The 56,198-nt window shown below is 71.8% G+C and carries 54 protein-coding genes (2 of these 54 running past the window's edge); 21 read left to right on the top strand and 33 right to left on the bottom strand.

Annotated features, from left to right (window positions below):
* From eccB to F1721_RS23735, 7 genes are all read right to left on the bottom strand, one after another.
* A protein-coding gene (eccB, locus tag F1721_RS23765; protein ID WP_150068973.1) for a type VII secretion protein EccB crosses the window boundary here: on the bottom strand, positions 1–405 show its 5' portion. It extends 918 nt beyond the left edge of the window; 405 of the gene's 1,323 nt are visible here — the first part of the coding sequence; its start codon is at positions 403–405; its stop codon lies off the left edge, out of view.
* Between the two features lie 9 nt (positions 406–414).
* Positions 415–1,812 carry a type VII secretion integral membrane protein EccD gene (gene eccD, locus F1721_RS23760; protein WP_150068972.1) on the bottom strand — a complete coding sequence of 466 codons (1,398 nt, stop codon included), beginning with the start codon at positions 1,810–1,812 and terminating at the stop codon, positions 415–417.
* Between the two features lie 32 nt (positions 1,813–1,844).
* Positions 1,845–5,828, bottom strand: coding sequence for a type VII secretion protein EccCa (gene eccCa / locus F1721_RS23755; RefSeq protein ID WP_150068971.1), 3,984 nt, complete (start codon positions 5,826–5,828; stop codon positions 1,845–1,847).
* 40 nt (positions 5,829–5,868) lie between these two features.
* Positions 5,869–9,051 carry a WXG100 family type VII secretion target gene (locus F1721_RS23750; protein ID WP_150068970.1) on the bottom strand — a complete coding sequence of 1,061 codons (3,183 nt, stop codon included), beginning with the start codon at positions 9,049–9,051 and terminating at the stop codon, positions 5,869–5,871.
* Positions 9,052–9,148: 97 nt separating this feature from the next.
* Positions 9,149–9,910 (bottom strand): hypothetical protein, encoded by a 762-nt coding sequence (locus F1721_RS23745; RefSeq protein ID WP_150068969.1) that lies wholly within the window; start codon positions 9,908–9,910, stop codon positions 9,149–9,151.
* A gap of 107 nt (positions 9,911–10,017) precedes the next feature.
* Positions 10,018–10,314 carry a WXG100 family type VII secretion target gene (locus F1721_RS23740; RefSeq protein ID WP_150068968.1) on the bottom strand — a complete coding sequence of 99 codons (297 nt, stop codon included), beginning with the start codon at positions 10,312–10,314 and terminating at the stop codon, positions 10,018–10,020.
* A 27-nt stretch (positions 10,315–10,341) separates the two neighbouring features.
* Positions 10,342–10,671 (bottom strand): WXG100 family type VII secretion target, encoded by a 330-nt coding sequence (locus F1721_RS23735; RefSeq protein WP_150068967.1) that lies wholly within the window; start codon positions 10,669–10,671, stop codon positions 10,342–10,344.
* Between the two features lie 238 nt (positions 10,672–10,909).
* Between F1721_RS23735 and F1721_RS23730 the strand changes: the two genes are divergently transcribed.
* Positions 10,910–11,317, top strand: a complete 408-nt coding sequence (locus F1721_RS23730; RefSeq protein WP_150068966.1) for a CAP domain-containing protein — start codon at positions 10,910–10,912, stop codon at positions 11,315–11,317.
* Positions 11,318–11,441: 124 nt separating this feature from the next.
* The gene (locus tag F1721_RS23725) at positions 11,442–11,789 is read left to right on the top strand and encodes a hypothetical protein (RefSeq protein WP_150068965.1); all 348 of its coding nucleotides are present in this window, start codon (positions 11,442–11,444) and stop codon (positions 11,787–11,789) included.
* A gap of 56 nt (positions 11,790–11,845) precedes the next feature.
* Here F1721_RS23725 and F1721_RS23720 read toward each other — a convergent pair whose 3' ends face one another.
* The 3 genes from F1721_RS23720 to F1721_RS34825 form a co-directional block, all read right to left on the bottom strand.
* Positions 11,846–12,595 carry a response regulator transcription factor gene (locus tag F1721_RS23720; RefSeq protein WP_150068964.1) on the bottom strand — a complete coding sequence of 250 codons (750 nt, stop codon included), beginning with the start codon at positions 12,593–12,595 and terminating at the stop codon, positions 11,846–11,848.
* Positions 12,596–12,808: 213 nt separating this feature from the next.
* Entirely contained in the window at positions 12,809–13,618 is an 810-nt protein-coding gene (locus F1721_RS23715; RefSeq protein WP_150068963.1) for a sensor histidine kinase, read from the bottom strand.
* Positions 13,619–13,658: 40 nt separating this feature from the next.
* Positions 13,659–14,993 (bottom strand): LuxR family transcriptional regulator, encoded by a 1,335-nt coding sequence (locus tag F1721_RS34825; protein WP_211840591.1) that lies wholly within the window; start codon positions 14,991–14,993, stop codon positions 13,659–13,661.
* 218 nt (positions 14,994–15,211) lie between these two features.
* On the opposite strand from F1721_RS34825, the gene F1721_RS23705 reads away from it, so the two are divergent.
* A complete protein-coding gene (locus tag F1721_RS23705) occupies positions 15,212–17,893 on the top strand; it encodes an AAA family ATPase (protein ID WP_150068962.1) in 2,682 nt (893 codons plus the stop codon).
* A gap of 53 nt (positions 17,894–17,946) precedes the next feature.
* Here F1721_RS23705 and F1721_RS23700 read toward each other — a convergent pair whose 3' ends face one another.
* A complete protein-coding gene (locus F1721_RS23700; protein WP_150068961.1) occupies positions 17,947–19,260 on the bottom strand; it encodes a PLL family lectin in 1,314 nt (437 codons plus the stop codon).
* A 243-nt stretch (positions 19,261–19,503) separates the two neighbouring features.
* Between F1721_RS23700 and F1721_RS23695 the strand changes: the two genes are divergently transcribed.
* The 3 genes from F1721_RS23695 (at position 19,504) to F1721_RS23685 (ending at position 21,951) form a co-directional block, all read left to right on the top strand.
* Positions 19,504–20,184 (top strand): helix-turn-helix transcriptional regulator, encoded by a 681-nt coding sequence (locus tag F1721_RS23695; protein ID WP_246155265.1) that lies wholly within the window; start codon positions 19,504–19,506, stop codon positions 20,182–20,184.
* A gap of 327 nt (positions 20,185–20,511) precedes the next feature.
* Positions 20,512–21,237: a response regulator transcription factor gene (locus F1721_RS23690; RefSeq protein ID WP_150068960.1), complete on the top strand. Its 726-nt coding sequence runs from the start codon at positions 20,512–20,514 to the stop codon at positions 21,235–21,237.
* A 474-nt stretch (positions 21,238–21,711) separates the two neighbouring features.
* Positions 21,712–21,951 carry a hypothetical protein gene (locus F1721_RS23685; RefSeq protein WP_150068959.1) on the top strand — a complete coding sequence of 80 codons (240 nt, stop codon included), beginning with the start codon at positions 21,712–21,714 and terminating at the stop codon, positions 21,949–21,951.
* Positions 21,952–22,141: 190 nt separating this feature from the next.
* Here the strand turns inward: F1721_RS23685 and F1721_RS23680 are convergent, their stop codons facing one another.
* The gene (locus F1721_RS23680; protein WP_150068958.1) at positions 22,142–23,098 is read right to left on the bottom strand and encodes a LysR family transcriptional regulator; all 957 of its coding nucleotides are present in this window, start codon (positions 23,096–23,098) and stop codon (positions 22,142–22,144) included.
* A 117-nt stretch (positions 23,099–23,215) separates the two neighbouring features.
* Here F1721_RS23680 and F1721_RS23675 point away from each other — a divergent pair, with 117 nt between their 5' ends.
* Together F1721_RS23675 and F1721_RS23670 are read left to right on the top strand one after the other, a co-directional pair.
* On the top strand, positions 23,216–24,088 hold the full coding sequence (locus tag F1721_RS23675; protein WP_150068957.1) for an alpha/beta hydrolase: 873 nt from the start codon (positions 23,216–23,218) through the stop codon (positions 24,086–24,088).
* The gene (locus F1721_RS23670; protein ID WP_150068956.1) at positions 24,085–25,545 is read left to right on the top strand and encodes an MFS transporter; all 1,461 of its coding nucleotides are present in this window, start codon (positions 24,085–24,087) and stop codon (positions 25,543–25,545) included. Before F1721_RS23675 ends, F1721_RS23670 begins: the two co-directional genes overlap by 4 nt.
* On the opposite strand, the gene F1721_RS23665 is transcribed toward F1721_RS23670, so the two are convergent.
* Entirely contained in the window at positions 25,458–26,402 is a 945-nt protein-coding gene (locus F1721_RS23665; RefSeq protein ID WP_150068955.1) for an SDR family oxidoreductase, read from the bottom strand. The genes F1721_RS23670 and F1721_RS23665 overlap by 88 nt on opposite strands.
* Before the next feature lie 108 nt (positions 26,403–26,510).
* Between F1721_RS23665 and F1721_RS23660 the strand changes: the two genes are divergently transcribed.
* Complete coding sequence (locus tag F1721_RS23660; RefSeq protein WP_150068954.1) at positions 26,511–27,170, top strand: TetR/AcrR family transcriptional regulator; 660 nt, start codon at positions 26,511–26,513, stop codon at positions 27,168–27,170.
* Positions 27,171–27,214: 44 nt separating this feature from the next.
* Here the strand turns inward: F1721_RS23660 and F1721_RS23655 are convergent, their stop codons facing one another.
* From F1721_RS23655 to abc-f, 3 genes are all read right to left on the bottom strand, one after another.
* Positions 27,215–27,649 carry a hypothetical protein gene (locus F1721_RS23655; RefSeq protein ID WP_211840590.1) on the bottom strand — a complete coding sequence of 145 codons (435 nt, stop codon included), beginning with the start codon at positions 27,647–27,649 and terminating at the stop codon, positions 27,215–27,217.
* 231 nt (positions 27,650–27,880) lie between these two features.
* Entirely contained in the window at positions 27,881–28,486 is a 606-nt protein-coding gene (locus F1721_RS23650; RefSeq protein WP_211840597.1) for a CatB-related O-acetyltransferase, read from the bottom strand.
* 64 nt (positions 28,487–28,550) lie between these two features.
* Positions 28,551–30,158, bottom strand: a complete 1,608-nt coding sequence (gene abc-f / locus F1721_RS23645; RefSeq protein WP_195141512.1) for a ribosomal protection-like ABC-F family protein — start codon at positions 30,156–30,158, stop codon at positions 28,551–28,553.
* A 153-nt stretch (positions 30,159–30,311) separates the two neighbouring features.
* On the opposite strand from abc-f, the gene F1721_RS23640 reads away from it, so the two are divergent.
* Positions 30,312–30,944, top strand: a complete 633-nt coding sequence (locus tag F1721_RS23640; protein WP_150068951.1) for a TetR/AcrR family transcriptional regulator — start codon at positions 30,312–30,314, stop codon at positions 30,942–30,944.
* Positions 30,945–31,003: 59 nt separating this feature from the next.
* Here the strand turns inward: F1721_RS23640 and F1721_RS23635 are convergent, their stop codons facing one another.
* Together F1721_RS23635 and F1721_RS23630 are read right to left on the bottom strand one after the other, a co-directional pair.
* The gene (locus tag F1721_RS23635; protein WP_150068950.1) at positions 31,004–31,498 is read right to left on the bottom strand and encodes a hypothetical protein; all 495 of its coding nucleotides are present in this window, start codon (positions 31,496–31,498) and stop codon (positions 31,004–31,006) included.
* A 125-nt stretch (positions 31,499–31,623) separates the two neighbouring features.
* The gene (locus tag F1721_RS23630; protein WP_150068949.1) at positions 31,624–33,117 is read right to left on the bottom strand and encodes an MFS transporter; all 1,494 of its coding nucleotides are present in this window, start codon (positions 33,115–33,117) and stop codon (positions 31,624–31,626) included.
* A gap of 91 nt (positions 33,118–33,208) precedes the next feature.
* On the opposite strand from F1721_RS23630, the gene F1721_RS23625 reads away from it, so the two are divergent.
* Positions 33,209–33,754 (top strand): TetR/AcrR family transcriptional regulator, encoded by a 546-nt coding sequence (locus tag F1721_RS23625; RefSeq protein WP_150068948.1) that lies wholly within the window; start codon positions 33,209–33,211, stop codon positions 33,752–33,754.
* Positions 33,755–33,763: 9 nt separating this feature from the next.
* On the opposite strand, the gene F1721_RS23620 is transcribed toward F1721_RS23625, so the two are convergent.
* From F1721_RS23620 to F1721_RS23610, 4 genes are all read right to left on the bottom strand, one after another.
* A complete protein-coding gene (locus tag F1721_RS23620) occupies positions 33,764–35,293 on the bottom strand; it encodes a purine-cytosine permease family protein (protein ID WP_150068947.1) in 1,530 nt (509 codons plus the stop codon).
* 114 nt (positions 35,294–35,407) lie between these two features.
* Positions 35,408–35,539 carry a hypothetical protein gene (locus tag F1721_RS35405; RefSeq protein ID WP_281288809.1) on the bottom strand — a complete coding sequence of 44 codons (132 nt, stop codon included), beginning with the start codon at positions 35,537–35,539 and terminating at the stop codon, positions 35,408–35,410.
* Between the two features lie 138 nt (positions 35,540–35,677).
* Entirely contained in the window at positions 35,678–35,992 is a 315-nt protein-coding gene (locus F1721_RS23615) for a hypothetical protein (RefSeq protein ID WP_195141514.1), read from the bottom strand.
* Positions 35,993–36,066: 74 nt separating this feature from the next.
* Positions 36,067–36,357, bottom strand: coding sequence for a hypothetical protein (locus tag F1721_RS23610; protein ID WP_150068946.1), 291 nt, complete (start codon positions 36,355–36,357; stop codon positions 36,067–36,069).
* Between the two features lie 493 nt (positions 36,358–36,850).
* On the opposite strand from F1721_RS23610, the gene F1721_RS23605 reads away from it, so the two are divergent.
* The 3 genes from F1721_RS23605 (at position 36,851) to F1721_RS23595 (ending at position 40,360) form a co-directional block, all read left to right on the top strand.
* Positions 36,851–38,149, top strand: coding sequence for a hypothetical protein (locus F1721_RS23605; RefSeq protein WP_150068945.1), 1,299 nt, complete (start codon positions 36,851–36,853; stop codon positions 38,147–38,149).
* Positions 38,150–38,460: 311 nt separating this feature from the next.
* Positions 38,461–38,838: a hypothetical protein gene (locus F1721_RS23600; protein WP_150068944.1), complete on the top strand. Its 378-nt coding sequence runs from the start codon at positions 38,461–38,463 to the stop codon at positions 38,836–38,838.
* A 196-nt stretch (positions 38,839–39,034) separates the two neighbouring features.
* The gene (locus F1721_RS23595; protein WP_246155264.1) at positions 39,035–40,360 is read left to right on the top strand and encodes a hypothetical protein; all 1,326 of its coding nucleotides are present in this window, start codon (positions 39,035–39,037) and stop codon (positions 40,358–40,360) included.
* A gap of 21 nt (positions 40,361–40,381) precedes the next feature.
* Here the strand turns inward: F1721_RS23595 and F1721_RS23590 are convergent, their stop codons facing one another.
* Positions 40,382–41,299 (bottom strand): phosphotransferase, encoded by a 918-nt coding sequence (locus F1721_RS23590; RefSeq protein WP_150069086.1) that lies wholly within the window; start codon positions 41,297–41,299, stop codon positions 40,382–40,384.
* 61 nt (positions 41,300–41,360) lie between these two features.
* Here F1721_RS23590 and F1721_RS23585 point away from each other — a divergent pair, with 61 nt between their 5' ends.
* Both F1721_RS23585 and F1721_RS34820 read left to right on the top strand, forming a co-directional pair.
* On the top strand, positions 41,361–41,555 hold the full coding sequence (locus tag F1721_RS23585) for a hypothetical protein (RefSeq protein ID WP_150068943.1): 195 nt from the start codon (positions 41,361–41,363) through the stop codon (positions 41,553–41,555).
* 27 nt (positions 41,556–41,582) lie between these two features.
* Positions 41,583–42,014 (top strand): hypothetical protein, encoded by a 432-nt coding sequence (locus F1721_RS34820; RefSeq protein WP_195141517.1) that lies wholly within the window; start codon positions 41,583–41,585, stop codon positions 42,012–42,014.
* A 3-nt stretch (positions 42,015–42,017) separates the two neighbouring features.
* Here the strand turns inward: F1721_RS34820 and F1721_RS23575 are convergent, their stop codons facing one another.
* The 4 genes from F1721_RS23575 to F1721_RS23560 are packed head-to-tail and all read right to left on the bottom strand — an operon-like array spanning position 42,018 to position 45,479.
* Positions 42,018–42,545, bottom strand: a complete 528-nt coding sequence (locus F1721_RS23575) for a DinB family protein (protein WP_211840589.1) — start codon at positions 42,543–42,545, stop codon at positions 42,018–42,020.
* A 56-nt stretch (positions 42,546–42,601) separates the two neighbouring features.
* Entirely contained in the window at positions 42,602–44,344 is a 1,743-nt protein-coding gene (locus F1721_RS23570) for a GAF domain-containing sensor histidine kinase (protein ID WP_281288808.1), read from the bottom strand.
* 27 nt (positions 44,345–44,371) lie between these two features.
* Positions 44,372–45,013, bottom strand: a complete 642-nt coding sequence (locus F1721_RS23565; protein WP_150069083.1) for a response regulator — start codon at positions 45,011–45,013, stop codon at positions 44,372–44,374.
* Between the two features lie 40 nt (positions 45,014–45,053).
* Positions 45,054–45,479 carry an FHA domain-containing protein gene (locus tag F1721_RS23560; protein ID WP_150068942.1) on the bottom strand — a complete coding sequence of 142 codons (426 nt, stop codon included), beginning with the start codon at positions 45,477–45,479 and terminating at the stop codon, positions 45,054–45,056.
* Positions 45,480–45,940: 461 nt separating this feature from the next.
* Between F1721_RS23560 and F1721_RS23555 the strand changes: the two genes are divergently transcribed.
* On the top strand, positions 45,941–47,599 hold the full coding sequence (locus F1721_RS23555; RefSeq protein ID WP_211840588.1) for a serine/threonine protein kinase: 1,659 nt from the start codon (positions 45,941–45,943) through the stop codon (positions 47,597–47,599).
* 70 nt (positions 47,600–47,669) lie between these two features.
* Here F1721_RS23555 and F1721_RS23550 read toward each other — a convergent pair whose 3' ends face one another.
* The 4 genes from F1721_RS23550 to F1721_RS23535 are packed head-to-tail and all read right to left on the bottom strand — an operon-like array spanning position 47,670 to position 51,757.
* Entirely contained in the window at positions 47,670–48,494 is an 825-nt protein-coding gene (locus F1721_RS23550) for a carbohydrate ABC transporter permease (protein ID WP_195141518.1), read from the bottom strand.
* Positions 48,491–49,423 carry a carbohydrate ABC transporter permease gene (locus F1721_RS23545; protein WP_150068941.1) on the bottom strand — a complete coding sequence of 311 codons (933 nt, stop codon included), beginning with the start codon at positions 49,421–49,423 and terminating at the stop codon, positions 48,491–48,493. Before F1721_RS23545 ends, F1721_RS23550 begins: the two co-directional genes overlap by 4 nt.
* Positions 49,420–50,763 carry an ABC transporter substrate-binding protein gene (locus tag F1721_RS23540; protein ID WP_150068940.1) on the bottom strand — a complete coding sequence of 448 codons (1,344 nt, stop codon included), beginning with the start codon at positions 50,761–50,763 and terminating at the stop codon, positions 49,420–49,422. Before F1721_RS23540 ends, F1721_RS23545 begins: the two co-directional genes overlap by 4 nt.
* The gene (locus tag F1721_RS23535) at positions 50,753–51,757 is read right to left on the bottom strand and encodes a zinc-dependent alcohol dehydrogenase family protein (protein WP_150068939.1); all 1,005 of its coding nucleotides are present in this window, start codon (positions 51,755–51,757) and stop codon (positions 50,753–50,755) included. The genes F1721_RS23540 and F1721_RS23535 overlap by 11 nt, the downstream gene beginning before the upstream one ends.
* Positions 51,758–51,876: 119 nt before the next feature.
* Here F1721_RS23535 and F1721_RS23530 point away from each other — a divergent pair, with 119 nt between their 5' ends.
* Complete coding sequence (locus F1721_RS23530) at positions 51,877–52,857, top strand: sugar-binding transcriptional regulator (RefSeq protein ID WP_150068938.1); 981 nt, start codon at positions 51,877–51,879, stop codon at positions 52,855–52,857.
* A gap of 4 nt (positions 52,858–52,861) precedes the next feature.
* On the opposite strand, the gene F1721_RS23525 is transcribed toward F1721_RS23530, so the two are convergent.
* Together F1721_RS23525 and F1721_RS23520 are read right to left on the bottom strand one after the other, a co-directional pair.
* Positions 52,862–53,074, bottom strand: a complete 213-nt coding sequence (locus tag F1721_RS23525; protein ID WP_150068937.1) for a hypothetical protein — start codon at positions 53,072–53,074, stop codon at positions 52,862–52,864.
* Positions 53,075–53,348: 274 nt separating this feature from the next.
* On the bottom strand, positions 53,349–53,618 hold the full coding sequence (locus F1721_RS23520) for a hypothetical protein (RefSeq protein ID WP_150068936.1): 270 nt from the start codon (positions 53,616–53,618) through the stop codon (positions 53,349–53,351).
* 133 nt (positions 53,619–53,751) lie between these two features.
* Between F1721_RS23520 and F1721_RS23515 the strand changes: the two genes are divergently transcribed.
* The 3 genes in view from F1721_RS23515 to F1721_RS23505 are tightly spaced (at most 35 nt apart) and all read left to right on the top strand, a layout consistent with a single transcriptional unit that may run on beyond the window.
* Positions 53,752–55,023, top strand: a complete 1,272-nt coding sequence (locus F1721_RS23515) for a helix-turn-helix domain-containing protein (protein WP_150068935.1) — start codon at positions 53,752–53,754, stop codon at positions 55,021–55,023.
* Between the two features lie 35 nt (positions 55,024–55,058).
* A complete protein-coding gene (locus F1721_RS23510; protein ID WP_150068934.1) occupies positions 55,059–55,787 on the top strand; it encodes a toll/interleukin-1 receptor domain-containing protein in 729 nt (242 codons plus the stop codon).
* On the top strand, positions 55,784–56,198 hold the 5' end (the start) of the coding sequence (locus F1721_RS23505; protein ID WP_150068933.1) for a hypothetical protein. Its footprint extends 1,580 nt past the window's final position; only the first 415 of its 1,995 coding nucleotides appear in the window; the start codon lies at positions 55,784–55,786; its stop codon lies beyond the right edge, outside the window. The genes F1721_RS23510 and F1721_RS23505 overlap by 4 nt, the downstream gene beginning before the upstream one ends.

Here is a 56,198-nt window from a genome sequence, read left to right as displayed (position 1 = left end):
CTGCGGGGCTCCCGGGATGCCGATCGGCACGCCGCGCGGCGCTCCCGCCAGGGACTCCCGCGACACCAGCTTGACCTGCGCGCCCGGCCCCTGCTGCAGCAGCGCGGAGGGGTAGTTCAGCGTCGGGTGAAGCACACCGCCGACGTTGACGAAGCGGGTCCCGGTCTCCTTCTCCACCACGATCGTGCCCTTGGCCTGCCACGACGTGTTGCCGCCGGGGAACAGGAAGCCGTAGACGCCGAAGCCGACCGCGATCAGCAGGGCGAGCACCAGGCCGATGAACGAGCCGGTGATGGCCCGGCGCGCAGGCACCTCGGCACTCGCCGGATCGGCCTGCACGAGGGCCGAGCTCATCCGGCCCATCAGGAACTGGTAGGCGTGGACGTGGTCCCGTTGGGTCTGCATCGCGCACCCTCACCCGAACAATCCGCGCGCCCAGGCGTAGACGCCGAGCAGCTGGAGCAGCACCGGCACCACCGCGATCGCCGTGGCGGTGTCGAACACGTTCGCCAGGTGCCCCCAGATCGGCAGCATGCGCCGGTTCGGCGGCCGCAGCGACGCCTTCACCACCGCGAACAGCACGACGAGCATGCCCAGCACCAGGACCACCCACCACAGCGGCGAGAACACGGTCGCGAAGTGCAGCGTCACCATCGACAGCCCCAGCGTTCCCACCGCCACCAGCGAAACCCGCTGCCAGGCCCCGAGGAAGTTGCGCGAGCGCAGCAGCACCGCGCTGGCGAGCAGGGCGACGAACGCCCACGACGCCCAGCCCTGCTCGGCCAGCACGAGCGGGAAGGATCCGGCCAGCACGGCGGCGGCCGAGACCATCACGACGCTCAGGTAGCGGTCCGCGTTGCTCGTCCGGCTCTCCGCCTCGCTGGCGGGCACCGGATCGATGTCCTCCTGGAGATCGGCAGCGTTGCGCGGCAACTGCGGTCCGCGCAGGAAGGCCGCCCGCAGGCACATCCGCGGCGCGAAGACCACCAATCCGAAGACCACTGTGGACACCAGTCCTGCGGACTGGCCCGGTGCCAGCCCGAACCCAGCGGCCAGCCCGATCAGCGCCAGCAGCGCCACCGACACCGACAGCGCGCAGAGGAACGGGGCGAGCGAAACGTCCTTGGCCGCGAAGTGGACCACCACCAGCAGGACCGCCGCGCACGTCGCCGAACTCGCCCCCGCGGCGAGCAGCCCGCCCGGGGTGGCGGCAGCGGCGTCCGGGACTCCGTCCGCGGCGATCAGCGCGCCGATCGCCGCGAACGCGCACGCGGCGAGCCCGAACACCACCGCCAGCACTGCGTCGTGCAGCTTCCGGGCGATCGGCGCGGCGAGGCCGAGGCAGCCGACCGCGATCACCCCGGCCGTGATGGCGTGCAGGAGCGTCGGGCCGCTGCCGAGCAGCACGAGCCCGACCACCCCGAGCACCGCGCACGACAGCACCCGGAACAGGAGGCGGCTGAACTCCGGTCGCCACCGGTCCCCGCGCTGCTGCACCGACGTCGAGATCCCCTCGGCGAGGTCGTCGAAGTCCAGTTCCGGCAACGGGTTGTCGGCCGGGCGCAGGTGCAGCTGCTCGCCCTCCAACCAGTCCAGCGTCTCGGGGGTGCCATCGGGGTCCATCGGCTCCTCCCCGAGCCGCTGCAGCACCCAGGAACCCCCTTCGTCGCCCGGCTGCTCCTGACGAGTCCGCTTCAGCAGCACCGGGAGCAGGTCGGCGACGGTCGTCGAGACCGGCACCGCGAGGTCGGCCTTGCCGTCCGGACCGAACACCGTGATCCGGCACAGCTGTGCGGCCCTAGGGGTGGTCATCGCTCACCTTTCCATCGAGTTCGCGCGGGGATTCAGCGGCCGGGTGCGGGCAGCGGCGAGTTGACGGTCACCAGGCCCGTCTGGATCAACTTCACGCCGCGCCGGGTCACCAGCTGCGCACGACCGGCTGGCAGCTTCCGGGGCCGTGCCTCGCCGAGGAACGTCCCCTCCTCCTTCGGGTAGGACAGCAGGACGCCCGGAGTCGCGAGCTCCCACAACCGGCGCAGGACCGGGTCCATCATCGCGCGCACCGCACCGGAGGTGCTGCGCGCGACGATCAGGTGGAGTCCGATGTGGGCGCCCTGCGGGATCAGCGGGAGCAACGGGTCCAGTGGGGACCCCAGCCCGGCTTGGCTGAGCAGTTCGTAGTCGTCCACGACGAGGAACAGCTCCGGGCCCTCCCACCAGTCGCGGGCGCGCAGCCGCTCGGAGGAGATGTCCGGGCCCGGCACGCGCTTGGTCATCGAGGTGACGGTCTGCCCGGCCAGCTGCTGCAGGGTGTCGGTGGTGAACCCGAACCCGACGCTGTACTCGGCGGGCACCTCCTGGTCCAGGTCCCGGCGGGAGTCGCCCAGCACGATCTTGGCCTGGTCCGGCCGGTAGCGCTGCCGGATCGCGCGCAGCACCAGGCGCAGCGCGTTGGTCTTGCCCGTCCCGGTGTCGCCGAAGACCATCAGGTGCGGCTGCGCGAAGAAGTCGTGCCACACCGGCTCCAAGCGCTGCTCGTCGTGCCCGAGGCACACCCGGAACTCCCGCTCCGGCGCGGGCAGGCTCTCCGCGGGCAGCTGGGTGGGCAGCATCCGCACCGCCGGGGCCGGGCGGCCGGTCCAGAACGCCCGCACCTCCTCGGCGACCGTCCTGGTCGCCTCGGCCAGGTCGTCGGTCGCCGAGCTGCTGTCCAGCCGGGGCAGTGCGCTGAGGAAGTGGAAGCCCTCCGAGGTCATCCCCCGGCCAGGCTGGTTGGGCACCGTGGCGGCTTTGCGCGAGCCCAGCTCCGACTCCATCGAATCACCGAGCCGCAGCTCCAGCTTGGTGCCGAGCAGGTCGCGCAGCCAGGTTCGGATCTCCGACCAGCGCGTGGCGGTCACCACCAGGTGGATGCCGAAGGACAGCCCGCGGGAGGCCAGTTCGCCGAAGTTCTGCTCCAGGTCGGCGAAGTCCTGCTTGACCGTGAACCAACCGTCCACCACGAGGAAGACGTGCCCGTGGGGATCGTCGACCTCGCCGCGGTCGCGCGCCCGCAGGTAGGCCGAGATCGACTCGAACCCGTGCTCGGCGAACAGCGCTTCGCGCCGCTCCAGCAGCTGCATCAGCTCGGCGAGGGTGCGCACCACCCGGTCGCGCTCCATCCTCGTCGCCACCGAACCCACGTGCGGCAGACCGGAGATCGACATGATGCCACCGCCACCGAAGTCCAGGCAGTAGAACTGGACCTGCTCCGGGGTGCTGGTCAGCGCGAGCCCCAGCACCAGGGTTCGCAGCAGCGTGGACTTCCCGCTCTGCGGCGCCCCGGCGATGCCCACGTGGCCGTCCGCGCCGGAGAGGTCGGCGATCAGCAGGTCGCGCAGCTGGTCGTAGGGGCGGTCCACGATGCCGACGGGGACGCGCAGCGCACCGCGCCAGGTGGCGTCGCCGACCACCATCCCGCGCTCCGGGTCGGGGACCACGCTCGGCAGCAGCGAGTCCAGGCTCGGCGCTTCGGACAGCGGCGGCAGCCAGATCTGCCGGGCGGGCGGCCCGGCGCCCCGGACCCGGTCGATGAGGACCTCGGCCAGCGACGGCACGTTCTCGTCCGGCTCGGCCTCCGGTTCCTCCGGCGCCACCGCGGATTCCGGCTCGTCGAGCGCCCGGATCTGGTGCAGGCTCGGGTAGGGCTGCGTGCGGAAGTCGACGACCTCGGCCGCCACCCGGGCTTCCGCGACAGGCGCCGTGCCGTCGCCCTGCGGGCAGGGGCCCGAGACGTAGGCGGCCTTGAAGCGCACCAGGTTCGTGGTGTCGACCTTCAGGTAGCCGTTGCCGGGGTCGGAGGGCAGCTCGTAGGCCTTCGCGGCGCCGATGACGGCCCGCGACTCCATCGACGAGAAGGTGCGCAACGCTATCCGGTACGACAGGTGGCCTTCGACGCGGTGGATCCGCCCCTCCTCCAGCCGCTGCGAGGCGAGCAGCAGGTGCACGCCGAGGCTGCGGCCGAGCCGACCGATGGACACGAACAGGTCCATGAACTCGGACTTGCTGGACAGCAGCTCGCTGAACTCGTCGACGATGATCAGCAGGTCCGGGAAGGGCTCCAGCTCGGCGCCACCGGCGCGGGCCTTCTCGTAGTCGAACGACGACGAGTACCCGCTGGCCCGCAGCAGCTCCTGGCGGCGCACCAGCTCGCCGTTGAGCGCGTCCTGCATGCGGTCGACCAGCGGCAGCTCGTCGGCCAGGTTGGTGATCACCGCCGAGGTGTGCGGCAGCTTGTCCATGCCCAGGAAGGTGGCGCCGCCCTTGAAGTCCACCAGGACCAGGTTGAGGATCTCCGAGGAGTGCGTGGCGACCAGCCCGCACACCAGGGTCCGCAGCAGTTCGCTCTTGCCGGAGCCGGTGGCCCCGATCAGCATGCCGTGCGGCCCCATCCCGCCCTGCGCGGACTCCTTCAGGTCGAGCTCGATGACCTCGCCTTCCTCGGTCACCCCGATCGGCACCTGCAGGCGGGAGCGCTGCGCCATCCTGCTGCGCCACAGCGTCGGCACGTCGAAGGCCCGGGGTTCGCGGATGCCCAGCAGCGTGGTCAGCTCGAAGTCGTTCTCCAGCGGCTGGTCGACGACGTCCACCGCGCCGCTGGTGCGCTTCGGCGCGAGCAGCCGGGCCAGCGCCTCGCTCTGCACCAGGCTCAGCTCGTCGCGCCGCGCCGAACCTTCCTCGTCACCGACCGGGAACTGCACCGTCTCCCCGTCGATGGTGAGCCGGAGCACCTTCGGCCCACCGGGCAGCTGGCCGGTGAGGTCGAGCAGCACGACGTTGCTCAGCCCCGCGTCGAGCAGCCTGGAGGTGCCGGGGATCTCCGCCAGGTGCGCGACGACCACCACGAACGGCTCGGCGATGCCCGGCCTGCCCGACGGGTCGTGATCACCGCGGTCGGTGACCTCGGGCCCGAGCACGTCCATCAGCTCGTCGTGGTCGCAGGCGAACAACCGCAGCGGCCCGGCCGCGTCCTCCGCTCTCGGGTGGGCGTTGTGCGGCAGCCACTTCACCCAGTCCCACTCCGGCTGCCCGGCCTCGGTGGTCAGCACCGCCACCCGCAGGTCGTCCGGGGAGTGGAAGGTCACCAGCTGCGCGATGACGGCGCGCGCCAAGGCCACCGCCGCGTCCCGCTCACCGGCGAACTCCACGCTGGTGAAGCTGCGCAGCTTCACCGCCGTCGGGATGCCGGGCACGGTCCCGTACGCCTCCCGGAAGCGGCGGAGCGAGACCGCGGCCAGCGGTTCCAGGTCCTCGATCGGCTTCGTCGAGGGCGCGACGTACTCCACGGCCGCCGCCTGGGTGCCCAGCCCGATGCGCACCCGGGCGAAGTCGTCGTGGTTCGGCCTGCGCTCCCACAACCGGGGGCCGGAGGCGATCGACCACAACCACGACGGCGCGGGGTTGTTCCACGCGACGGCGCTGCGCTGCTGGTCGGCGTCCTTGCGGGCCTTCTCCCGCAACTGCGCGATGTAGCGCAGGAAGTCGCGGCGCTCGGAGGCCATCTTGCGCTTGCGCTCGGCGGCGTTGCGGCCGATCTGGGCGATCGCCATGACCAGGATGCCCAAGCCCATGATGCCGCTGATCGCGTACATCGTGGACGACCTGGTGGTCACCGCGAACATCATGATCATCGCCGAGGAGCCGATGGCCATCGGCAGGAACATCGCCGCGGCGCGGAAGTCCAGGACCGCCGGTTCGGCCATCACCGGCGGTTCCTGGAGTTCCACGGCACCTTCGGGCATCTCCGGCCCGGCGGCCCGCGGTGGACGCTTGACCGTCACGGTGCTCATGACATTCGCCTCGCTCCTCCAAGGGGCGTGCGCGCACGCCCTATCCGATGCCCCCGGACGGCGGCACCGCGCGCCCGCCGCCCCACGCCGAGTCGTCCCGCACCAGGAGGTCCGCGCTGGACCGCTCGGCGCCGTCCTCCTCGTCGTCCTCGTCGTCGGCCGCTGCTGCTCGCGCCGCCTCGGCCTCCTTGGCCGCCCTCATCTCGGCGAGCTGCTCCGGGGTGTAGTCCGGGCCGCCGCACATCGGCGGCTGGTCCCGCACCGGCGGCTGCTCGTCCTCGCCGAGGGTCGCGCGGCGCCAGGTCGCGAAGGTGGTGTCCTGCCACGGCGCGCTGTCCCGCAGCGCGTGGTCCGGCTTGGCCCGGTCGCCCTCGTCCTCCGCGGCTGGGCGGACGGCGAACGGGACCAGCCAGGGGAGGGCACCGACCGGCACGTCCCACGAACTGGTGTCCTTGTCCCCGACCGGCTGGACGATCGCAACGTGGTCCTCCTGCCGTTCGGGGGCTTCCTGGTCCACAGTGTCGCCTTCGGGACCGCCGGGTTCGCCGTCGTCGACCTCCTGCTGCGGGGCATCCCTCACGAGCGGGGCGTCCGCTTCGAACGGCGCGTCGGCCTCGAGCACAGCACCCGTGCCGAGCGGGATCTCGGTCCCGGTCGGCTTCGCCGCGAATGCGGGAACTTGCTGCGCCGCAGGGGGTTCGGCTTCGCCCGGGACGGTGACCGCCCGCTCCTTGGACCGCTCACCCGGCCCCGGCTGGGGCGCGGGCGCCGGGCTCGGCGGGAGTGGCGCGCCCCCGGCCGCGAGCGGGGCCGAGGCCACGGGCAGCACGGTGTCGTCCAGCTGCTCCTCACCGCCCGCGGCGCCGGGGGGCAGGTTCCCGGACATCGAGGTCGCGGCAAGCGGGGTCTCGCTGCCCGGGGGTTCCGGGGCGGGCCCGCCGGGGAGCGCACCGGCAGGTGCGTCGGGGTCACCGACCGCGGGCGGGGTACCGACCCCCGACCACGGCTCGTCACCGACATCCAGCAGACCGGAGGAATCCGACCGCTCACCACCCGCACCACCGGGAGCCGGCGGCGACACCGGAGGCATCATCGGCGGCACCCCACCTGCCGTCGACGCTGGAGGTGCGGAGACCTCGTCCTGTTCGGACGGCACCTCCGACACGGGCGCCTCCAACACAGGCGGCTCCGACACGGGCGCCTCGGCGAACGGCGTTCCCAAGCCCGGCCCGCCGGGGAGCGCACCAGCAGGTGCGTCGGGGTCACCGACCGCGGGCGGGGTACCGACCCCCGACCACGGCTCGTCACCGACATCCAGCAGACCGGAGGAATCCGACCGCTCACCACCCGCACCACCGGGAGTCGGCGGCGACACCGGAGGCATCATCGGCGGCACCCCACCCCGCTGGTCCAGGCCGCCGCCCTGCCCCGCGGGCAGGTCCCCTGGCGACCAGGACTGCTCGGTCGGCACCTCCGAACCGGGTAGCTCCGCGCCCGGCGTTTCGACACCCGGGGTTTCGGTGACCGGTGTTCCCGCGCCCGGCGTCTCAGCACTCGGCACGCCCAGGTCCGGCACGGCGGGCAGCGCCCCACCAGGCGCGTGGGGGTCACCGACCGCGGGCGGGGTACCGACCCCCGACCACGGCTCGTCACCGACATCCAGCAGACCGGAGGAATCCGACCGCTCACCACCCGCACCACCGGGAGTCGGCGGCGACACCGGAGGCATCATCGGCGGCACCCCACCCCGCTGGTCCAGGCCGCCGCCCTGCGAGGAATCCGGCAGACCAGGCGGTGCGTCGATCGCCGGAGGCGGCGCGTCGATCCCGGGGGGCGGGACTTCGCCGGTGGAACTGCCAGGCAGTTCGGCGCCCAGCCCGGACCCTCCCGGGGCTCCCAAGCCGGGGAGTTCCGGCGCATCGCCACCGGTGGGGGGCGGGGCCAGCGACGGAGGCGGCACCGGCCCTTGCGAGGACGGGTTCCTGCTGCCGCCAGGTGGCGGCGGAGTCGGCACCCGCGAGCCGGGCGGCTGGGCACCTGGCGGTGACGTCACCGGAGGCGGGCCCACTGGAGGTGGGGTCACCGGAGGCGGGCTCACCGGAGGCGGGGTCACCGGAGGCGGGGTCACCGGAGGTGACGTCACCGGAGGCAACTCCCCCGAGCCTGATGGGCCCCCCGTACCGGGCGGCCCGCCGAGCTCCGGAGTTGGCGGGACGTTCTGCCCCGACGGGTCGAAGCCCGGGGGTCCCCCAACACCCGGCGGGTCGGACACGGACGGCCCCCCGGCACCCGGGCCGTCGGACGCCGACGGACCTCCGACGCCCGGCGGGTCGGACACCGGCGGATCGGTCACCGGTGGCTTCTCCACCGGCGGCGGCCCTTCAACCTCCGGCGGACCATCCACCGGCGGCGGCCCCTCGACCTCCGGCGGACCATCCACCGGCGGCGGCCCTTCAACCTCCGGCGGACCATCCACCGGCGGCGGCCCCTCGACCTCCGGCGGACCATCCACCGGCGGCGGATCCAGGTCCGGCGGTTTCTCGGTGTCCGCCCCATCGGTCGGGGCGACCTGGACCGACCCCGGGTCCGGGACGTGCCACTTGTAGTTGCCCGAGAGCTGGATGAGCACGTTGCGCATGGCGGTGGTCATGGCCTCGACCACCTCCGGGTCCTCGCTCACCGTGACCAGGCCGTCGTCGGTGGTGCCCACGCCGCGGGCCTTGGCGACGGCGGCGTAGTGGGTGTCGATCGTGTTCACCGCGTTCTGCGCCCAGGCGAGCCAGTTCCCGTTGTCGTAGAGCTTGATCCGCACGTTGCTGTTGTCGCCGGTGCCGTCCTGGCCGCGCAGCACCTCCGCGTTCGCCTCCAGGTGCTGGGCGAAGGTCTGCATCTTCGCGAGGAACTGCTTCGCGGCCGGTCCCTGCCACGCCCCGTCCTCACCGGCCAGCGCCTCCGCGTGCTGGCGGAGGCTGGTGGCGACGTTCTCCATGGTCTTCTCGGCGTGGTCGAAGTACGTCGAGGCGACGCGCAAGGTCTGCGGGTCGACGAGGTCCAGCAGCCGGGTCGACTGATCACCCGCGACGGCGGCGCCTCCCGTGATCGATGCCTTGATCGTCTTCCAGTCCCACGAGTAGAAGTCCTCGTTCTCCGACTGCCCGTCGCGCTTGGCGAAGACGCCGTCGTCGCCCCTGCTGACGTTCGGCAGCTCGTCCTCGTCGGCCATCGCTCCAACTCCTCAGAACATTGCTCGCTGAACTGCGAAATCGCCCCGGCGACCGGGGAGAGAACCGGGCGGACCGACGGCCGCCACCGCGCGGCGGCTACGCCTGGGCCTCGCCGTTGCCGCTTGACTTCAGGTTGTCGATGCTGCCGTAGAGCTCGGCCATCTCGGGGGCGAGCTTCTCCGCGGTGAGCTTGTTCAGCTCCTCGCTGTTCTCGTACTCCCGCGAGATCTTGTTCATCGTCTCGTTGATGTCGAACAGGGTCGCGGCCGCGTTGGTCATGAAGGTCTCGACCCCGCTCTTCAGCTTCCCGTTGACCTCGCTCCGCAAGCCGTAGGCGGTGCTGAACGCGCCGGGCTTGACATCGACCTTGGTCACGAGGTCCCGCGACTCGACTATGATCTGCCGCAACTTCTCCGCCACTCCGGCGAACTGCCGCATGGCCTCCTGGTTGACCACGACCTCGCGCGCCCGCGCTCCGGCACCGGCGTGGCCGCCGAAGTCCGGCGCCTTGGGCACCTCGGCGACCTCCGGGGCGTTGTCGTCGGCGAGCTCGGAACCGTTCGAGTTGATGTCGAAGTAGTTCTTGTCCGGGTCGTAGTCGCCGCCGTAGTTGGCGTCGGGGATGTGCTCGTTGAACTTGTCGTAGGCTTCGCCGATCTCGGGCCACTTCTCGTGGCCCTCACCGGTCGCCGGCGAAGCCATCAGGCTGCCGTAGGCGTGCAGGAGGTCCCGCTCGTGCTCGGTGAGCCAGCCCTTCTCGACGTAGGTGTCGACGCTGTCCCAGTCGATGGCCTGGTAGCTCTTCCACCCCTGGTCGTCGTACATCCAGTACTCGAGGTCGCTGCCGTCCCTGGCCACTTCTTCCTCCTCAAGGCTTCAAGTCCGGGCGCGGACGGGCTCGTCCGCGCGGATGGCCGCCGGTACGCATCGGCGCTCCCGGCGGCCAGGTCCACACCGCTTCCGGTTCAGCCGAAGTCTCGCCAGCTCTGCGTCGCGCGCACTTCGGTCGTGCCGTAGCCCTCGGCGATCGAGCCCAGCCTCCGCTGGGCCTCCTTGAGGTGCTCGGGCATCATGGCGGCCTGCTTGTTCCACTCCGCCTTGGCCTCCGCGTAGGCCTGCTTGGCCGAACCGGTCCAGTCCGCGGTGCTGGACTCGACCGCGGCCTGCATCTGGTCCAGGGCCTGCCGGACGTGGGTGTTCACCTGGTGCATGTCTTGCAGCGTGGCCTCGGCGATGTTGAAGTCGAACCGGTAATCGGACATGCTCGTTCCTCTCTCGTGCGGGGAAGATCAGACGCCGGGCAGCGGCGGCAGCGCGGAGACGAAGGACTGGGCGACGTTCGTGGCCTCGTCCTCGGCAGCCACGTACGCCTTGGTGTTCACACCCATCTCCTCCATCATGTGGAGCAGCTTCTCGATGATCTTGTTGAAGGAGAGCTCCCAGTTGTCCATCGCGACGTTGAACCTCTGCGACGCCTCCCCGTGCCAGGACGCCTGCAACGCCGCCATCGTGGTGTTCACCCGCCGCAGCTGCGTGGTGAAATCACTTGCGGTCTGGGAGAAGTGCTGTGCCGCCTGCTGCATTCCCGGTGTGGCGGTCTGCACCATCTGATTGGCCATCGGTGGAACCTCTCTTCGATCGGTGTTCCTGCACCACTCGGATCGCCCGAGCTACGGGTGCAGTCCAGTGTCGGCACCTGACCGGGCCCGCGGGCAACGGATCCGCGGGCGGTTGCCCAAAAGTTCTCGATCTCTGCCCCTTCGCCGACGCCCGCGCCCGCGGGATCGCGTCCGCGCGCGCGAACCGGGAAGCTCGGGGGGCTCCCGGAGGTCGGGAAGTCGAGGAGGCGTGCGGAGAATGGCTGTCGGTTCCAGCCGGGACCTGGTGCGGGCGCGGACCGAGGACAAGGTCGTCCAGCTGGTGAACGCGGAACGGGCGAAGCGGCGGCTCCACCCGCTCACCATCGACGAACGCCTCCGCCGAGCCGCGCGCTGGCACAGCGCCGACATGGCCCGGCGCGGCTTCTTCGCGCACCAGGCGACGCGCGGCCCCTCGCCCTTCGAGCGGATGCTCGCCGCAGGTTTCGAGGAGCCCGGCGGCGAGAACATCGCGGCCGGGCAGCAGACCCCGGCCGCGGTCGTGCGCGCTTGGATGCAGAGCATCCCGCACCGCGCCAACATCCTGCACGCGGAGTTCCAGCACATCGGCGTCGGAGTCCACATCGGTCCCGACGGTCCATGGTGGACCCAGAACTTCGGCTACTGAGGGGTTTTCGGGCAGAGCCGGTTACCGAACTCGCTCAACGCACCGCGCGAGCGCCGATTCGCGCCCCGGAACACCGGTAGGAAGGGAGTGTCCGCAACGGAACTGGCAGATTGGATCGACGACGATGCGGAAGACCAATTCGGGCCGGATGGCCCGCGCAGCCGGCGTGGTCGGCGCCCTCGGCGTGGCGCTGACCCTGACCACCACCGGGATGGCGCAGGCCGCCACCCCCGGTCACCTGACGATCTGCAACCACCAGGGCTCATCGGTCACGGTGAAGTTCCCGGGGCGCGGTGGTCTCAGCTACTCGCCCGGCATGGGCCCGACCTGCACCACCTTCAACAGCGCCGGCCAGGGCAACGAGCGGATCGACGTGTTCGCCGGTGGCCGGTTCCTGGGGTCGAGCATCTACAACGGACAGCGCGGCACCGAGGTCCACGTGGTCCCCGGCCCGAGCTTCTACGTCTCCTGAGGCCACGCGAGGGCCGTCCGGACGCCGTTCGGGACGGCCCTCCGGAAGCAGACGGGTCAATGCGCTGCGGAGCCGGATCCCGGGAGGTCGAACCGGTAACCGACGCCCCACACGGTCTTCAGCAGCACCGGTCGGGACGGGTTGTCCTCGATCTTCTCCCGCAACCGGCGGACGTGCACCGTCACCGTGGAGGCGTCCCCGAAGTCGTGCGACCAGACCTCCCGCATCAGCTCGTCGCGCCGCACCACCCGGCCCGCGTTCTGGATCAGGAACACCAGCAGCTCGAACTCCTTGACCGGCAAGCTCAGCTCGCGCCCGGCCTTCGTGACCACCCGCGCCGACCGGTCCACCTGCAGATCACCGGCGCGCAGCACACCATCGGGCCGCGCCGCGGGCGCGGCGTGCGTGCGGCGCAGCACGGACTGCACCCGCAGCACCAGCTCGCGCGGGCTGAACGGCTTGGTGAGGTAGTCGTCGGCGCCGAACTCCAGACCGCGCAGCCGGTGCTCCTCCTCGCCCAGCGAGGTGAGCATGATGATCGGCACCTGGCTGGACCCGCGCAGCTCGCGGAGGACCTGGATGCCGTTGAGGCCCGGCAGCATCACGTCGAGCACGACGAGGTCCGGCGCGATCTGCCGCGCCAGCTCCAAGCCCATCGCACCGTCCGAGGCGTGCACCGGGGTGAAGCCGGACCGCTGCAGGTAGCCGGTGACCACCTGGGCCACCGTCGGATCGTCCTCCACGACCAGGACCCGCTGCCCGCTGCCCTGCGAGCGGCGCTCCGCGCTTCGATCAGCCTGAGTCATCCCTGGATCCCGCTTCTCACCGTCGATCTCCTCCCACCCTAATCCGGATCACCGGGCTGCTCGCCGACCGGAGGAGCGGCCGCGCCCGCTGGACCTGCGACGATCGCGAAGGGCTGGCTTCCGCGTGACGAAACTACCGAAGAACTGTTACGCACCACGGCGCGAAGCGCTCACATGAGCACTTCCAACAGCACCACCGCTGTCCGTGATCCGTCATGGCACGGCGGCGGGAAGCCGGATCTCGAAGCGGCAGCCGCCCGGGACCTCGCGCACCGACAGCTCGCCCCCGTGCTCCCGCGCGATCCCCTGCACGATCGCGAGCCGGAGACCGGCCCCCCGGTGGTCGGGCACATCCACTCCGGACCGCTGGCCCGAGCCGCCACCGGGTTCGACACAGACCGACACGGTGGTGCACCTCTCGCCGCCCCACGCGTCCACCGAGACCGTGCCGCCGCCTCCCGCGCAGCGCATCGCGTTCACCAGGAGGTTGTCGATGGCGCGGGCGATCTCCGCCCGGTCCGCCGAAATCACCTCCGGTTCGACCCATCCCGCCCACACCCGCACCCCACCTTCGGCGGCGACCGCTTCCACGCCCTGGACGGCGTCGCCGACGAGTTCACCGAGCGCCACCGACGTGCGGTGCAGGGCGTCCCCACCGGCCTGCACCCGGGTCGGGGCGAACAGCTCGTCGACCACCTCCGCGAGCCCCTGCACCTCGAGGCGGCCGCGCAGCAACTGCTGGCCGTCCCGCATCACCGGCACGCAGAGCAGCAGCCCAGCGCTGATGCCCGCGACGCCCATCGAGACGATGACCACGGGCTCACCAGCGAGGTGCTCGGGCAGCCCGCTGGTGAGCATCGCGGTGCCCGCGGTCATCGCGATCACGGTGATCACGATGACCGCGGCGAACGGGACGGCCACGGGGAAGCGGCGCAGCAGCCGCAGCACCACGGCGCCGACCAATCCGACACCGACGAACTCGCAGGCGGCGAGCAGCACGATCAGCAGGGTCGATCCGGTCATAGCTCCGCCGTGCCGCCTCCGGTCGACGACTTCCCCGCGCTCATGCCGCACGCCACCCGCGCAGGGCGGCGGCCCGACCGCGCCGAGGTGCGATCGTCACGAGCTCGACGCGGGAGCGGCAGCCCGTCTTGGCGAACAGCCTGGTCAGCTGCCGTTCGACGGCCTTCTCGCTCAGGCCGAGCTGCGCGCCGATCCGCCGGTTGGTGAACCCCTCGCTGATCAGCTCGACGATGCGGGCCTCGGTGTCCGACAAGGACACCGCAGCTGCGGAGCCGGTGCTGCGCACCACAGCGGGTTTCCGGAACTCCCGCGGTGGGGAGGGCAAGCGCGGTGTGGCGGCGTGGCCCGCGGCCGACGCCGCGAGCGCCGGGCAGAGGCATCGCAACCAGCCCCGCGGGTCGGACACCAGCAGGCCGTGCTCGACGAGCAGGTCCAGCGTCCGCCCGCACTCGGCGATGTCCGCGCCCAACGCATCGGCAACCGCCGGCAGCTCGTCCACATCGAGCTCACCGCGCCTGGCCGCCGCGGCGAGCAGCCGCGGTCCGAGGTGCCCCAGGCGGGCCGCCCGACGCAGCAGCTCGTGGTGCTGCGGCAGCTTGATGGGAGCAGCCGGGTCGACCAGCCGAAACCCGTTGTCTCCAGCAATGATCCGGCCCTGCTCGGCCAGCTCCGCCACGGCCGCCAGCACGGTGCCGGGGTTGCCGTACAGGGGGCCGAGGGCGGTGCGCAACGCCTGGTGCGCGCTCCCGTCGAAGTCGCCGACGATCCGCGCGATGTGCTCGTCGTCGAGCTCGTCCAGGTCCAGCACGTCGTCGGCCATGCCGAGCAGCTCGGTGGCCGCCGGGCTCGGTGTGGCGTCGTCCCGCACGGACACGATCACCGCGCAGCCGGGGCGGCGAGCAGCCAGCAGCAACGGGATCGGGTCGGGGATCTCCAGCACGTCGTCGATGAGCACCGCGACCGGCCCGAGGCTCCCGATCCGGCCGAACGCCCAGGTCAGCTCAGCCGCCACCGCGGCGAACCGCGGGCCGGTGACCGCGGCCTCGCACTGGTGGAACCGCGCCAGCTCGCTGATCGCCTCGACCAGCCCGCAGTCGCCGAACTGGTCGAAGTCCCGGCGGAGCGCGTCGACGAGCGCGCCCACGCCGTGCTGGTCGGGGCGGGTCGGAGCGGACGCGCTGGCCCGCAGGTGCGCCACCCGCGTTCCCCTCGACCGCCAGCGCCGGGCGGTGACCTCCAGCAAGCGGGTCTTGCCCAGGCCGGCCCCGCCCCGGACGACCACCAGGCGGGGGGTGTGCTCGCAGTCCCGCAACGCCGACCGCAGCGCGGCCAGCACGTCGTCCCTGCCCTCGATCGACATCTGTTCCCGTCCCACGACGTTCCCGTCCTTCGTCCTGGCGCCCTCACCGCACTTGCGGGGCCGGACGTTATCCCCAGGACGAGCCGAAAGCCCTGGTCGGAAAGCCTCCCGAACGACAGAATTTAGATTTCCGCAAGGAACTCGGAGTGGTGCGCGCCCAGGCAAGGAATCTTTAATGATCTGGTCATGGACCGAGAACGGATTCGGCCGGATGTCGTGGCAATACTGGGGATGTGCTGACCTCACGTTCAACGAACCACCCGCACCGCGCGACGGTCCCCACACTGCCGCAGCGCGCGGCGCGGCACAGCCCCCTGGACGCCAACGCTGCCCGAGCGGCCCGGTCGGTTGCCTGTTCGTCCGGCCACGAGGAGCTCGTCGACCGGGTGCTCGACGTCTGCACCCGGCACTCGGGCACTCCGCTCGTGCTGGTCACCGGGCCAGCCGGGATCGGCCGCAGCCGGGTGCTGGAGCAGGTTCGCGCGCGGCTGACCGGCCAGCACACCACCACGGTGAGCATCCGGCTCTCCAGCGGTGACCGGGATCTCCCGAGCCTGGTGACGAGGATCGCCACCGAGCTGGGCGAGCCGCCCGCGCGCGGCGAGTCCAGCGCGGCCGTGCTGCGGCGACTGCTGGCGACCTTGACCGGACGGCGCCGGATCGTGATCTTCCTGGACGACGCGCACTGGCTCACCCCGCGGTACCTGCCCACCGTGCGGTCGGTGCTCGGCGCGTTGGCCGGTTCCCGGACGACGCTCGTCTGCGCCGTTCGCACCCCCACCGCCCCCACTGACCTGGCCCAGCTGCGCGCCCGCGGGCTGGTGCACGAGGAGCGGGTCCGACCGCTGCCGGTGTCCGGTGTGGAGCACCTCCTCTCCTCGCTCCTCGACGCCACGCCCGCACCGGGGCTGGCCGCCGAGCTCCGGAACGCCTGCCGGGGTGTGCCCGCGCTGGTGCGCGCCGCTGTCGAGGGCTACCTGGCGTCGGGGTGCCTGCGGGTCGTGGACGATCATGCCCACCTGGTGCGCTGCGGTGCGCCTCAGCTGCCGGTCACGCACCCGCTGTTCGCAGCCCTGCGCGACCCGGTCACCTGGTCCGCGGCCAAGGTCCTGTCGGTGCTGCACCCGCTGGGCGACGCGGCACCGTCGCTGATCGCGGCGGTGACGGGCCGCAGCGAAGCCGAGGTACTCGAAGCCCTGCACGAGCTCCGCGCGTGGGGGGTGATCACGCACCGCAACGGCTGGCGGTTCCGGGCGCCGATGCTCGCCACGCTTCTCGCCGGGTGCCTCGGCCCCTACGAACGGCGCACGAGCGCGCAGCTCGCGGTGACGGCGATCTGGGACGGCACGGCCGATCCCGGTGGCAGCTACCTCGCGGACCGGATCGTGGACGCGGGCAAGCTGGTGGACGCCGAGCGGGCGGCCACGGAGCTGCTGGCCCGCGGCGAGGCCGCACCGGACCATCCGCACGCCGCGCGATGGCGGTGGGCGGCATGCGAGCTGATCGCTGATCCCGCGCAGCGCGCCGCAGCACTGCACCGGCACGCGGTGCTGTGCGCCCGCCACCAGCGGTTGGCCCTCGCAGGCGAGGCGGCCGAGGCGGCGCTGCGGGACCACCCGACCTCGCTGCAGCCGGATGCCGCGCAGGAATTGTTGGTCATCGCCCTCGCTGGGTTGGCCAGCAAGGCCAACGCGGTCGAGCTGCGCCAGTTCGCTTCGACCGGCTGGGATTCGACGCCCGGCAGCGAGGCGAGCCGGGTCGTCGCTCGCGCCGCCGCGCTCTGCCTGCTCAACCGCTGGTCGGAGGCGCGCGACGAGCTCCGCACCAGTCACGGTCAGTGGCGCGGAACCGGTTCGGCGGCCTTGGCGCACGCCATCGCCGACGCCGCGGTCGCTGTCGCGGGCGGAACCGCCCCCGCCGCTCCCCAGTCACTCCGACCCGCGGTGGAGGCGGCTCGGACGCTGCTCCAAGCGCTCGGTCTGAACGGACTCGGCGCTCCTGCGGACGAGGGGACCTCGACCGGCCGAGCCGTCAGCGCCGCCGTGGCCGGGCAGTGGGAGCGCGCGCTGGAGCTGGCCCGGTCGGCGATCGCGGCCGCGTCGGTCCACGGCGATCCCCCCGGCCAGACCGAGATGTTCCGGGAGGTCACCACCATCCTCACCGCCCGCGGTCAGCTGAACCGCGCCCGGGCCGTCCTCGAGGACACCCGTCACCGACACCTGCTGCTGCCCCACCGGCTGGCCGCGCCGGAGTCGGAGCTGGAGCTGGCGCTCGGCTCGCAGCAGCGATCGCGGGATGTCCTCGCGTCAGCGCTCACGACCGCCGCCGAGAACGGCGTCGTGGTCGGCACCGACGAGTTGTGGCTGCGCCTGGCCGAGCTGGAGTCCCGGCGCGGTGACCAGGCTGCCGCGAGGCGGTGCGCGAACCGGGTCGAGCAGATCGCGGCCCGCCTGGGCTCCGCGGAAGCCCATCGCAGCTGGCTGCTCGCGCAGGTGATCGTCGAACACTCCGCCGCGGCCGCTTCGGAGGTCCTGGCGCTGGCGGCGGAGCAGGACCGGCCCTTCGAGTTCGCGGCGACGGTCACCACCGTGGCGGAATGCGGTTTCGGGGATCAGAAGCTCCTGCGCACGGCGTACGAGGCGTACGGGGAACTCGGTGCGCTGATCCCCCGCGCCCGGCTCCGGTTGCTGATGCGGGCGCACAACGTGGCGGTGCCCGGCCGCAACGCGACCGTCGCGGAGAACGAACGGCTGCTGGCCACCCTCGTCACCGAAGGCCTGACCAACGCGCAGATCGCCACCGTGCTGGGCACCAGCGAGAAGAGCGTGGAAGGTCGGCTGACCAGGTTCTTCCAGCGCACCGGGTACCGGTCACGCGCCGAGATCGCGACCGCGACGCTGCGTGGCTGCGTGTGACGGCGCCCGGGGCCGACGCCCCCGGGCGCCGTCGGCCCGGCCGAACCGCCGGGCTACTGGCCGAGCGGGGTGAACACGCCGCCGAGCTCGTCGCTCCAGTCGGTCCACGGACCGGCGGCCGGTTTTTCCTGGTGGGTGCTCACCATGCTGCCCTTCGCACCGATGCCGTAGACGAAGATCCGGCCAGTCGGGTCCTGCGCCGCGCCCACCAGCTCGGTGATGGCGCCACCGTGGTCGACGGCCTTCACCTCGGGCGGGATGCCCCAGATCTCCTGCAGCGCGCCGTGCTCGTTCAGCCCGTAGATCACCACCGTGCCCTTGGCGTCGTTGATCGCGACGGGCTTGCCCACCAGGCGTTGCCCCATGTCCTGCCACCCCGACCAGGTGCCGGAGGCGGCTTCCGCCTCGCGGTTCTTCTGCAGCGAACCGTCCGCCCGCAGCGCGAACACGCACAACCGCCCCTTGGCGTCCATCGCCGCCGCCGGAGTTCCGGAGAGGTCCCCGCCCATGCTCGTCGGCGGCGTCCACTCGTTCGCACCAGCGCTCGTCTCGGCCACCGCCCACATCTGCCGGTCGGGCCCGATCGCGAAGACCCGCAGCTTGCCCCGGGAATCCCGGTAGATCACCGGATCGCCTTCCGCGACCGCCGGCAGTGGACGCCAGTCGGTCCACTCGTCCGCACCGATCTCCGCCTGCTTGACCACGCGCACCGCACCGTCGGCCGCCCGAGCCGCGACGACGAGCTTGCCCTGCGCGTCCGGTGCCACCGCTGGCGTGCCCACCAGGCCCCCGCCCGCGAGGTCCGTCCACTGCTCGAACGGTGCTTGGGCCTGCGCGGCTTGGTGCTTGAACCACAGGTGGCCATCGACGCCGATGTAGAACGCCGCCAGCTCGCCGTGCCCGTCGCGCACCGCCACCGGCGCGCCGGCAGCGCTCCCGCCGAGGTTCGTCCACCCGCTGGGCGTGTCCCCCGACTGCGACGACGTGAAGCTGCGCAGCACCGCGTCGTCCTGCCCCCGCGCCAGCAGTGCCAGCCTCCGCGCGTTGTCGACGGCCACGGGTGCGCCGGGTAGCGGGGAGATCACCGTGGGCCTCGGTTGGCTGACCACCCCGGGCACGACCGGGCTCGGCACCCCCGGGGCCGCGGCGTCCTTCAGCCCCGTCGCCTGGCTGAACGCCACGATCGGGGCCGTGATCAGGATCAACCCACCGATACCAGCCAGCACCAGCAGCCGCCGGTCGCTGCGCCGCTGGACGGGGACCATGGGCATGGTCGGCTGGTCAAGGGCGGGGTGGTCGGGCAACGGCACCGGGGCCTGCGACCCGCCGGACCGCCCCGGCCGGTCGCCGCGCGTGAACAAAGGCATCAGCCACACCCTCGGGTTCGGGACACAGACGAGATGGCTGCGTCCAACAGTAACGATCTTCGGAGAGCGCGGACCCACCGGTGAGGGGATTCCCGCCAGCCAGCTCCGCGACCGCCTTTCCCCCTCACCACGTTGAACACTCGGATCATGGTTCGCGCGTGTCCTGTCGGCGCTGGGGGCGGAACGGGTCGCGGGCACCGCGCCGACCAGCACGCTCGAAAGGCACGTCGGAGGAAGAGCGCGATGATGACCAAGACCGAACCGGCAACGCACTCGGCACGCTCGACCGAGCACGAGCCGGAAGCGCAGCCGCGCGTCGCGGTGTGGGCATCCGATCCCATCACCTTGACCGGGTTGACCGAGATGCTCCTGCCGAGCGCCGAGGTGTTCGTGGCGGCGAACAGCTTCCCCGCTGATGTCGACGTGCTCGTCTTCGCCGCGGACAACGTGACCCCGGAGGTCGTGGACCACATGCGGCGGGCGGCCGCCCGGACGACCGCACCGGCAGTCCTCGTCGTCAGGCAGCTGGACCGCTCCGTCCTGATGCGCATGGTCGAGTGCCGCGTCGTCGCGGTGCTGCACCGCAACGCGACGACCGGGGAGCGGCTGGCCGATGCGATCAAGATCGCCTCGGATGGCGGCGGCGCGCTGCCCACCAACTTGCAGGGCGAACTGCTGCGGCAGCTGGAGCACCTGCACCGCGAGGTCCTGGAGCCGCACGGGTTGAGCTCCGCCGGGTTCACCTCCCGGGAGATCGACATCCTGCGGCTGCTGGCAGAAGGGCTTGGCACCGAGGAGATCGGCAAGAAGCTCTGCTACTCGGAGCGCACGGTGAAGAACGTCATCTACGCGATGACCAGCCGCCTGAACATGCGCAACCGCCCGCAGCTGGTCGCCCACTGCGTGCGAGCGGGCATCATCTGACCTCCCCGCGCAGGAGCCCCCCACCGAGCGACCGTCGCGCGAAGGGCCGTCGGCGCCTGCGGAATCGGCGGCACCCACCGGACGTGCGTGGCACGTCGACCCCGATTCTTACGGGATCATTAAATGAGGTGAGCACCTTCCTTGAAGGTGGAGCGCCCTGATCCGGCAGCGCCTAGATTGCGATCCGCAGGCGTCGTGTCGTGAAGGGAGGCCGGTCGTGAAGCGGGACCGGGCATTGACCGAACCCCGGCACGGGGCGCTGTTCGCGGCGATCTGCTCCGCACCGGACGCGGTCGACACCTGCGGGTTGGCCGCGGGGTCCACGACGTGACAGGGCCCGGCCGAACGCACCCCGGCCGACCGCACCGCGTCCTGCTGGTGCAGGACGGCCCCATCGTCGTCGACCTGGTCATGGGCTACCTGCAGCGCGACGGCATCCTGCCCGCCGCGGCGGGCGATGCCGAGACGGCGCTGCGGTTGGTCCACAGCCTGCTCCCGGACCTGATCGTCGTCGACGTGGCGCTGCTGGGCGCCGAGAGCGCCTCGTTCTGCGCACAGGCCAGGCAGCGAGTCGACGCCTCGTTCGTCCTGATCACCCCTACGGCGCAGGGACATCTCCCGCTCGACGAGGTCGCGGTGGACGGCTTCCTGACCGCGCCGGTCAGTCCCCGCGAGCTGGTGCAGTGCGTCTGGGCCGTGCTCCGTCGCGGTGCCGGGCCCGCCCCGCTGGAGAAGCCGCTCGAACTGGTCGCCGGTGACCTGGTGCTGGACCAGGTGTCGCGGGTGGCCACCAAGGGCGGGCGCACCCTGGCGCTGTCGGCCCCGGAGTTCGACCTCCTGGCGCTGCTGATGAGCGATCCAGGACGTGTGTTCCGCCGCGACGAGTTGTTCGAGGTGCTGTGGGAGAAGCACTTCGAGGACCTGGCGAGCATCGCCGTGCACGTCCACCGGCTGCGCGAGAAGATCGAGGACGATCCAGCTCGACCCGCTGTGCTCGTCACGGTGTGGGGTGCGGGGTACCGCTTCGACCCGCAGGGCCGGGCTCCGAGGTAGATCGCTCGCACTCGGAGAACGGCGTACCCGGGCGTTGCCGGACGGCAGTGCTCCGCAGCCACCTGGCACCAGGTGGCTGCGGAGCTTCGGTCAGCTCCCGCGGGCGCGGTTGTGGGGCTGACCGGGGACCACCCGCCGTGCCGCTCAGAGCGGTCGAGAACGGCTGATCCCCCTGCGGTGCCGCGTCGGTGCGGGCCGCAGACCCGCTGATCTCACCGTCGCAGGACAAAGCTAGGACGGGTGCCACCCGTCGAGCAGAACCCCACGTCCCCGGAGGGGAAACCCTCACCGAGCACCGCCTGGTCCACATAGGGCAGAACAGTGAGGCACGGTCACCACCACCTATATCGGGCACCGGCCGAGGGTTTTCCCTCAGCGCGTCGTGCTCCGCGAACCTCCCAGGCGCAGCTGCCTACCTTCGGGGGTGACGGCACCCGCCGTACATCTGCGTTTCGAAGTAGGAGAGGAACCATCATGCAGATCCGCAAGATCGCCACGACCGTGGCGCTGTGCGCCGCTGGGATGTCCGTGCTCGGTGCGGGCAGCGCGCTCGCCGAGGGTTGGCACAACGAGATCTGGGGCACCAACCTCACCGAGCAGGACTGCCACGCCCGCATGAACGAGGCCATCAAGAACCCCAACGTCGGCGGCGCCATCTGCGAGGACGGCAACCACGACGGCAAGTACGAGCTGACCGTCAGCGTCCGCAACTGATCGCGGTGCGGCGGCGAAGCACCCCGCCGCCGCAAGCTGGTCACCCGCGCGGAGCCGTTGGGCACGGTGTGCAGCGTCTCCAGGGGTTTTCGTCAGGCGGGCACCAGCGCCTGAAGCGCGTGGTGCCCGCCTTGCCAGCGCTGACGCAGCTGGCGATCGTGACTGACGACCACGAGAGCGCCGCGACAGGTCACGGCGCACCGAGCGGTGGCTGCCGCTCCGCGACAGCCGGGTGCCGGGCGAGGAGCTCGTCGAGCCGGGTGCCGACGTCGGAGCAGTTCTGCCTGACGATCGCGAGGAATGCCGCGAGGACGGGCGAGGAATCGGTCGCCCGGAACGACATCCGCAGATCCGGTAGGCGGAACCGCGGTTCGACGTCGCAGAACCAGACGTCGTTGCGGGCGAGGAGCCGCATCCGGGTCGGACCGAGCCCGACCCCGGCGCAGCACGCGGCGAGCCCGGCGATCGTGTGGATGTCGCGTGCGATCGCGGCGCCGTCCAGGACGGCCGGATCCGCCCCGAACAGCGGTCGCAGGTAGGACGCTGCCGCGTCCGCGCTCACCACGAGCGGCTCCCGGGCCAGCTGGTCGACGCCGACGGACGGGCGCCCCGCGAACGGGTGCGCCGTGGAGACCACGGCCACCAGGTGGTCCGCCCCGATGGGCACCGTGATCAGGTCCTCTGCGCCAGCACCTCGAGGACTGCCCCGTCCGACGGCCACGTCCAGCTCGCCTGCGAGCAGGGCGTCCGACGAGGCGGGGCTGTCCAGCTCCTGCAGGGTGAGCCGGACGTCGGGGTGGGTCCTCCGGAAGCGGCCGAGCACGTCCGGCAGCGGGGCGAGCAGCGCGGACCCGATGAACCCGATCCGCAGCCGCCCCGTCTCCCCGCGCGCGGCCCGGCTCGCGTCGACGCTGGCGCGGCTCATCTCGGCGAGTGCGCTGCGCGCCCTGGCTAGGAAGGCTTCCCCCGCGGCGGTGGGGAAGACGCCGCGGGGCGTGCGGTCGAAGAGCCGCTCGCCGACCTCCCGTTCGAGCGCGGCGATCTGGGTCGACAGCGGCGGCTGAGCGATGCCGAGCGATGCGGCGGCGCGGCCGAAGTGCTGATGTTCGGCGAGTGCCAGCGCGTAGCGGAGGTGACGAGCTTCCACCAGGACGACGATACGTCAGAAATATTGCCACGGGCGTTGTGAGATATCGCAGTGGATAGCGCAGGTCCTGTGCGGTGGTCTGGTCGAGTCCTGCGATCAGACTTCGAAGGGGTTCCCGTGAACCGTCCGTCCTCGGCCGAGACCGTCGTCCTGCTGGTGCACGGCGCCTGGCACTCCGCGCTGCACTGGGCCTCGACCCAGCGTCTCCTCGCCCGTCACGGCGTCGCTTCCGTGGCCATCGACCTCCCGGGAGCCGGGCTCGGCGCCCCGGTCCCGGCCGGGTACTTCGAGCCCGGCCAGCCCGGGTTCGCCACCGAGAGGTCGGCGCTGCACGACATCACGATGCGGGACATCACGGACGTGGTGATCGATGCGCTGGTCACCGCGCGCTCGCGGTACCGGAACGTGGTCCTCGTCGCGCACAGCGCCGGTGGGGCGCCGGTGTCGGCCGCCGCGGAGCAGGCCCCCGAGCTCGTCGACCGGCTGGTGTACCTCTCCGCGTTCGTCGCCGCGGGCAGGCCCCGGTTCGCCGACTACATCAACGCCGAGGAGAACGCCGGTGCCGTCCAGATCCCGCCGGTGGCCGACCCGGCGCAGCTCGGCGCGTTCCGGATCAACCCGCTGTCGCCGGATCCGGCCGCCATCGACGTGATCCGCCGGGCCTTCCTCGACGACCTCCCCGAGGGCTCCCCGGACTCGTGGCGCCACTTCCTCCACCCGGACCACGCGTTCGCCAGCTTCACCGCACCGGTGGAGGTCACGCCGGGGCGCTGGGGGCGTCTGCCGCGCACCTACGTCAGGTTGACCGACGACCTCGCCCTGCCGCCCGCGACCCAGGGCTTGATGATCTCCGAGGCGGACCAGGTCACTCCGGACAACCCGTTCCAGGTGCGGTCCCTGCCCGGCGGCCACTCGCCGTTCGTGGTCCGCCCGGCGGAGCTCGCGACACTGCTCGCGACCATCGCCCTGCAGGGCACGGCAGTCCGATGATCCTGCTGCGCTCGCCGTCGCTGAGGCGGCGGCTCATCCTGCCGATCATCCTGTCCGGCACGTTCGTCCAGCTGTTCAGCGTGACGGTCCTGCAAGTGGGTGTCGTCGACGTCCGGCGGGATCTCGGCGCCGGTGCAGGCGAGAGCCAGCTGGTCCTCGCCGGGTACACCCTCACCTACGCCTGTTCGCTGATCGTGTCGGCGCGGTTGGGCGACCGGTACGGGTACCGGCGGATGTTCGTCGCCGGGCTGGCGCTGTTCACCGCGAGTTCCCTCGGTGCGGCAGCGGCGCCCGGGGCGTGGGTGCTGATCGCCTTCCGCTTGGCGCAGGGCTTCGGCAGCGGGCTCATGGCACCGCAGATCCTGTCGATCATCCAGTCCGCGGTGCCCGCGCACCGCAGGCCCGCCGCGCTGAGCGCCTTCGGCGCGACGATGGCGGCGGCCTCGCTCGCGGGCCCGGTGCTCGGCGGTGTGCTGATCCAGCTCGACCCGCTGGGGCTGGGTTGGCGAGCGGCCATGCTGCTGACGGTGCCTATCGGGCTCGTGGCCCTCGCCCTCTCCCCCGCGTTGCCGTCCGTCCGCACCGAACAGCGCCCGGCGCGGCTCGATCCGGTGGGGTCGGTCCTGAGCCTGCTGGGCTCCGCGCTGCTGATCCTCCCCCTGACGATGGGGCGGGAGACGGGCTGGCCGTGGTGGACCTGGGTGAGCCTCGCGCTGGCCGTGGTCCTCCTCGCCGGTTTCGCGGTCTCCCAGCGGAGAGTGGCCGATCCCCTGGTGCATCCGTCCACAATGGCCGATCCGGCGACGAGGTGGGGGCTCGGCACCGTCCTGGTCTTCAACGCGGGCGTGCCGTCGTTCACGCTCCTGCTGTCGATGCACCTGCAGGGCGCGGAGGGCTGGAGCCCCCTGCAGGCCGGGCTCGGCGTCACCCCGTACGCCCTCGGCGCGCTGGCTGGCAGCGGGATCGCGAACAGGCTGGGCGGACGTGAGGGCCCCGGGGCGCTCGCCGCCTCCTCGCTCACCCTGGCACTCGTGTCGTTCGCCGTCCCGGTGAGCCTCGACCTGCTGTGGCTGTACTGGCTCGCGCTCGCCCTCGGCGGCGCCGGGTTCGGGCTGTTCACCGCATCCGCGTTCACCCAGGTCATCGGCAGGGTCCGACCCGAGGCCGCCAGCTCGGTCTCCGGCCTGCTCCCGACCGCCCAGCAGCTGGGCGGAACGCTGGGCGTCACGCTCGCGGGCCTCGTCTACGCGGCATCCGCCCCGAGCACCTCAGGCTCGTTGTGGCACGGGATGACCTACGAGGCCGTAGCGTTCGCCCTCGCCGCCGCCTGCGCCATCGGTCTGGCCCGCCAGGGACCGCGGCCCCAGGGTCATGCCGATGGGAAGCTGGCCCCGGTCAGGTCTTCGGAGAGGGTCCAGATCCGACGGGCGTCTTCCGGGCTGCGGAGGCGCGGGTAGAGCTTCTGCTCTGCCGGTGGGCCGGAGAAGTGGCGGAAGCCGTCGGGGCCGTAGAGGCGGCCTCCTCCGGCGCTGGGGGAGGTTGCGGCGTGGAGTGCGGGCAGCAGCGCCGACTCCACCTCGCCGAACAGGATGCCGCGGGCTGCCAGGGCTCGGATGAGGCGCACCGTTGTCGTGTCCCGGCTGCGGCCCACTTCCGGGCGTGCCGCGAGGAGGTTCGTGGGGGTCACGCCGGGATGGGCGAGGTTGCTCGTGATCCCCCAGCTCGCGGCGCGGCTGCGGCGGTCCAGTTCGAGGCCGAAGAGGCCGAGGGCGATCTTCGACTGGCTGTAGGCGCGGTTGCCGCTGTAGGCCCGCTCCCACTGGAGGTCGTTCCAGTTGATGGAGTGCCGGTTCGCCGCGACGCTGATCTGCGAGGTGACGCGGGCCCTTCCTGCGCGCAGGAGCGGGAGCAGGCGGGCCACCAGGGCGAAGTGGCCGAGGTGGTTGGTGCCGAGCTGCAGCTCGAAACCGTCCTTCGTGGTCTGCCGGTCGGGCGGCGTCATCACCCCGGCGTTGTTGACCAGGACGTGGATCGGGCGGCCCTCGTCGGTGAGCTGGTCCGCCAGCGCGGCGACCGATTCCAATGAGGACAGATCCAGTTCGCGCAACGAGATGTCGGCGTCCGGGTGCTGCTGGCGGATCTTCGCGAGCGCAGCCTCGCCCTTGCGCGGGTTGCGGACCGGCATGACGACCTCCGCGCCCGCCGCGGCGAGCCGGGTCGCCAGCCCCAGGCCGACACCGTCGCTCGCCCCGGTGACCACCGCGAGCTTGCCGGTGAGATCGGGAACCGGGATGTCCGTCGCGGTCCTCGCCATGCGCTGCTGCCTCCCGCTCGGATTCTGACACTTGTCAGATTAAGCGTATTCTGACAGGCGTCAAGACCCCAGGCCGGGACACGTCGGAGTCGTGGGGAGAATGAACGCATGGCGGCAGAGGAGTCGGTGGTGCGCGGACCGGGGCGTCCTCGGGCGGGCGCGCGTCCGGCGCCCTCCGAGAAGGAGGTCCTCCGGCGGGGCATGGAGGCTTTCGCCGAGCTCGGCTACGACCGGACCTCGGCGCGGGAGCTCGCAAAGCGCCTCGGCGTCAGCCACAACTTCATCAACGACCGCTACGGGTCCAAGGCCAACTTCTGGCGAGCCGTGGTGGATTCAGCGCTCGAAAGCGACCAGCGGGAACGTCAGCAGCTGCTCGAAGCCGACCTCGACGACGCCGAGCGGGTTCGCGCCGTGATCACCCACTTCTACCAGGCTGCCGTCGCGGCGCCGCTGCTCGGCCGCGTGCTGGCCGACGAGTTCAGCCGCGAGTCCGAGCGCCTGGACTACCTGTACGAGAACTACGTCGGGCCGACGCTGGAACCGCTGGTGCCCGCCGTCGAACGGCTCATGGCGGCGGGCCGCATGCCCACCGTGCCCGTGGACGTCCTCTTCTTCGCCGTGATCAGCCCGGTCGCAGCCCTGGTGCAACTGCCGCTCGCGCACCGGCTCGGCCGCCCCCGGCCGGTCACCGGGGAGAGCCAGGCCCGCACCGCGCGCGAACTCGCCGACCTGATCGCGGACCGGCTGCTCAGCCGAAACCCGCGCTAGCCCGGACGATCTGCGCGTTCGGCACCGCGGTGCGGGCCTCCGGATCATCGGCGCGCGCGGGTGCGCGGGAGCAGGGCCGCGGCGAGGACCAACCAGATGAGGCCGCCGAAGCGGACGACCGGGAGGAGGTAGCCGAAGGCCGGAGCCAGGAGGGTGAGCGTGGAGATCATCCCGGCGGCGGCGAGCACGAGGCCGGTCCAGGTCACCGCGCGGGGGAGCAGCCCGGCGAGCAGGCTCGTCACGGAGGTTCCGGCGATCAGCAAGGCGAACGCCACCGCGTAGCCGGGGCCGCCGGACAGGAACGACAGGTCTGCCAGGGCGCGGGCCAACGCGGGGCTGGCGTCCGCTGGCAGGCGGCCCCCGGCCCAGGCGAGCATTGCGCTCATCGCCAGTTGGCCAGCGGCCAGCACCCCGCCGACCAGGGTGATCGCCGAGCCCGGGGCGGTGATGCCCAGCGCGCGCAGGCGTCTGTACAGCACCGCGCGTCGCGCACCGGCGCCTGCGGCGTGGCTTCTCCGGCGCGAACGGCCCACTCGTCGTCTGCACGAGGTCTCCAGCGATTGCGGATCAGCTGCTGGAGATCGTGCGATGCGGAACTCCCGGTGTCGTCGGCGCGAACGCGACATCTGGCGTACGCAGATCTGCGTACGAGAACATCGGCGGCGAACGCACATCGAGTCCGCCGCCGATGCTCCTCGGCCGACCGGAGGTCAGCTCTCCGGTGCCGCCGCCTCCAGGTCGGCGATGGTGCCGGACATGATCGTGCGGACGTGGTCGGTGATGTGGTCCAGCGGCCAGTCCCACCAGGCGATCTCGAGCAGGCGGGCGATTTCCGCGTCGTCGTGACGGGTTCGGATCAGGCGGGCCGGGTTTCCCCCGACGATTCCGTAGTCCGGCACGTCGGAGGTGACCACCGCGCCGGTGGCGATGATCGCGCGGTGGCCGATGCGGACGCCGGGCAGGATCGTGGCGTCCCGGCCGATCCAGACGTCGTTGCCCACCACCGTGTCCCCCCGGTTCGGGAGGTCGGTGAGCAGGTCGAAGTGGTCCGACCACGAGCCGCCCATGGTGGGGAACGGGAAGGTCGAGGGGCCGTCCGCCCGGTGGTTGGCGCCGTTCATGATGAACCGCACCCCGGTGGCCAGCGCGCAGAACTTGCCGATGATCAGCTTCTCCGGTCCGTAGTGGTAGAGCACGTTCCGGGTCTCGAACGCGGTCGGGTCGTCCGGGTCGTCGTAGTAGGAGAACTCCCCGACCTCGATCAGCGGGGACGTGACGAGGGGCTTCAGCAGCACCACGCGCGGCTGGTCGGGCATCGGGTGCAGCACGGTCGGGTCGGCGGGGACGTTGGGCACGGGTGGAACTCCTCCAGGGGTTTCGTCAGGCGGACACCAGCGCCCGCAGCGCGTGGTGCCCGCCTCGCCAGCGCTGGCGCAGCTGGCGGTCGTGGCTGACGACCACGAGGGCGCCGCGGTAGTCGGCCAGGGCGGTTTCCAGCTCCTCGACGAGGTCGGGAGACAGGTGGTTGGTGGGTTCGTCGAGCAGCAGCACGTCCGACGGCTCGGTGACCAGCCGCGCCAGCGCGAGCCGCTGCCGCTGCCCGGTGGAGAGGTTCTCCACGCGCGTCGTGAACTGGGCGCTGGTGAACAGCCCCAGGGACAGCAGCCGTTCGGCGTGCTCGGCGGTCTGCCCGGGACGCCCGCGGGCGAAGGCCGCCAGCAGCGTCTCCCCCGGCACGGCCGGGCCCGGTTCCTGCGCGAGGTAACCGATCCTGCCGCGGCGGGTCACCGTGCCGCTGTCCGCGGCGAGCTCCCCGGCCAGCACGCGCAGGAGCGTGGTCTTGCCCGCTCCGTTCGGGCCGGTGATCAGCAGGCGGTCACCCGCGGCGACCGCGATGCTCGTCCGCTCCAGCCGACCCGCGACGGCGACGTCCTCGGCGTCGAGAACGGTGCCCTGCACACGACCGGCCGGTGGGGTTGCCGCGAAGCGCAGCGGTTCCGGCGGTGGTGGCACCGGGTCCGCGAGCAGGCGGCGCAGGCGTTCCTCGGCGTTGCGGACGCGGCTGGCCAGCGACCGCTGCACCCGTCCGCCCGCCCGGTCGTAGGCCATCTTGTTGTTGTCCCGCATCGCCCGGCCCGGGGCGACGTCGCGGGCGGTGGTGGCCGCGACCTCGCGGAGCCGGTCGGTTTCGGCCCGCCACTCCGCGTGGGCCTGGACCCACCGCTGCCGCGCCGCCGCCTTCTCCGCGCGGAACCCCGCGTAGCCGTTGCCGTAGCGGACGACGCGGTGCCGGTCCAGGTCGACCTCCAGCAGGCTGGTCGCGACCCGTTCCAGGAAGGCGCGGTCGTGGCAGACCGCGATCGTGGTGCCGCGCCGGGCACGCAGGTGGTCCTCCAGCCAGGTCAGGGCGTCGTCGTCGAGGTGGTTGGTCGGTTCGTCCAGCAGCAGGACCTCGGGGCTGGCCGCCAGCACGGCGGCCATGCGCAGCCGGACCTGCTCGCCGCCGGACAGCCCGCCGACGGCGCGATCGCGGTCCACCAGCCCGAGCCCCAGACCGCGCAGCGCGCGCTCCACCCGGGCGTCGGCGTCGTAACCGCCGCGCAGTTCGAAGACCGTGGTCAGCTCGCCGTACTCTGCCATCCCGGATTCGTCGCCGTCGGCCATCGCGGCCTCCAGGTCGCGCATCCGCTGCTCGATGGCGCGCAGGTCGCCCAGCGCGCGGTCGATGACGTGCTGGACCGTCAGCCGCGGCGGCAGCCGCTCGTCCTGCGCGAGGTAGCCGACGCCGCCGTCGGCGCGGACGATGATCTCTCCCCGGTCGGGCTGCTCGCGCCCGGCGAACAGGCGCAGCAGGGTGGACTTCCCGGACCCGTTCTCGCCGACGATCCCGGTGCGCTCACCCGCGGCGAGCGAGCAGGTGACCGCGTCGAGGACGCGCTTGCCGTGGAAGGACTTGCTGACCGCGAGCGCGGTGATCTGCGTTGGCATGCATGTGCTCCGAAGCATTCGAGGGCGAGGCGGTCAGCGGGGACCGCAGGGCGGGACGAACGCTTCGGAAGAGCATCGGCGACCTCACTAGTGCGACAACAGTTGCATTAAGATAACCACACCACGCCCCGACGAGCAACTGGACCGCCGAAGATGAGTTCTGCACCTCCCCCGGGCCGCCCCCGACCAGGCGGCCGCACCGCCCGCATCCGCACCCAGGTGCTCGCCGCGGTCAGCGCGGAGCTGGCCGAGAACGGCTACGACGCCCTCACCGTCGACTCCGTCGCGGCCCGCTCCGGCGTGCACCGCACCACGGTGTACCGCCGCTGGCGCGACGTCGGCGGTCTGCTCACCGACCTCCTCGACTCCACCAGCGACGACGACTGGCAGCCCACCGACACCGGCTCCCTGCGCGGCGACCTCGCCGCGCTGAACCGCGAGATCCAGACGTCCCTGACCGAACGCCCGTCGATCGCGACGGCCCTGATCGCCGCCTCGTTCCGCTCCGACGAGGCCGCCCGCGCCCTGCGACGGCTGTGGGACGACCGCTACGAGCGCTGCGAGGTCGTCGTCGAGCGCGCGATCCAGCGCGGCGAGCTCCCGCCCGGGATCGACGCACGCGCCCTGCTGGTCGCCGCCACCGCGCCGCTCTACCACCAGCTGGTGCTGCTCGGCACGCCACCCGATCCGCGACTTCCCGAGCACGCGGCCGAAACCGCCGCGCTGGCCGCGTCCGCCGGTGCTTTCGACCGGCCGCAGGACTCAGGGGACGTCGAAGGCGAGTAGCACGTTCCCAAGGGCGCCGGTTCTCGCAGAGTCCACAGTGGAACGTCTGGTCGCGGCGATCAGATCGCGAACCAGATGAGCGACGTGGCGAGCCCTCCTGCGCAGAGCGAGAACAGGCCACCGAGGTAGAAGCGGCGACTCGCCAGCCAGTCGGCCGCGGCGCGACCGAGCAGCGCGGCGGCGATGGCGGGCAGCACGATCAGGACGTTCGAATCCAGCAGGCGCATCACGATCAGCCCGGTGACGACGCCGAGCGCACCGAACGCGAGGAGCGTGCCCGAGTGGCGCACGTCCATCCGACGGCAGATCTTCTCGACGACCAGCCCCAGCGGAAGCCCCAGGAACAGCACCGCGCAGGCGATGAACGGCATCGAGATCAGCGTCATGGCGCCAGCCTCAGCTGCTCCCGACCTCGCGGCCTCGAACCCGCCTGACAGCTCGCTGCCGAGGAACAGCGCGAAGACCCCGACAGCGGCGATCGCGAAAGCCGCCACCGCACCGGCGAAGACCAGCCTCGGGTAGGAGGACTCCACCTCGTCCGAACGCCACTTCACCGCACCACCCCGTTCGCGCGCTCCGTGGAAGGCCGCCAGCATAGCGGGGGCGATTTCGCGCGAAACCGGCTTCGCGCACGCGGCGCGGGGCGGCGGTTTCGCGCGAAACCGCCGCCCCTCCGGGGTCAGCGGCGGGAGAGCACCCACCAGGCCTGGAAGGCCGCGAAGGCGAGGATCACCGCGCCGACCACGCTCGTCACGTGCACGCCGAAGGTGAAGGCGTGCGCCGCCGAGTCGCGGAGCGCCGCCGCCTGCTCCACCGGCAGCTCACCCGCCACCGACAGCGCGCCGCCCAGGGTGTCGCGGGCTGCGTCCACGATGGACTCCGGCATGCCGGTCACGTCGACGCGGCCGCGGTAGGCCGCCGTCACCACGCTGCCGAGCACCGCAGTGCCCAGCGCCGCGCCCAGCTCGTAGCCGGTCTCCGAGATCGCCGACGCCGCGCCCGCGTTCTCCGGGGCCACCGTGTTCATGATCGTGTCGTTGGTGGCGGTCTCGGTGATGCCCGCGCCGATGCCGACGACCATGAACGCCACCACCACCAGCCAGGCGCCGTCCTGCGGCGGCAGCAGCACCATCAGCAGGTAGCCCAGCGCGGTCGCGAGCATCGCCGCGCCCAGCAGCTCGGCCAACCGCACCCGGCGGATCAGCCGGACCGCGACCAGCGACCCGACCACCGACAGCGCGATGCCCGGCAGCAGCGCCAACCCCGCGCGCAGCGGGGTCATCCCCAGCACCAGCTGCAGGTACTGGGTCATGAAGAACAGCCCGCCTACCATCACGAACACCGCCAGCAGGTTGCTGGCCACCGCGACGCTGAACCGCGGCTTGGCGAACAGGCCCAGGTCCAGCATCGGGTCGTCCAACCGGCGCTGCCTGCGCACGAACGCGTAACCCGCCACCAGCGCGACCGCCACCGCGGGCAGCGCCAGCGACCCGCCGCCCGCGAACTCCTTGACGCCGAGGACCAGCGCCAGCATGGCCAGCAGCGAGAGCCCGGCGCTGGGCAGGTCGTACCGGCCCGGCTGCGGGTTGCGCGATTCCGGGATCACCAGCGGGCCGACGATCAGCAGCAGCACCATCACCGGCAGGTTGATCAGGAACACCGACCCCCACCAGAAGTGCTCCAGCAGCAGGCCGCCCAGCAGCGGGCCGAACGCGGCGCCACCGGCGAAGGTCGCCGTCCAGGCGGCGATCGCGGTGGTCCGGGCGCGCGGGTCGGTGAAGATGTTGCGGATCAGCGACAGCGTCGAGGGCATCAGCGTCGCCCCGGCCACGCCGAGCAGCGCACGCGCGGCGATGAGCAGCTCGGGGGTGGGCGCGAACGCCGCCAGCGCCGACGCCAGGCCGAAGCCGGTCGCGCCGATCAGCAGCAGGCGGCGGCGACCGATCCGGTCGCCGAGGGTGCCCATCGTGACCAGCAGTCCGGCGAGCATCAGCGAGTAGATGTCGACGATCCACAGCAGCTGGCCGCCGGTCGGGCGCAGCTCCTCGCTGATGTGCGGCACCGCGAAGCTCAGCACGGTGTTGTCGACGGAGATCAGCAGAACGGGGAGCAGCAGCGCGCCGAGCGCGGCCCACTGCCCGCGGGAAGTACGGGGCGAATTCAGGTTGGTCATCTCTACACGGCCTTGTTCGATCTGTACCGTCCAGACGGTACAGAATCCGTCCAGACGGTATAGTAACCGTCCGGACGGTATAGTTCAAACCGTGGCAGCTTCCGACACCCGAGAACGCATCCTCGACGCGCTGCAGCGGATCCTGATCACCAAGGGGACCGCGGCCGTCACCCTGGAGTCCGTCGCCGCCGAGGCGGGCGTGTCCAAGGGCGGCCTGCTCTACCACTTCCGCTCCAAGCAGGCCATGCTGCAGGGCCTCACGCTGCGGCTGGACGACGAGGCCGAGGCGGAGTTCGCGCAGGCCACCGAGAAGGGCGTCGACGTCGTCCGGTACTTCCTGGAGACCTCGCTGCCCAGCAGCGAGGAGGAGATGGCCCTCTACTGGTCGGTCATCGCGGCGCTGCGCAGCGCCGAGGGCCTGAGCGAGGCGGGCACCGAGGTGCTGGCCCGGGTGTTCAACCGCTGGTCGGAGCTGCTCACCGACTACATCGGCGACCCGGTGCTGGCCGAGATCGTGCGCCTGGTCGGCGACGGCCTGTACCTGAGCGCGCTGTCCGGTCTGCCCAGCCCGGACCCGGACCTGCTCAAGCAGGTCTTCGACCGGCTGCTCGCCCAGGTCGCCGAGGCCCGGGGCTGACCACCGGGGTCAGCGGGCCGCCGGTGCCGGTTCGGAGTCCGACGTGATCGGCGGGACCGGGGTGTCGGCGCAGGGCACCCAGCGCGGCCCGTCCGGGCCGAACACGCCGCGGGGCTCGGGGAACGCCCGGAGCAGGCCGAGGTAGCCGACCGCCGCGAGCACCAGGGACAGCGGCAGGCTGACGTCCACCCCGCCCGCCAGGTCGCCCAGCGGTCCGACCAGCTGGCCGGGGATGTTGACGAACAGCAGCGCGACACCGGCCGACACCAGCCACGCGGCCATGCCGCGCCAGTTCCAGCCGCGGTCGAACCAGTAGCGCCCGCCCCGCTGGCGCCGGTTGAACACCTGCAGCGCGTCCGGGTCGTACCAGCCCCGCCGGGTCAGGTAGCCGAGGATCATCACGACCATCCACGGCCCGGTGCAGGTCACGATCAGCGCGGCGAAGGTGGAGATGCTCTGCACCAGGTTGAAGCCGAACCGGCCGACGAAGATCAGCGCGATGGCCAGCACGCCCACCAGCACCGTCGCCCGCACCCGGGAGAACCGGGGGAACACGCTGGAGAAGTCCAGGCCGGTGCCGTACAGCGCGGTGGTGCCGGTGGACAACCCGCCGATGAGCGCGATCAGGCACAGCGGTCCGAAGTACCAGCCCGGCGACACCGCGAGCAGCCCGCCGACGTAGTTCGGGGCTTCCGCGGCCAGGTACTCCGGTGCGGCCCCTGCGATCACCGTGGCCGTGACCAGCCCGAACCCGAACGGGACGATGGTGGCCAGCTGCGCGAGCAGCGCCGCGGCCACCACCCGGCCGCGCGGGGTGGTCGACGGGATGTAGCGCGACCAGTCCCCCAGGAACGCGCCGAAGGACATCGGGTTGGCCAGCACGATCAGCGCCGCGCCGATGAACGACGACCAGAACAGCGGCGCGTCCGATGCGGGCAGCGTCCCGGGGTAGGACGGGTCGAAACCACCGCCGAAGGCGACCGCGCCGAGCACGAACAGCGCGGTCGCGGCGACCACCGCGATCTTGTTGACCCACAGCATGATCCGGAACCCGTAGATGCACACGACCAGCACCAGCACGGCGAAGATCGCGTAGGCGACGGCGAAGGACGCCGGTGCCTCCGGCACGGCCAGCACGCGCGCCGCGGTCCCGACCAGCGCGTCCCCCGAGCTCCACACCGAGATCGCGAAGAACGTGACCGCGGTCAGCAGGGACAGGAAGGAGCCGACGACCCGCCCGTGCACGCCGAGGTGCGCCGAGGACGACACCGCGTTGTTGGTGCCGTTCACCGTCCCGAACACCGCCATCGGGCACAGCACGAGCGCCCCGGCCACCAGGCCGAGCGCGGTGGCGGCGAGGCCCTGCCAGAACGACAGCCCGAACAGGATCGGGAACGCGCCGAGCACCGCCGTGGAGAAGGTGTTCGCACCGCCGAAGCTCAACCGGAACAGGTCGACCGGCCGCGCCGTGCGCTCGGCGTCGGGGATCCGCTCGACACCGTTGGTCTCCACCCGCTTGAACGCCGGCGTCTCGCCCATCGGCCCGTCCTTCCCGACCACGTGCAGTGATCAGCAAAGACTGCGCCACCCGGCCCCGGCGCGGAATCGGCCGAAGCTCCAACGCCCGCTGCGCCCGTTGGACGAACGCACAACTCACCGCTCGACGAGCAGACCTCCGGCGCCCAGGACGTCGCGGACGAACGCCCGAGCCGGCTCGACCTCAGCCGGTGTGCAGTCGACGAGCACCTCCACCTCGACGTCGCGGCGCGCGGGATCACCATCCACAGTGGTCTGAACGCGGAGAACGGCCTGTCCGGGCGCGGATCGCCCGAACAGGCCGTTCTCGCTCGCGTTGCCCGTGTCGCAGAAGCCCTGGCCCCAGAACGATCTCCGCCGACAACGCCGCGTCGACCTCAGGACGGGTCACGGGCGAATGGTGGGCCCGCCGTCCCCGCCGGTACCGGACCCGCCGACACCGGCACCGCCGACACCGGATCCGCCATCACCACCGGTGCCACCGTAGCCACCGCTGGTGGAACCCTCGCCGCCGTCCCCGCCGTCACCGCCGCCGGTGCCGCCACCGGTGCCACCACCGTCACCGCCGTCGGCACCCTCGACCACGACGCCGCTCAAGCCGCCGTGCAGCGGCAGCGTCGTCATGGCCGTGCGGTCCGGCAGGAATTCGAGCCGCTGCTCATCGAGCTCCGCGGCCCCCAGCAGCCGTCTCCTCTCGAACATCTGCTCCTCCTCTGCATCAGCGCGCTTGCAGCGGACCACTCAGGCGTACCCAAGGAGGTGCAGTTCGAGGCAGATCACCAGCCGATGAACGGCCCGCCATCGCCACCGATGCCCGGACCGCCGATGCCCGGCCCACCGATGCCGAAGCCGCCGAAGCCACCATCGCCGCCGTGGCCGCCCAGGTTGCCGTCGCCGCCGTCGCCGCCGTCACCGCCGCCGGTGCCGCCACCGGTGCCCCCGCCGGTGCCGCCGGAACCGCCGTTGATCACGACGCCGTCCCAGCCACCGGCCTGGAACAGCGTCGACATGACCGTGCGCGGCGGCAGGAACTCGAGGCGCTCGTCGCCCAGCTCTTCGAAGCTCACCGGTCCAGATTCATCGAACACTTTCGCCCTCCCCTGTTCGAACGGGCTCGGAATGCATGGTGGAGATCGATGCCGAACAAGGTCACCAAACCCAGATCCCCCATCCAACGCCCCAGATTCGTTGGCATCAGGTCGGAGGGTAGATGTGCCCGAGAACCGCCGCAGTCCGAAAACCACAAACATCTGCAAGTCGGCGGAAAATGCCTGGTCACCGCGTTCGCACGCGATTAACCAGCAGCACCGCGACAGTTAGACGCACTACCGCGAATTGTGGAGAAAAACGCTCGCCCGGAAAAAGAACCGAATCCGCCGACCGGAATTCGGCGCGCACCGGCCACGCCCCGGTCCGCCGCGCCGCCACCACCGGTTCGGGTGGTCCGCACCCCCGTCCCCCGACGGCACCGCCTCGGATACCACCACCGCTGATCCGTTCGGCCTAGACTCCCGCGCTGTTTGGCTCAGCCGAAACCATCCCGGGTAAGGAGAAGTGCCGATGCGCAATCGCCCACATCGGACCGCGAGCGGCAGCCAGGTCCAGTCCGGCGCCGGGGTCCAGCGCTGGTGGCCGCTGCCGAGCGCCGCCATGCTCGCCGTCACGTTCAGCATCGCCGCGGTCCCGGCCGCGCAAGCCGCGCCGCCGTCCTGCACGCGGACCCCGAACGGCTCCGGGGTGGACGTCGTCTGCGACCGCGGCGTCCCGGAGGGGACCACGCTCGAGGGCACCGACGGCAACGACCGCTTCTACCTCGGCGGCGCCGTTGCGGGCACCGTCGATGCGGGGGCCGGGGACGACCTGATCATCGTCACCGGTCGAGCGGGCGGCAACGGCGGGAAGGGCGGCAACGGCCACCTCGACGGCCGCAGCGCCCGCGACGGCAAGAACGGCGCCAACGGGGGCGAGGACGGCGGCAGCACCGGTGGGACGGCTGGGGCCGACGGCGTCGCGGGCCCCAGCGCGCGGGCCGGGGGCAGCGCGGGAACCGGCGGCCACGGCGGCACGGGCGGCGTCGGGGTGACCGAGACCGGCGTGATCAACGGCGGTGCCGGGAACGACACCATCACCATCACCGGCGGCAAGGGCGGCAACGGCGGGGTCGGTGGCGACGGCGGCACGGGCAGCGCCAACCCCGCGGACTCCCGCGGTGGCCGGGGCGGCAACGCCGGGGACGGCGGCACCGCGAACCTCGGCCGCATCAACCCCGGCGAGGGCGAGAACACCGTCAAGGTCATCGGCGGCGACAGCGGAATCGGCGGCACCGGGGGCGACGGCGGCGACGCGACCGCCACGACCCGCAGCGGGAACGGTGGCGACGGCGGCAACGGCGGCGGTGGCACCGAGCAGGCCAACGGGCGCGGCGGCACGGCCAACGGGCGGACCGGCACCATCGTCAGCACCGGCCTCGACGACATCACCGTCCAGGGCGGCAAGGGCGGTCGCGGTGGACGCGGCGGCGACGGCGGCACCGGCCACCAGCCGAGCGCGCGCGACGCCGCGGCCCAGGGCAACGAGGTCGAGGGCGCCGGTGGCACGGGCGGCACCGGGGGCGACGGCGGTGTCGCCAACATCGGCAACATCATGTCCCAGGACGGCGGTCGGGCCACCGTGCACACCATCTCCGGTGCGGGCGGTGACGGCGGTGATGGCGGCACCGGGGGCGACGGGATCACGCCCGGCATCCCCGGCCTGCGCGGGCTCAACGGCGTCGCCGACACCGGTGGCGCGGGCGGTGCGGGCGGTCCCGGCGGCCACCTCGCGAACGCCGTCGCCGAAACAGGTCGGCGCAACCCCTGACGCCGGCGGGGGTGCTTGACCGCCCCGCCGCGAAACGGCCGTCCGGCGCCGGGATCCGCCTGAGCGGATCCGGGCACCGGCGGCCGGGCACCACCCCGGAACCGAAGCCATCCCCGACGCAATGCGCACGGTCATCCCACGAAAGGTGCGAGAAGCGCCCACCTAGCGGGTGATTCGAGGTGCACCCCCAGCCGGGTGCTCCTACGTTCTGCCCCGTGCGCCGGGACCGTGCCACTGGAGCGCGATCCTTGAGGGGGTGGCCTCGTTCCGGTTCTTCCGGTGAATTCACTGAGTTTGCGAAGGAGCACCTGATGCCACGAACCTCTGGACCGCTCAACCACGCCGAACTCGAGGTCCAGCGCGTGGAGTTCCTGCCGGCGCGCACGGTCATGTCGACCTTCTGGCTCCCGTGGAACGGCGCGGACGTCGTCGTCCTCGACTTCGACCCGCACGACCACGTCGTGGCCTACGGGGACAACGACATCACGACCACCGGTGACATCACCGGTGGTGACGGCGGCACCGGCGGCGGCACCGGCGGCGGCCAGGGCGGCGGCAACGGCGGCAACGGCGGCGACGGCGGTAGCGGCGGCGACGGCGGCGACGGCGGCGACGGCGGCGACGGCATCGGTGGCGATGGCATCGGCGGCAACGGCATCGGCGGCACCGGCGGCGGCAACCCGAGCTGACGTCTCCCGCCCTGGTGGTGCGCCGACCGCTCGGCGCACCACCAGCCGGGGTGATCGTCGAGTTCAAGCTCGGCGACCTCTCAGCGTCCGCCTGGCCCAACCGCCGTGTACTGGCGCTGGGGACCGGGCATTCCACAGCAGGCGGACGCTGAGATTCCGCCGTTCAGGAGCCGGTCTTCGAGGGCGAGGAGTCGTGATGGTCGCAGAGGGGCACCGCGCCGGGGAGCCCGCGGCCGAACCTGACGTCGCGCGGCTCGTGGTGCCCGCCCTGGTCGCGGGCACCGAGCTGATCGGCCAGTACCAGGGCTCCGGCCACCGCGAACCGCCCTACCTGGTCCGCCGCGTCGACGGCCAGGTCCTGCAGCTGACCCACCTGCTCTACCTGGTGGCGGCAGGGCTGGACGGCCGCCGCAGCTACGCGCGCCTCGCCGCCGACCTGAGCGCCGAGTGGGGCCGCGAGATCACCGCCGAGCAGGTCTCCTACCTCGTCGAGAACCGGTTGCGCCGCGCCGGGATCGTGGTCGCCGAGTCCGCATCGGCCCCGCCCGCACCGCTGCCGAAGGGCCGGGACCGGTTGCTGGCGCTGAAGTTCCGGGTCGCGCTGGTGCCCGAGCACGTCGTCGCGGTGATCGCCCGGGTGTTCCAGCCGTTGTTCTGGCCGCCGGTCGTGGTCCTCGTGCTGGCCGCCTTCGCCGCCGCCGAGGTCTGGCTCGCCGTCCGCGGCGGGGTCGCCCAGCTGCTGGCGGGGGCGCGGGAGCTGGTCGACCGGCCGGAGCAGATCCTGCTGGTGCTGGGCGTGCTCGTGGTCTCCGGGATCTTCCACGAGTGCGGGCACGTCGCGGCCTGCCGCTACGGCGGCGCGCGGCCGGGCGCGATGGGCGTGGGGATCTACCTGGTGTGGCCAGCCATGTACAGCACCGTCACCGATTCCTACCGGCTGAGCCGGGCGGGCCGCCTGCGCACGGACCTGGGCGGTGTCTACTTCAACGCGATCGCCATGCTGGTGATGATCGCGGTCTTCGCCGCGACCGGCCAGCCGTGGTTGCTGGTCGCGCTGGTGGCCTGGCAGGTCTCGACGGTCTGGCAGTTCGTGCCGTCGGTCCGGCTGGACGGCTACTACATCCTCAGCGACCTGGTCGGCGTTCCCGACCTGTTCGACCGGATGGGGCCGGTGCTGCGCAGCATGCTGCCGGGGCGTCCGCCGCACCCGCGGGTGCGGGAGCTGAAGCCCTGGGTCCGGTGGGTGATCACGGTCTGGGTGGTGCTGGTGATCCCGTGCCTGGCGTACTGGATCATCGGATTCCTGGTGCTGGCGCCCTACGTGCTGCCCGTGGTGTGGCAGGCGCTGGTCGCGCACTGGGACGCCGTGGGCGGGGCGGTCCGGGCCGGTGACGCGGCAGCGGCCGTGGTCGGCGTCCTGCGGATGTTCCTGCTGGTGCTGCCGTGGGCGGGCATCACGCTGGTCCTGTACAACCTCGGCCGCAGCCTCACCCGCCGCATCCGCCGCTGGCGCACCGCCTGATCCCCTTTGGACACCGCGGGATCAGCGCAGGATCGGGGCGAAGTGGCCGCCGTCGTCCTCGGCGAAGGCGGCGAGCATCGCGATCGCGGTGGCGCGGTCGTCCTCGTCCGGCTCCGGCGCGGTGAGCTCCCGTTCCAGCACCCAGGTTTCGAGCATGATCGAGTAGCCGATCAGCACGTCCGGGCCGCCCGCCGGGGCCAGCGCGGACTCGCCGATCTCGCGCACCACGCCCCGCAGCGGCGCGCGCTCGGCGGTGTCGCCCGGACCGAAAGCGATCTTGACCACCTCGTTGAGGTCGATCGCGGTGGGGGCGATGACGGAGAACTCGAAGTCGAGCAGCGCCACGACCGAACCGTCGTGCCACAACGTGTTCGGCGCGCACAGGTCGCCGTGGTTCAAGGCGCGCGGCGCCGCCGGAAGCGCGGCCCAGAACCGCTCCAGCGCTTGCAGGAGGCCGTCCTTCTGGCGCTCGGTGAGCGCGCCCGCCGCGACGATCCGGCCGAGCGAGGCCTCGACGTCCGCCGGGCCGTCCGGGAAGAACGGCGAGCGGCTGCGGGCGTGCGGGGCGGCTGCGGCGACGTCGACGCGGTGGACGTTGCGGGCGCGCTCCCACATCTGCTCGACGGCGCGCGCACGGGCCGCGTCGTCCAGCGACGGCCAGACCTCGTCCAGGTTCTCCCCCACCACGCGCCGGGTGAGCACCCACTCGTGCCCGTGGTGCACCCCGGCGTCGAGGACCTCCGGGTACCCGACCTCCGCCGGGAGCAGCTCGACCAGCTCCAGCTCGCGGAGCAGATCAGCCGAACCGGGCTCCGGTGCGACGCGGACGACGAACTCGTCGGCGATCCACGTGTGGTTGGTCCACCCCCTCCCGCGACGGGCCGCGCCGAGGTCCACCCCGCGCTTCCCGAAGATCTCCTCCGCCACCCGGCTCGACATCCCCACGGAACCGACTTTATCGATCACTGCAACGGGTTTTCCCGTCCGCCGTCAACACCGCGTGCGGCCCGGGCCGATCAGCGTCCGGATCTCGTCAAGGCCGGTTCCCCCGCCCGCGCCGGAGACGTGTACTGGAGGCATCGGCAGATCTGGCGAGGAGGCGTCCCCGATGACGGAGCTGCTGTGGGCCGTCGGGTTCATCGCGGTGTTCCTGGGCGTGGCGTTGGCGCTGCGCGGTCTGGCCAGGTGGCGGTGAGGCCGCCTGCCGCGGGAGGCGGTGGCGATGCGTGATTCCAGCCCGCCCGTCGCCGGGGCCGCAACGGCTTCCGCGGTGGGGTTCTTCGTGGCGGCCGCGGGGACTGTCCCCGCTGGGGCCGCGTCCTGGTGGTCCGGCGAGCCGACGGCTGCGCTGGCCGTGCTGGCGCTGGTCGTCCTCGGCTACGCGGGCGCGATCCGAAGCCTGCCGGGCGCGTTGATCACGGCGTTGCTGTGCTGGATGTTCTTGAACAGCTTCGTCGTTCACGAACTCGGCGACCTGGTCTGGGAGGGTTCCGCCGACCTGGTCCGGCTCGGCGTGCTCGCAGGTGCGGCGGTCGTGGGCACGGCCTGCGGGTGGGCAGCGACGCGCGAGCACCCGGAACCGCGGATTCCGACCGCCCGGCGCGCTCCCGAGATCGAGCACATCCGACCGCGGGAACGCGCCCACCACGGGTAGGCCTCAAGCGTGCGCGGATGCGGCGCGCAGCAGTCGGAGCTGGCCGATCTCGGCGACGTTCTTCATCAGCTCGCCGTTCACCCACGCCACCATGTGCGCCACGGTCTTGTCCGGGTCGTCCTGCCACGGGAACGGCGCGGGCGCGTCCAAGTCCGCGTCGGTGAGCCGGTCCAGCACCGCCGACCACTCGTCGCGCAGCCCGCGCAGCCAGTCGACGGCCGCATCGGCGCCGGGCCACCTGACCTCGGTGCGCTCGCGCGGCGGCCGACCCTGCGCGTGGTCGAGGGTCACCGTCCACCACCAGCCGATGTGCCAGGTGGTCCAGGCGATCGTGGGGACCGGGATCGGATCGGGCTCCACCTCGGCGAAGTCCGGTTCCCAGCCGCCGTCCGCTCCGCGCCGCACCGTCCAGCAGTGCTCGGCGGGCTCCCAGCGGAAGTCCTCGGGCACCAGCTCGGCGAGGTGGAACTCGAACAGCGACCAGGTCATCTCGAACTGCCAGCGCAGCAGCTCAACGCGCGGTGCGGACACCCGCGGGATCCTCCCACGACCGGCCGGAACCGGGGAAATGGTTTTCGACCGCCAGCTCACCCCGGCGGCGGGCTCAGCGGTGCTGTCCACAGCACCCGCGTCCCGCCAGCTGGCAACCGCTCCACAGTGCACCGCCCGCTCATCTGCACCGCCCGCTCGGCCAGGTTGTGCAGTCCGCTGTGCGCCACCGCGTTCTCGATGCCGATGCCGTTGTCGGTGACGTCGATGGTCAGGTCGTCGTCCAGCGAGATCGTCACCGACAGCTCCGAGGCCTGCGCGTGCCGGACGGTGTTGCTCACCGCCTCCAGCACCACCGCCTCGGCGTGCTCGGCCAGCCTCGGCGGCAGCACGTCCAGCGGCCCGGCCATCCGCATGGTGATCCGCAGCGGGTTGTCGCCCACCACGTCGGTGACCACCCGCTGCACCCGGTTGCGGAACCCGCTCGGGTGCTCGGCGGCGAGCTGCAGGTCGAAGATGCTGGCGCGGAGGTCCTGGATCACCTCGTGCAGCTGGTCGATGTGCTCGGTCAACCGGCCCGCCACGTCGGGCGCCTTCGCCCGCCGCTGGGTGCCCTGCATGGCCATGCCGATGGCGAACAGCCGCTGGATGACGTGGTCGTGCAGCTCGCGGGCGATGCGGTCGCGGTCGGCCAGCACGTCCAGCTCGCGCCGCGCGGCCTGCGCCTCCGCCCACTGCAGCGCCAGCGCGGCCTGGTCGGCGAACGACGACACCACCAGCAGCTGCTCCTCGTCGAACCCCTTGGCCCCGGCCCGCCGCACGGCCAGCAGCACCCCGGAGATGGTGCCCTCCGCCCGCATCGGCACCGCGAGCGCCGGGCCGAGCTCCACCGCGGCACCGTCGACCGTGGACAGGTTGGGGACGTTGCGCGGCACCCGCTCCCGGAACACCTGCCCGGTCACCGAGCCGTCGACCGGGATCGACCGGCCCACCAGGTCCTCGACACCGGCCCCGGCCGAGACCGTCACCGTCAGCTCCTCGACCTCGACGTCGTCGCCGCGCGCGGGCACCGCCAGCAGCGCGTAGTCGGCGTTGGTGAGCTCGGCCGCGCGCTCGGCGATCACCTGGAGCGCGTCGATGGAATCGGTACCGGCCAGCAGTTCCGCGGTGATCTCGCCGGTGGCGTCCAGCCAGCGCTCGCGGCGGCGCACCTCTTCGAACAACCGGGCGTTGTCGACGGCGATCCCGGCCGCCCCGGCCAGCGCCTGCAGCACGACCTCGTCGTCCTCGGTGAACTGCCCGCCGCCGAGCTTCTCGGTCAGGTACAGCCTGCCGAAGGTCTCCTGCCGGGCCCGGATCGGCACCCCGAGGAAGGTGCGCATCGGCGGGTGGTGCGACGGGAACCCCACCGACGCCGGGTGCTCGGAGATGTCGTCCAACCGCAGCGGCTTGTCCGCCTCGATGACCACGCCCAGCACCCCGCGCCCGGTCGGCAGGTGGCCGATGCGCCGGGTGGTCTCCTCGTCGATGCCGTCGTAGATGAACCGGCTGAGCGTGCCGTCGGGCGCCAGGACGCCGATCGCGCCGTAGCGGGCGTCGACGAGGTCGATGGCGGTGCGCACGATGCGGCGCAGCACCGAGTCCAGCTCCAGCTCCGAGGAGATGGCCAGCACGGCCTCCAGCAGGACGTCCATCCGGTCCCGCAGGCCGACGATCTCCTCGATGCGCGCCTGGACCTGGGCCAGCAGCTCCTTGAGCCGCAACCGGGAGAGGGTGCCCACCAGCGACGGAGCGGCCCCCTCCCGCAGCTCCCCCGATCCTGGCGAGTCCGCCCTGCTCACGACTCCACTCTGGCACCCGGCGAGCGCTCACGCCTCCGGGCGGTGGCGCAGCCGGGTGGCCAGCACCGCCGCCTGGGTGCGGCTCTGCAGCCCGAGCTTGCTCAGCAGCCGGGACACGTAGTTCTTGACGGTCTTCTCGGCCAGGAACATCCGGTCGGCGATCTGCCGGTTGGTCATGCCCTGGCGGATGCAGTCCAGCAGGATCCGCTCCTGCCCGGTCAGGTCCGGCAGCTTCGAGGTGCCGTCGAGCTCGGCGCGCAACCTGTTCACCAGCGCCGCGGTCTCCTGCTCGCCGAGCAGCGACTTGCCCGCGCCGACCCGGCGCACGGCCGACGCCAGCTCCATGCCCTTGATGTTCTTGACGACGTAGCCGGCGGCCCCGGCCAGCATGGCGTCGAGCATGGCCTGCTTGTCGGTGAAGGAGGTCAGCATCAGCACCTGCAGCGAGGGCTGCCTGGACCGCAGCTCGCGGCACAGGTCGACCCCGTTGCCGTCCGGCAGCCGCACGTCCAGCACGGCCACGTCCGGGCGCACGGCGGGGATGCGGGCCAACGCCTCGCCCGCGGAAGCGGCCTGCCCGACCACCACCAGGTCCTCCTCGGAATCGAGCAGGTCGACCAGCCCCAGCCGCACGACCTCGTGGTCGTCGACCAGGAACACGGTGGTCACGCCGGAGCCGCCCACGTCCCCACTGTAGGAGCGGTCGGCCTCAGCCGCCGCTGCGGAAGGTGAAGCGGACGCGGCCGATCCACAGCTCGTCGCCGTCGCTCAGCTCGGCGATGTCCACCGGCTGCCGGTTGAGGTAGGTGCCGTTGAGCGAACCGCCGTCCACCACGACGTACCGACCGTCCCGCAGCCGCAGCTCGGCGTGCACGCGCGACACCGTCATGTCCTCGACGACGATGTCGCAGTCCCGGTCTCGCCCGATCGTGATGCGCGAACCCCCGATCGCGAAACCGGTCCCGGCGTCCGGTCCCCGGTTGATGACCAGCCGGGGCCGCCCGCTCGACTCCTCGGAGTCCCGCGGCGCCGGCACGACCTGGGCGGTCGGCACGGCCTCCAGCAGAGTCCGGATCGTCTCGCCCTCCGCCGCGACACCAGTCGTTGCGGTCGCGTCGAACCGGGTGTCATCCATGGTCGTACTCCTCGCAGAAAGGCACCGAAATCGCCCGGACTGCCCCGACCAGGACTGGGCGACTACAGCCAGCATGCCGAACAACCACGCTCCGTGGCCAGGACCTTCGTCCCAAGTCCCCGGAGCACCCTCGTGACGGTCACCACTCCGGGGGCCCGGCCTCCCCGGTCCGGGCAATCTGCGGAAATCCGGGATGGCGGTGGATTTCGGGTGCCATGATCAACGCATCGGGTGATGTGGGGTGAGGGGGCAGTCCTTGCTGGGACCTCTGCTGCCGGACGATCCGCGCGAGGTGGGGACTTACCGCCTGCGCAACCGCTTGGGGCGCGGCGGGATGGGGCGGGTGTACCTCGGCGTGTCGCGCGGTGGGCGGCTGGTCGCGGTGAAGGTGGTGCGGCCGGAGCTCGGGGACGATCCGGACTTCCGGCGCCGGTTCGCGCGGGAGGTCACCGCCGCGCGCCGTGGCGGGCTTCTACACCGCGCCGGTGGTCGACGCCGATCCCGACGCCGAGTCGCCGTGGCTGGTCACCGCCTACATCTCCGGCCCCACTCTGCACGAGGTCGTGAAGGAGCAGGGGCCGCTGCCGCCGTCGGCGATCAGCTCGCTCGGGGCGGGCCTGGCCGAGGGGCTCGGCGCCATCCACGCCTGCGAGGTGGTGCACCGCGACCTCAAGCCCAGCAACGTGATCCTGGCCGAGGACGGGCCCCGGGTGATCGACTTCGGCATCGCGCGGGCGATGGACGAGACCCACACCGCGGAAGTCCTCGGCACGCCCGCGTTCATGTCCCCCGAACAGGTCACCGGCGCGCCGGTGGGCGCCCCCGCCGACGTGTTCGCGCTGGGTGCCCTGCTGGTGTTCGCCGCGACCGGTCGCGGGCCGTTCGGCGGTGGCGAGTCCCAGGCGATCCTCTACCGCGTCGTGCACGAGACGCCGGACCTGTCCGGCCTCGACCAGCTGCCGGGCGAGCTCGCCCGGATCATCAGCACCTGCCTGGCCAAGGACCCCGCCGACCGGCCGACGTCCAAACAGCTGCTCGACTCCCTCGCCGACCTGACCGGCGACCGCACCCGCTGGCTGCCCGCGGAGGTCGTCAGCATGATCGACGAACGCCGGACGGCCACCATCGCCGCGACCAGGATCGACCCGCTGGCCGGGCAAACCCCCGCACCGTCCGCACCCGCTCCCCCGGCCACGCTGTCCGCGCCTGTCCCGCCTCCGATGCTGTCCGGACCGCCCACGTTCTCCGGGCCAGCCACGCCTCCCGGATCACCTGCGCCGTCCGCGCCCCTCGCACCGGCCGCGCTCCCCGCTCCTCACCCGCTGGCCGGGCAGGCTCCCGTGCCTCCCCCACCGGCCAAACCGCCCCGGCCGTGGCTCCCCGTCCTCGGCTGGGTGGTCGGCGGCGTCGCGCTGGTCGCGCTGGTCCTGGTCGTCGTGCTCAACAGCGGTCTCGGTTCGAGCCCGCACCTGAGCGCCCCGCCGCCGACCTCCTCGGCCGACGCCGCTACCACCTCGCCGGACTCCTCCGAAGCGGAACCGTCCTCCGTCGAGGACTCGACGACCGGGGCTGCCACGAACCCCGATTCGGCTGCGCTCGACGACGCCTCGACCGACCAGACCCCGTTCACCCTGGACGCGTTCATGCCGGACGAGTTCACCGACGACACCGGCACGCGGCACACCTACGAAGCCGGTTCCACCAACGGGTGCACCGATTCGGTGGCCGAGGAGGTCCGGTCGGTGCTGGACGAGCACGGCTGCTCGGAGATGCTGGTGGCCAACTTCGTCGACGACGACGTGCAGATCATCACCACGGTCTGGGTCTTCCCGTTCGCCGACCACGCGACCGCGTCCACCGTGGAGGAGGAGTTCGACGCGATGGACTACCTGGACCTCGGCTGCTGGGACCCGAACTCCGGCCGCGGCGCGGGGGTGTGCGACGGAGACGTGGACGGCGCGGACGAGTGGCAGTACATCGGCCAGGACCACCGCTACGTGATCGTCGCCCAGTCCAAGCACGTCGACCTGCGAGGCGACGACTCCGGCGACCCGGCGCTGCAGTCGGCGGGCAGCGAGGCCCGCCGCGCCGTCGGCACCCACAACTACTACGGGGGTTGACCGCAACGGTTCCCAGAACCAGCAGCGCCCGCCCGGAGTCGTGCACCGGGCGGGCGCCGTCGGGTTCGGACTACTTTACCGCGCCCATGGAGAGGCCTCGGACGAGGTGGTTCTGCGCCGCCCAGCCGATGATCATCACCGGCAGCGAGGCCAGGAAGGCCGCCGCGCTCAGCTGGGCCCAGTAGAGGCCTTCGCTGGTGATGAAGCCGACCAGGAAGACCGGGACCGTCCCGGCCTGGGCAGCGGTCAGGTTGACCGCGTAGAAGAACTCCGTCCAGGAGAAGATCACGCAGATCAGCGCGGTGGCCGCGATGCCGGGCGCGACGACCGGGAGCACCACCCGGAACAGCAGCGTCGGCAGCTTCGCGCCGTCGATCCGCCCGGCCTCCACCATCTCCTTGGGGACCTCCAGGAAGAACGAGCGCATCATCCAGATCGCCAGCGGGAGGTTCATCGCGGTGTAGAGGACCACCAGCGCCCACACGTTGTCCAGCAGCTTGAGGTTCTGCGAGATCACGTACAGCGGGATGATCGCCGCGACGATCGGCAGCATCTTCGTGGACAGGAAGAAGCCCAGCGCGTCCCGCGTCCCGGGCACCGCCGAGATGGACAGCACGTACGCCGCGGGCACCGCCAGCAGCAGCACGAGCAGCGTGGACACCACCGTCACGAACGCCGAGTTCGCCAGGTACGGCAGGAAACCGCGCTCCAGCACACCGGCGAACTGCTCCAGCGTCGGGGTGAACACCAGCTTCGGCGGGTTGGTGTAGGCGTCGCCCTCCTGCTTGAAGGAGGTGAGCACCATCCACAGCACGGGGAACACGAACAGGACCGCGACCACCCAGGTCAGCGCGGTCAGCGCCCAGCGGCCGATGGGGTTGCCCGCACGCATCATCGCACCTCGCTCACGCCGAAGGTCCGGAACATCAGGCGCAGCGCGAAAGTCGCCACGATCAGGGTCAGCACCACCACGATCACGCCCATCGCCGAGGACTGCCCGACGTCGAAGCCCTCGAAGGCCCGCTGGTAGATGTAGAACGGCAGGTTCGTGCTCGCGGTGCCCGGACCGCCCTGGGTCATCAGGTAGATCGCGTCGAAGCTGTTCACGATGTAGATCGCGCCGAGCAGCACGGCCAGCTGCAGGTACCGGCCCAGCTGCGGCAGGGTGATCGAGGCGAAGGTCCGCCACCGGCCCGCGCCGTCGACCGCCGCGGCCTCCAGCACCTCCTTGGACTGGGCCTGCAGCCCCGCCAGGATCAGCAGCATCATGAACGGCGTCCACTGCCAGATGACCTGCGCCATCACCGACGCCAGCGGGAACTGCGAGAGCCAGTCGACCCGGGTGCCGAACGCGAAGTTCAGCAGCCCGTAGGTCGGGTCGAACATCGTCGTCTTCCACAGCAGCGCACCGGCCGCGGGCAGGATGAGGAACGGGGTGATCAGCAGCGTGCGCACCACGCTGCGGCCCAGGAACTGGCGGTCCAGCAGCAGGGCCAGGCCGAGGCCCAGCAGCATCGCCACCAGCACGCACACCACCGTCAGCAGCACGGTGTTGAGCATCGCGCCGCGGAACTGGCTGTCGGCGAACACGTCGACGTAGTTGCGCAGTCCGACGAAGTGCCGCGATCCCGGGCGCACCAGGTTCCAGGACTGGAACGAGTAGAACACCGTCAGCAGGAACGGGATCTGCGTGACCAGGATGGTGAACAGCAGCGCGGGCATCAGCGGCGCGCGGCGCAGCCACGCCTCGCGCGACCACTTTCCTGGGGGTTTCCGGGTCGCCACCGGGGCGACCGCGGTGGGCGGGGTGGCCGTCTGCGTCATCTGGTCTCCCGGTAGGCCGCACCGACGGATTCGGCGTATTCCTGGGACTGCTGCAGCGCCTCGTCCACCGAGATCTGCCCGGCGATGGCCGCCGACAGCTGCTGGCTCACCCGCGTCCCGAGGTCCTGGAACTCGGGGATGCCGACGAACTGGATGCCCGGGTAGGGCACCGGCTGCAGCATGGTGTTGCGCTGGTGCGCGCTGTCAATCCCGGCCAGCGTCGCCGGTGCGTAGGCGCGCGCGGCTTCCTGGTACTCGGGGATCTGGTAGGTCGACAGGCGGCACCCCGGCGGCACCCGGTTCCAGCCGAAGGTGGTGCCCACGGTGCGCACGAAGTCCTTGTCGGTCATCCAGCGCATGAACCGCCACGCGGCGTCCTTGTCCTTGGCGACCTTCGGCATGGCCAGCGACCAGGTGTAGAGCCAGCCGCTGGTCTCGGTGCGCACCACCGGGGCGGCGACGTAGCCGGACTTGCCGACGACCTCGCTGCTGGCCGGGTCCTCGTTGGTGCCCGCCATGACCGTCGCGTCGTACCACATCGCCGCTTCGCCCTGCCCGTAGCGCGTGCCGCACTCGGTGAACCCGGCGCTGGACGCGCCGACCTCGCCGTGCTGGCGCACCAGGTCGACGTAGAACTGGGCGGCGGCGCGGAACTCCGGCGAGGTCAGCTGGGCGTTCCAGTTCTCGTCGAACCAGCGGGCGCCGAAGGTGTTGGCCACCGTGCTGAACGGCGCCAGGCTCTCGCCCCAGCCGGGCTTGCCGCGCAGGCAGATCCCGGCGACCCCGGCCTCCTTGTCGTCCAGCCGGGCGGCGAACTCGGCGATCTGCTGCCAGGTGGGCCGTTCCGGCATGGTCAGCCCGGCCTTCTCGAACAGGTCCTTGCGGTAGGCCAGGAACGAGGACTCGCCGTAGAACGGCACCGCGTACATCGAGCCCTCGTGGGACAGCGATTCGCGGATGCTGGGGATGAAGTCGTCGGGGTCGTAGCCCTCGCTGGCGTCGATGTAGGGCTGCAGGTTCTCCAGCCAGCCGTTGGCCGCCCACTGCGGGGTCTCGTAGTTGCTGATCATCACCACGTCGAACTCGCCGCCCTCGGTGGCGGTCGACGCGGTGATCTTGGCGCGCGCCTGGTTCTCCGGCAGCTGCACGAACTTCAGCCTGATGCCCGGGTTGTCCCGCTCGAACTGGTCGGACAGCGCGATGGCGTCCTCCATCTGCGGGTTGGACACGATGGCCACGACCAGCGTGCGCCCGCCCGCGCCCAGCGCCCCGGCTCCCGCGCACCCGCTGAGGAGCAGCGCGACGACCGCGAGCACGGCCAGCTTGGCTCTACTTCGCATCAACGCCTCCCGGCAGGACCTGCACCTTCAGCCCGGCACCGCTGCGCATCAGGTCCAGCGCGGCGGGGAACTCCTCCAGCGGCAACGTGTCGGTGAGCAGCGAGTCGGTGTCCACGGCCCCGGAGGCGACCAGGTCCAGCGCCGCCCCGTAGCTGTGCAGCACCGCCATCGAGCCGACGATCTTGATCTCGTCGTTGTAGATCCGGAACGGCGACAGGGAGATCCGCGCCTCGGCCGGGGCGACGCCGAACACCAGCAGCCGACCGCCGCGGCGCAGCGAGTCGAAGGCCGCCTCGATCGCGGGCGCGGCCCCGGTGCAGTCCACGGCGGCGTCGAAGCGCTGGTCGAGCTCGGCGACGTCGGTGCTCACCGCAACCGCGCCGAGCTTCGTGGCCCGTTCCAGGCGTGCCGCGTTGCGGTCGACCACGGAGACCTGGGCTCCGCCGCGCTGGAGCAGCTGCTGCATCAGCAGCCCCATCGTGCCCGCGCCGACCACGAGGAACCGCTCCCCCGCCTCGACGCCGATCTGGCGCACGCCGTGCACCGCGCAGGACACCGGCTCGACCAGCGCGCCCTGCTGCCAGGTCATGGCGTCGGGCATCCGGTAGGCGGTGCTGGCGGGGATCGCCACGTACTCGGCGAAGGCCCCGTCGACGGTGTCGCCGGTGGCGTTCCAGTTCGCGCAGAGGTTGCCGTGCCCGGACCGGCAGGGCGTGCAGTAGCCGCAGAACAGCGAGGGGTCGACGGCGACCCGGTCGCCGATCTTCCAGCCGCCCGGCACGTCCGCACCGATTTCGACGACCTCACCGGCGAACTCGTGCCCCGGCACGATCGGGTAGGGCGTGGGCGGGAAGTGCCCGTCGGCGATGTGCAGGTCGGTGCCGCAGATGCCGCACGCCCCGACCGCGATCACCAGCTGCCCGTCGCCGGGTTTCGGGTCCGGCACCTCACCCACCCTGATCGAACCGGGCTGATCGATGATCGCGGCGCGCATGACACCCCTTCCGCCGACCCGCTCATATGAGCACTGCGGGCCGTTCGTTCCGGCAACTCGCGGAGCATTGAAGGATGATCCTGCGTGTTACGTCAACATTTCACCTCTAGGATGCTCATATGAGCACACGGCAGACCCGGTCGAAGTTGACCGACACGGTCACGGCGGCTTCCATCGCGCACCGGTTCTTCGTCCAGGGCCGGGCCAAGCTGGAGATCGCCCAGGAGTTCGGGATCAGCCGCTTCAAGGTGGCCCGGATCCTCGCCGCTGCGCAGGAAACCGGCCTGGTCCGGGTCGAGTTCGACCTGCCGGTGCCGATCGACCTGGAGCTGTCGGAGGCGGTGCGGACCGGCTACCGGCTGCGCCGGGTGCTGGTGCTCAATCGAGCGCAGTCCAAGGCCGAGCGCCCGGAGCTGCGCCGCAGGATCGGCTCGCTGGCGGCGGACCTGCTGGCCGAGACGGCCACCGCGGACGACGTGATCGGCCTGTCCTGGGCGCGTTCGGTCAACGCCATGGCCGACGCCGTCCGCACCCTGCCGAAGTGCCCGGTCGTGCAGCTGTGCGGGGTGCAGGCGGGCATGGACATGCGCGACCGCTCGGTGGAGACGGTGGGTCGGCTGGCCGACATCTCCGGCGGCCCCGCGTACCCGATCTACGGCCCGCTGGTGCTGCCGGACCGCCGCACCACCGAGATCCTGCGCAACCAGCCGGGCATCGCCGAGACCTTCGACCAGTTCCGCCACCTGACCAAGGCGGTGGTCAGCATCGGCGCCTGGCGCCCGGACGAATCGACGGTCTACGACGCCCTCGGCCAACCGGAGCGGGACGCGATCCAGGAGCGCGGGGCGACGGCGGAGATCGCGGCCCGCCTGTTCGACGCCGACGGCAACGCGATGTCGACGGGCCTGGCGCACCACGTCCTGGCGATCGAGCACGACCAGCTCCGCCAGATCCCGGAGGTGATCGCCCTGGGATACACGGTGCCGAAGGCGCGGGCGATCGACGCGGTCCTGCGCTCCGGCGTGGTGACCACCCTGATCACCGACGCCCAGGTGGCCGACCTCCTGCTGCAGCTGGTCGCCGACCGGCCGCTGACCTGACGGTTCAGCCGAGCACGAACGAGCTCGGGCTCATCTCGGGCAGGCAGACCACCACGTCGAACGCCTCGACCACGCCCACCGGCACCGTGGTGGTCACGTGCCGGATCGAGGCGGGGCCGGTGGTGGCCGACCGCAGGTCGAGCAGCACGGGCCCGGACTCGCCCACCGTCTGCTCGACGCTGCCCTCGCCGACCGGGTCCAACGGCCGGGCGGTCACGCCGGATGTAGTGGTTGTTCTCCCCGACGGCAACGACCCGGGCATCCCCGACCACCGCCCCCAGCGGTCCGAGATCATCGAGCGGAAAGCGGCGAGCAGAACCGGGCAGGTTCACGGCGACTCCACGGCTGGGCGGCAAGTCCCCGGAAGATGCAACGGGAACAACCGAGCCCGCAACTTCACTTCCACCGGAAAGCGCCCCCGAGCTTGGTTTCCCGTTTCCACTGCGAGGAGGAAACGGGAAACCCCGCAAATCCGCCGATCGCGCATTCGCTTATCCGCCACACTCCACCGACGTGCGGCTCACGGCCGCAAAGCGCCAGATCTCCCGCCACGCGTCGAGGACCGCGATGAGAGCAGCCGACATCACCAGCGCGAACGCGAACAACGCGATACCGGAACCGATCACGTCCACCAGGACGCCCGCCGACCACACCTGCGCGCCGCTGAACACGAGGGTGAGCAGCACCCTCCCCACCAGCCTCGCCCGGGTTCGATTGCGCTCATCGGGTGCCGATCCGCGAAACCGCTCGTCCTTGATCATTTGCCCTCCTAGTGTTCCCCGGTGGCCCGGCACCGCCGGACCGACGAGTTCCACCGTGCGCGAGAACCAGCGAGAACGAACAGCGGTTTCCCGTCGACAGTCCGGACTGGCAACGGGAAACCGGGAGGAGACCATGACCGAGCAGCCCATGATGTTCGGGGCAGAGCTTCGAAAGCTGCGCATCGCCGCCGGTCTTTCGCTCACCCGGCTCGCGGCTGAACTGCACTACAGCAAGGGGCACCTCAGCAAGATCGAGACGGGTTCGAAGAGACCGACGCCGGAATTCGCCCGGCGTTGCGACGTCGTCCTCGACGCGGGCGGAAAGCTCGCCGACATGGTGCCACCGCGCACTTCCGAAGCGCCGCTGCCCGAAGCGAACCGCGACGGTGAGGTGTGGCTGATGAGTCTCGAATCAGGTGGCAAGAGCTGGTTCCGCCCGATGGACCGCAGGCAGGTCCTGACGGTGGGTGCGGCCTCGGTGCTGGCCTTCAGCTTGGGCGGCGCTCCCGCGATCGCCGGCGACGGCCCGGTCTCCACCTTCCGAACCCTGTTCGACCAGTACCGGAAGCTGGGTCAGACGGCGAGCCCGTCCGCGGTGCTGCCAGCGCTCATCGCGCAAACCCACACCCTCCGAGACCTGGCCGTCAGGACCGCACCCGGGGTCCGGGACGAGCTCCTGGTGCTCGGAGCGCGTTACGCCGAGTTCGCGGGGTGGATGGCTCAGGAGTCCGGTGCTGACGATGCCGCACTGTGGTGGACCGACCACGCGGTGGAACTCGCTGCAGCGGGGAACGACCGCTCCCTGGCCGCCTACTCGTTGGTCCGGCGCGCGCTGGTCACGCTGTACCGGGAGGACGCGCGGCAGACGATCGAGCTCGCCCGCCGAGCCCGGCGAACTCCCGGGACATCCGCCCGCGTGCTGGGCCTGGCCGCCCAGCGCGAAGCACAAGGCCATGCGCTGGCCGGAGACTACGACGCCTGCATGCGGAGCTTGGACCAGGCGCGCGAGCTGCTCAGCGCACCCCCGACCGACAGCGGACCGGTGATCGGCACCGCGAACCTGACCGATCCGGTCGCCATGGTCTCCGGGTGGTGCCTGCACGACCTGGGCAGGGCCCGCGATGCAGCGGCCGTCCTGGACCGGGAGGTCCAGCGCGTTCCACCGCACGCACTGCGCTCCACCGCGCGCTACGGCGTGCGCCGCGCGCTCGCCCACGCCACGGCGGGCGAGGTCGACCACGCCTGCGCCCTGCTCGGCACGGTGCTCGACACCGTCGACATCGTCAGTTCCGCCACCATTCTGACCGATCTCCGCAGGCTGGCCCGCGTGCTCACCCGATTCCACACCGCCCCCGCCGTGCGCGAGATCCAGCCGAGGCTGACCGCCTCGTTGCGAACCAGCTGAGTAACCGACAACCCGGCAAGACGTGAGGTACCGCTGTGCCCGAAATCTTCATCAACTACCGCAGCGAGGACTGCAAGTACGCCGCCCTCGCGATCGAGCAGGAGCTGTCCAGGCGCTTCGGCAGCGAGCAGGTCTTCCGCGCCAGCAAGTCGATCCGGCCCGGCGACGACTACCGGGTCCGGTTGTCGGCGGCCTCCACCAGCGCTCGCGCGCTGCTGGTGCTGATCGGGCCGCGATGGCTCGACGCCCGCGACCGGGACGGCAACCTCCTGCTCGCCAACGAGGACGACTGGACCCGCAAGGAGATCCTGAACGCCAGGAGGTCCGGCGCCCGCATCATCCCGATCCTGTGCGGGCGCAAGCTGGACCGGTTGCCGGTGGGGGTGCTGCCGGAGGAACTGCGCTTCCTGGAGAACCTCCAGTCGCTCGTCTACGACACCGGAAACGCCGATGCGGACCTGGATCGGATCGCCGCCGAACTCGTCGACCTGGTGCCGGGGCTGGACGATCGGAGCGCGTCGGAGCCCTCGACGGCCCGCGACCGGAACTCCTTCCGCGGGACGAACAACGGCAAACTCGTGCAGCTGGGCAACATCTCCAACGGCCAGCTCAACCTCAACGACACGACGTTCCACGGGAGCACCGGACCGGTCTCCACCGGAGGTGGTCACCAGTACATCGTCTACCCCGCGGGACGGGAGGACGACCGCAGCGGACCGCACCGGAACGTCGACGCCGAACGCGACCGGGGTGAGGACCGATGAGCGAGAACCACAGCGAGTTCCACGATCCGCAGGGGCCGATCCACTCGGGCTCCGGTGATCAGAACATCTACCTGTACGACAGCATCCGGGAGAGCGTCCGGGCCCAGGCACGCGGTCGGCGGAGAACGCCCAGCGACGACCTCCGGTGGCTCAAGCAGCGGTTCGTCGCACCGCCCGGACTGGCCATCGCACGAACCACGCTCGCGGACGCCCGTACCGCGCTGCTGACCGGGCCGCCCGGTTGCGGACGTCGGACGGCGGCGACGATGCTGCTCCACGAACTCGCCGGAGACCGTGCGCCGCTCACCGAGCTGGAGGACGAAGCTGCCGATCCGGACGCCTCCCTGTCGGCGGTGAAGGTCCTGCCGCGACACCTGTTCGTGCTCGACATGAGCAGCAGCAACGAGGCGG

This window comes from Saccharopolyspora hirsuta, from assembly GCF_008630535.1.
Classification (GTDB): Bacteria; Actinomycetota; Actinomycetes; order Mycobacteriales; family Pseudonocardiaceae; genus Saccharopolyspora; species Saccharopolyspora hirsuta.
The sequence above is the reverse complement of the archived record's forward strand: the minus strand, read 5'-3'. Positions and strand labels throughout refer to the sequence as shown.

What these genes read in the sequence shown, in the direction of transcription:
- F1721_RS23740 (WP_150068968.1), bottom strand. Translation starts at nt 10,314, where the DNA reads ATGTCCGATTACCGGTTCGACTTCAACATCGCCGAGGCCACGCTGCAA.
- F1721_RS23735 (WP_150068967.1), bottom strand. Translation starts at nt 10,671, where the DNA reads ATGGCCAATCAGATGGTGCAGACCGCCACACCGGGAATGCAGCAGGCG.
- F1721_RS23660 (WP_150068954.1), top strand. Translation starts at nt 26,511, where the DNA reads ATGGCGGCAGAGGAGTCGGTGGTGCGCGGACCGGGGCGTCCTCGGGCG.
- F1721_RS23715 (WP_150068963.1), bottom strand. Translation starts at nt 13,618, where the DNA reads ATGACCGGATCGACCCTGCTGATCGTGCTGCTCGCCGCCTGCGAGTTC.
- F1721_RS23535 (WP_150068939.1), bottom strand. Translation starts at nt 51,757, where the DNA reads ATGCGCGCCGCGATCATCGATCAGCCCGGTTCGATCAGGGTGGGTGAG.
- F1721_RS23620 (WP_150068947.1), bottom strand. Translation starts at nt 35,293, where the DNA reads ATGGGCGAGACGCCGGCGTTCAAGCGGGTGGAGACCAACGGTGTCGAG.
- F1721_RS23700 (WP_150068961.1), bottom strand. Translation starts at nt 19,260, where the DNA reads ATGCCTTTGTTCACGCGCGGCGACCGGCCGGGGCGGTCCGGCGGGTCG.
- F1721_RS23730 (WP_150068966.1), top strand. Translation starts at nt 10,910, where the DNA reads ATGGCTGTCGGTTCCAGCCGGGACCTGGTGCGGGCGCGGACCGAGGAC.
- F1721_RS23615 (WP_195141514.1), bottom strand. Translation starts at nt 35,992, where the DNA reads ATGTTCGAGAGGAGACGGCTGCTGGGGGCCGCGGAGCTCGATGAGCAG.
- eccCa (WP_150068971.1), bottom strand. Translation starts at nt 5,828, where the DNA reads ATGAGCACCGTGACGGTCAAGCGTCCACCGCGGGCCGCCGGGCCGGAG.
- eccD (WP_150068972.1), bottom strand. Translation starts at nt 1,812, where the DNA reads ATGACCACCCCTAGGGCCGCACAGCTGTGCCGGATCACGGTGTTCGGT.
- F1721_RS23720 (WP_150068964.1), bottom strand. Translation starts at nt 12,595, where the DNA reads ATGACTCAGGCTGATCGAAGCGCGGAGCGCCGCTCGCAGGGCAGCGGG.
- F1721_RS23515 (WP_150068935.1), top strand. Translation starts at nt 53,752, where the DNA reads ATGACCGAGCAGCCCATGATGTTCGGGGCAGAGCTTCGAAAGCTGCGC.
- F1721_RS23560 (WP_150068942.1), bottom strand. Translation starts at nt 45,479, where the DNA reads ATGGATGACACCCGGTTCGACGCGACCGCAACGACTGGTGTCGCGGCG.
- F1721_RS23545 (WP_150068941.1), bottom strand. Translation starts at nt 49,423, where the DNA reads ATGACGCAGACGGCCACCCCGCCCACCGCGGTCGCCCCGGTGGCGACC.
- abc-f (WP_195141512.1), bottom strand. Translation starts at nt 30,158, where the DNA reads ATGCCAACGCAGATCACCGCGCTCGCGGTCAGCAAGTCCTTCCACGGC.
- F1721_RS23550 (WP_195141518.1), bottom strand. Translation starts at nt 48,494, where the DNA reads ATGATGCGTGCGGGCAACCCCATCGGCCGCTGGGCGCTGACCGCGCTG.
- F1721_RS23670 (WP_150068956.1), top strand. Translation starts at nt 24,085, where the DNA reads ATGATCCTGCTGCGCTCGCCGTCGCTGAGGCGGCGGCTCATCCTGCCG.
- F1721_RS23590 (WP_150069086.1), bottom strand. Translation starts at nt 41,299, where the DNA reads ATGTCGAGCCGGGTGGCGGAGGAGATCTTCGGGAAGCGCGGGGTGGAC.
- F1721_RS23520 (WP_150068936.1), bottom strand. Translation starts at nt 53,618, where the DNA reads ATGATCAAGGACGAGCGGTTTCGCGGATCGGCACCCGATGAGCGCAAT.
- F1721_RS23750 (WP_150068970.1), bottom strand. Translation starts at nt 9,051, where the DNA reads ATGGCCGACGAGGACGAGCTGCCGAACGTCAGCAGGGGCGACGACGGC.
- F1721_RS23725 (WP_150068965.1), top strand. Translation starts at nt 11,442, where the DNA reads ATGCGGAAGACCAATTCGGGCCGGATGGCCCGCGCAGCCGGCGTGGTC.
- F1721_RS23695 (WP_246155265.1), top strand. Translation starts at nt 19,504, where the DNA reads ATGATGACCAAGACCGAACCGGCAACGCACTCGGCACGCTCGACCGAG.
- F1721_RS23605 (WP_150068945.1), top strand. Translation starts at nt 36,851, where the DNA reads ATGCGCAATCGCCCACATCGGACCGCGAGCGGCAGCCAGGTCCAGTCC.
- F1721_RS23540 (WP_150068940.1), bottom strand. Translation starts at nt 50,763, where the DNA reads ATGCGAAGTAGAGCCAAGCTGGCCGTGCTCGCGGTCGTCGCGCTGCTC.
- F1721_RS23600 (WP_150068944.1), top strand. Translation starts at nt 38,461, where the DNA reads ATGCCACGAACCTCTGGACCGCTCAACCACGCCGAACTCGAGGTCCAG.
- F1721_RS23665 (WP_150068955.1), bottom strand. Translation starts at nt 26,402, where the DNA reads ATGGCGAGGACCGCGACGGACATCCCGGTTCCCGATCTCACCGGCAAG.
- F1721_RS23630 (WP_150068949.1), bottom strand. Translation starts at nt 33,117, where the DNA reads ATGACCAACCTGAATTCGCCCCGTACTTCCCGCGGGCAGTGGGCCGCG.
- F1721_RS23650 (WP_211840597.1), bottom strand. Translation starts at nt 28,486, where the DNA reads ATGCCCGACCAGCCGCGCGTGGTGCTGCTGAAGCCCCTCGTCACGTCC.
- F1721_RS23640 (WP_150068951.1), top strand. Translation starts at nt 30,312, where the DNA reads ATGAGTTCTGCACCTCCCCCGGGCCGCCCCCGACCAGGCGGCCGCACC.
- F1721_RS23530 (WP_150068938.1), top strand. Translation starts at nt 51,877, where the DNA reads ATGAGCACACGGCAGACCCGGTCGAAGTTGACCGACACGGTCACGGCG.
- F1721_RS23685 (WP_150068959.1), top strand. Translation starts at nt 21,712, where the DNA reads ATGCAGATCCGCAAGATCGCCACGACCGTGGCGCTGTGCGCCGCTGGG.
- F1721_RS23595 (WP_246155264.1), top strand. Translation starts at nt 39,035, where the DNA reads ATGGTCGCAGAGGGGCACCGCGCCGGGGAGCCCGCGGCCGAACCTGAC.
- F1721_RS34820 (WP_195141517.1), top strand. Translation starts at nt 41,583, where the DNA reads ATGCGTGATTCCAGCCCGCCCGTCGCCGGGGCCGCAACGGCTTCCGCG.